General features: G+C 44.2%; 58 protein-coding genes (1 of these 58 only partly in view). 21 read left to right on the top strand and 37 right to left on the bottom strand.

Annotated features, from left to right (window positions below; translation table 11 throughout):
- The 3 genes in view from queG to HYU97_10310 are tightly spaced (each overlapping or abutting the next) and all read right to left on the bottom strand, a layout consistent with a single transcriptional unit that may run on beyond the window.
- A protein-coding gene (gene queG / locus HYU97_10320) for a tRNA epoxyqueuosine(34) reductase QueG (protein ID MBI2337138.1) crosses the window boundary here: on the bottom strand, nt 1–904 show its 5' portion. It extends 194 nt beyond the left edge of the window; only the first 904 of its 1,098 coding nucleotides appear in the window; the start codon lies at nt 902–904; its stop codon lies off the left edge, out of view.
- A complete protein-coding gene (locus tag HYU97_10315; protein MBI2337137.1) occupies nt 894–1,178 on the bottom strand; it encodes a hypothetical protein in 285 nt (94 codons plus the stop codon). The genes queG and HYU97_10315 overlap by 11 nt, the downstream gene beginning before the upstream one ends.
- Nucleotides 1,175–1,408 (bottom strand): ferredoxin, encoded by a 234-nt coding sequence (locus HYU97_10310; protein ID MBI2337136.1) that lies wholly within the window; start codon nt 1,406–1,408, stop codon nt 1,175–1,177. The genes HYU97_10315 and HYU97_10310 overlap by 4 nt, the downstream gene beginning before the upstream one ends.
- Before the next feature lie 127 nt (nt 1,409–1,535).
- Between HYU97_10310 and HYU97_10305 the strand changes: the two genes are divergently transcribed.
- Entirely contained in the window at nt 1,536–2,528 is a 993-nt protein-coding gene (locus tag HYU97_10305) for an alpha/beta hydrolase (GenBank protein MBI2337135.1), read from the top strand.
- 80 nt (nt 2,529–2,608) lie between these two features.
- On the opposite strand, the gene HYU97_10300 is transcribed toward HYU97_10305, so the two are convergent.
- From HYU97_10300 to HYU97_10290, 3 genes are all read right to left on the bottom strand, one after another.
- Complete coding sequence (locus tag HYU97_10300; protein MBI2337134.1) at nt 2,609–3,454, bottom strand: ABC transporter substrate-binding protein; 846 nt, start codon at nt 3,452–3,454, stop codon at nt 2,609–2,611.
- Nucleotides 3,455–4,018: 564 nt separating this feature from the next.
- Nucleotides 4,019–4,468: a hypothetical protein gene (locus HYU97_10295; GenBank protein MBI2337133.1), complete on the bottom strand. Its 450-nt coding sequence runs from the start codon at nt 4,466–4,468 to the stop codon at nt 4,019–4,021.
- A 175-nt stretch (nt 4,469–4,643) separates the two neighbouring features.
- Entirely contained in the window at nt 4,644–5,144 is a 501-nt protein-coding gene (locus HYU97_10290; protein ID MBI2337132.1) for a hypothetical protein, read from the bottom strand.
- Nucleotides 5,145–5,193: 49 nt separating this feature from the next.
- On the opposite strand from HYU97_10290, the gene HYU97_10285 reads away from it, so the two are divergent.
- Nucleotides 5,194–5,850 (top strand): MBL fold metallo-hydrolase, encoded by a 657-nt coding sequence (locus tag HYU97_10285; protein MBI2337131.1) that lies wholly within the window; start codon nt 5,194–5,196, stop codon nt 5,848–5,850.
- An 87-nt stretch (nt 5,851–5,937) separates the two neighbouring features.
- Here HYU97_10285 and HYU97_10280 read toward each other — a convergent pair whose 3' ends face one another.
- A complete protein-coding gene (locus HYU97_10280) occupies nt 5,938–7,347 on the bottom strand; it encodes a hypothetical protein (GenBank protein ID MBI2337130.1) in 1,410 nt (469 codons plus the stop codon).
- A complete protein-coding gene (locus HYU97_10275) occupies nt 7,344–7,859 on the bottom strand; it encodes a hypothetical protein (GenBank protein MBI2337129.1) in 516 nt (171 codons plus the stop codon). The genes HYU97_10280 and HYU97_10275 overlap by 4 nt, the downstream gene beginning before the upstream one ends.
- A gap of 231 nt (nt 7,860–8,090) precedes the next feature.
- Here HYU97_10275 and HYU97_10270 point away from each other — a divergent pair, with 231 nt between their 5' ends.
- The gene (locus HYU97_10270; GenBank protein MBI2337128.1) at nt 8,091–10,703 is read left to right on the top strand and encodes a 1-acyl-sn-glycerol-3-phosphate acyltransferase; all 2,613 of its coding nucleotides are present in this window, start codon (nt 8,091–8,093) and stop codon (nt 10,701–10,703) included.
- Between the two features lie 305 nt (nt 10,704–11,008).
- Here the strand turns inward: HYU97_10270 and HYU97_10265 are convergent, their stop codons facing one another.
- Nucleotides 11,009–14,077: a hypothetical protein gene (locus tag HYU97_10265; GenBank protein ID MBI2337127.1), complete on the bottom strand. Its 3,069-nt coding sequence runs from the start codon at nt 14,075–14,077 to the stop codon at nt 11,009–11,011.
- A gap of 127 nt (nt 14,078–14,204) precedes the next feature.
- Here HYU97_10265 and HYU97_10260 point away from each other — a divergent pair, with 127 nt between their 5' ends.
- Together HYU97_10260 and HYU97_10255 are read left to right on the top strand one after the other, a co-directional pair.
- A complete protein-coding gene (locus HYU97_10260) occupies nt 14,205–14,726 on the top strand; it encodes a nicotinate-nicotinamide nucleotide adenylyltransferase (protein ID MBI2337126.1) in 522 nt (173 codons plus the stop codon).
- Nucleotides 14,727–14,811: 85 nt separating this feature from the next.
- Nucleotides 14,812–15,699, top strand: a complete 888-nt coding sequence (locus HYU97_10255; GenBank protein MBI2337125.1) for an NAD(+)/NADH kinase — start codon at nt 14,812–14,814, stop codon at nt 15,697–15,699.
- Nucleotides 15,700–15,745: 46 nt separating this feature from the next.
- Here HYU97_10255 and HYU97_10250 read toward each other — a convergent pair whose 3' ends face one another.
- Complete coding sequence (locus tag HYU97_10250; protein ID MBI2337124.1) at nt 15,746–16,552, bottom strand: kinase/pyrophosphorylase; 807 nt, start codon at nt 16,550–16,552, stop codon at nt 15,746–15,748.
- 174 nt (nt 16,553–16,726) lie between these two features.
- On the bottom strand, nt 16,727–17,827 hold the full coding sequence (locus HYU97_10245) for a DNA recombination protein RmuC (protein MBI2337123.1): 1,101 nt from the start codon (nt 17,825–17,827) through the stop codon (nt 16,727–16,729).
- Between the two features lie 47 nt (nt 17,828–17,874).
- Here HYU97_10245 and HYU97_10240 point away from each other — a divergent pair, with 47 nt between their 5' ends.
- Nucleotides 17,875–18,108, top strand: coding sequence for a glutathione S-transferase N-terminal domain-containing protein (locus HYU97_10240; protein ID MBI2337122.1), 234 nt, complete (start codon nt 17,875–17,877; stop codon nt 18,106–18,108).
- Between the two features lie 80 nt (nt 18,109–18,188).
- Here HYU97_10240 and HYU97_10235 read toward each other — a convergent pair whose 3' ends face one another.
- The 7 genes from HYU97_10235 to HYU97_10205 all read right to left on the bottom strand — a co-directional run bounded on the left by HYU97_10235 (nt 18,189) and on the right by HYU97_10205 (nt 23,206).
- A complete protein-coding gene (locus HYU97_10235) occupies nt 18,189–18,509 on the bottom strand; it encodes a helix-turn-helix transcriptional regulator (GenBank protein MBI2337121.1) in 321 nt (106 codons plus the stop codon).
- Complete coding sequence (locus HYU97_10230) at nt 18,499–18,786, bottom strand: hypothetical protein (GenBank protein ID MBI2337120.1); 288 nt, start codon at nt 18,784–18,786, stop codon at nt 18,499–18,501. Before HYU97_10230 ends, HYU97_10235 begins: the two co-directional genes overlap by 11 nt.
- A 261-nt stretch (nt 18,787–19,047) precedes the next feature.
- Nucleotides 19,048–19,482: a putative toxin-antitoxin system toxin component, PIN family gene (locus HYU97_10225; GenBank protein MBI2337119.1), complete on the bottom strand. Its 435-nt coding sequence runs from the start codon at nt 19,480–19,482 to the stop codon at nt 19,048–19,050.
- Nucleotides 19,463–19,663: a hypothetical protein gene (locus HYU97_10220; GenBank protein MBI2337118.1), complete on the bottom strand. Its 201-nt coding sequence runs from the start codon at nt 19,661–19,663 to the stop codon at nt 19,463–19,465. The genes HYU97_10225 and HYU97_10220 overlap by 20 nt, the downstream gene beginning before the upstream one ends.
- Nucleotides 19,664–19,940: 277 nt before the next feature.
- Nucleotides 19,941–20,258: a putative addiction module antidote protein gene (locus HYU97_10215; protein MBI2337117.1), complete on the bottom strand. Its 318-nt coding sequence runs from the start codon at nt 20,256–20,258 to the stop codon at nt 19,941–19,943.
- Entirely contained in the window at nt 20,255–20,536 is a 282-nt protein-coding gene (locus HYU97_10210) for a type II toxin-antitoxin system RelE/ParE family toxin (GenBank protein ID MBI2337116.1), read from the bottom strand. The genes HYU97_10215 and HYU97_10210 overlap by 4 nt, the downstream gene beginning before the upstream one ends.
- Before the next feature lie 450 nt (nt 20,537–20,986).
- The gene (locus HYU97_10205) at nt 20,987–23,206 is read right to left on the bottom strand and encodes a hypothetical protein (GenBank protein MBI2337115.1); all 2,220 of its coding nucleotides are present in this window, start codon (nt 23,204–23,206) and stop codon (nt 20,987–20,989) included.
- 337 nt (nt 23,207–23,543) lie between these two features.
- Here HYU97_10205 and HYU97_10200 point away from each other — a divergent pair, with 337 nt between their 5' ends.
- Nucleotides 23,544–24,689: a Fic family protein gene (locus HYU97_10200; GenBank protein ID MBI2337114.1), complete on the top strand. Its 1,146-nt coding sequence runs from the start codon at nt 23,544–23,546 to the stop codon at nt 24,687–24,689.
- A gap of 183 nt (nt 24,690–24,872) precedes the next feature.
- Nucleotides 24,873–26,375, top strand: a complete 1,503-nt coding sequence (locus HYU97_10195; GenBank protein MBI2337113.1) for a Fic family protein — start codon at nt 24,873–24,875, stop codon at nt 26,373–26,375.
- 235 nt (nt 26,376–26,610) lie between these two features.
- On the opposite strand, the gene HYU97_10190 is transcribed toward HYU97_10195, so the two are convergent.
- Nucleotides 26,611–28,305 carry a hypothetical protein gene (locus HYU97_10190; protein MBI2337112.1) on the bottom strand — a complete coding sequence of 565 codons (1,695 nt, stop codon included), beginning with the start codon at nt 28,303–28,305 and terminating at the stop codon, nt 26,611–26,613.
- Nucleotides 28,306–28,602: 297 nt separating this feature from the next.
- On the opposite strand from HYU97_10190, the gene HYU97_10185 reads away from it, so the two are divergent.
- Nucleotides 28,603–28,902, top strand: coding sequence for a BrnT family toxin (locus HYU97_10185; protein MBI2337111.1), 300 nt, complete (start codon nt 28,603–28,605; stop codon nt 28,900–28,902).
- Entirely contained in the window at nt 28,892–29,104 is a 213-nt protein-coding gene (locus HYU97_10180) for a BrnA antitoxin family protein (GenBank protein ID MBI2337110.1), read from the top strand. Before HYU97_10185 ends, HYU97_10180 begins: the two co-directional genes overlap by 11 nt.
- Here the strand turns inward: HYU97_10180 and nagZ are convergent.
- From nagZ to HYU97_10155, 5 genes are all read right to left on the bottom strand, one after another.
- Nucleotides 29,046–30,212 carry a beta-N-acetylhexosaminidase gene (gene nagZ / locus HYU97_10175; GenBank protein ID MBI2337109.1) on the bottom strand — a complete coding sequence of 389 codons (1,167 nt, stop codon included), beginning with the start codon at nt 30,210–30,212 and terminating at the stop codon, nt 29,046–29,048. The genes HYU97_10180 and nagZ overlap by 59 nt on opposite strands.
- A 25-nt stretch (nt 30,213–30,237) precedes the next feature.
- The gene (locus HYU97_10170; GenBank protein ID MBI2337108.1) at nt 30,238–30,747 is read right to left on the bottom strand and encodes an ORF6N domain-containing protein; all 510 of its coding nucleotides are present in this window, start codon (nt 30,745–30,747) and stop codon (nt 30,238–30,240) included.
- A gap of 52 nt (nt 30,748–30,799) precedes the next feature.
- A complete protein-coding gene (locus tag HYU97_10165; protein ID MBI2337107.1) occupies nt 30,800–31,597 on the bottom strand; it encodes an ABC transporter permease in 798 nt (265 codons plus the stop codon).
- 73 nt (nt 31,598–31,670) lie between these two features.
- Nucleotides 31,671–32,594, bottom strand: a complete 924-nt coding sequence (locus HYU97_10160; GenBank protein MBI2337106.1) for an ABC transporter permease — start codon at nt 32,592–32,594, stop codon at nt 31,671–31,673.
- A 168-nt stretch (nt 32,595–32,762) separates the two neighbouring features.
- Nucleotides 32,763–34,280, bottom strand: a complete 1,518-nt coding sequence (locus HYU97_10155; GenBank protein ID MBI2337105.1) for an ABC transporter substrate-binding protein — start codon at nt 34,278–34,280, stop codon at nt 32,763–32,765.
- Between the two features lie 322 nt (nt 34,281–34,602).
- On the opposite strand from HYU97_10155, the gene HYU97_10150 reads away from it, so the two are divergent.
- Nucleotides 34,603–35,868 carry a transglycosylase SLT domain-containing protein gene (locus HYU97_10150; GenBank protein ID MBI2337104.1) on the top strand — a complete coding sequence of 422 codons (1,266 nt, stop codon included), beginning with the start codon at nt 34,603–34,605 and terminating at the stop codon, nt 35,866–35,868.
- 107 nt (nt 35,869–35,975) lie between these two features.
- On the opposite strand, the gene HYU97_10145 is transcribed toward HYU97_10150, so the two are convergent.
- Nucleotides 35,976–36,569 (bottom strand): DedA family protein, encoded by a 594-nt coding sequence (locus HYU97_10145; protein MBI2337103.1) that lies wholly within the window; start codon nt 36,567–36,569, stop codon nt 35,976–35,978.
- Between the two features lie 118 nt (nt 36,570–36,687).
- Between HYU97_10145 and HYU97_10140 the strand changes: the two genes are divergently transcribed.
- Complete coding sequence (locus HYU97_10140; protein MBI2337102.1) at nt 36,688–37,008, top strand: hypothetical protein; 321 nt, start codon at nt 36,688–36,690, stop codon at nt 37,006–37,008.
- Here the strand turns inward: HYU97_10140 and HYU97_10135 are convergent.
- From HYU97_10135 to HYU97_10125, 3 genes are all read right to left on the bottom strand, one after another.
- Nucleotides 36,974–39,394: a DNA internalization-related competence protein ComEC/Rec2 gene (locus HYU97_10135; GenBank protein MBI2337101.1), complete on the bottom strand. Its 2,421-nt coding sequence runs from the start codon at nt 39,392–39,394 to the stop codon at nt 36,974–36,976. The genes HYU97_10140 and HYU97_10135 overlap by 35 nt on opposite strands.
- 209 nt (nt 39,395–39,603) lie before the next feature.
- Nucleotides 39,604–40,281 carry a hypothetical protein gene (locus HYU97_10130; protein MBI2337100.1) on the bottom strand — a complete coding sequence of 226 codons (678 nt, stop codon included), beginning with the start codon at nt 40,279–40,281 and terminating at the stop codon, nt 39,604–39,606.
- A gap of 131 nt (nt 40,282–40,412) precedes the next feature.
- Nucleotides 40,413–40,781: a hypothetical protein gene (locus HYU97_10125; protein ID MBI2337099.1), complete on the bottom strand. Its 369-nt coding sequence runs from the start codon at nt 40,779–40,781 to the stop codon at nt 40,413–40,415.
- A 183-nt stretch (nt 40,782–40,964) separates the two neighbouring features.
- On the opposite strand from HYU97_10125, the gene HYU97_10120 reads away from it, so the two are divergent.
- Nucleotides 40,965–41,876 carry an MBL fold metallo-hydrolase gene (locus tag HYU97_10120; protein ID MBI2337098.1) on the top strand — a complete coding sequence of 304 codons (912 nt, stop codon included), beginning with the start codon at nt 40,965–40,967 and terminating at the stop codon, nt 41,874–41,876.
- On the opposite strand, the gene HYU97_10115 is transcribed toward HYU97_10120, so the two are convergent.
- From HYU97_10115 to HYU97_10105, 3 genes are all read right to left on the bottom strand, one after another.
- Nucleotides 41,873–42,154, bottom strand: a complete 282-nt coding sequence (locus HYU97_10115; GenBank protein ID MBI2337097.1) for a hypothetical protein — start codon at nt 42,152–42,154, stop codon at nt 41,873–41,875. The two genes, HYU97_10120 and HYU97_10115, sit on opposite strands and share 4 nt — an antisense overlap.
- A 45-nt stretch (nt 42,155–42,199) precedes the next feature.
- A complete protein-coding gene (locus tag HYU97_10110; GenBank protein MBI2337096.1) occupies nt 42,200–42,523 on the bottom strand; it encodes an iron-sulfur cluster assembly accessory protein in 324 nt (107 codons plus the stop codon).
- Between the two features lie 132 nt (nt 42,524–42,655).
- Complete coding sequence (locus HYU97_10105) at nt 42,656–43,825, bottom strand: cysteine desulfurase (protein ID MBI2337095.1); 1,170 nt, start codon at nt 43,823–43,825, stop codon at nt 42,656–42,658.
- Between the two features lie 96 nt (nt 43,826–43,921).
- On the opposite strand from HYU97_10105, the gene HYU97_10100 reads away from it, so the two are divergent.
- The 5 genes from HYU97_10100 to HYU97_10080 are packed head-to-tail and all read left to right on the top strand — an operon-like array spanning nt 43,922 to nt 49,889.
- Entirely contained in the window at nt 43,922–45,001 is a 1,080-nt protein-coding gene (locus tag HYU97_10100; GenBank protein ID MBI2337094.1) for an Mrp/NBP35 family ATP-binding protein, read from the top strand.
- A 44-nt stretch (nt 45,002–45,045) separates the two neighbouring features.
- Nucleotides 45,046–46,599, top strand: a complete 1,554-nt coding sequence (locus HYU97_10095; protein MBI2337093.1) for a methylmalonyl-CoA carboxyltransferase — start codon at nt 45,046–45,048, stop codon at nt 46,597–46,599.
- 4 nt (nt 46,600–46,603) lie between these two features.
- On the top strand, nt 46,604–48,118 hold the full coding sequence (locus tag HYU97_10090) for an acetyl-CoA carboxylase biotin carboxylase subunit (GenBank protein ID MBI2337092.1): 1,515 nt from the start codon (nt 46,604–46,606) through the stop codon (nt 48,116–48,118).
- Nucleotides 48,115–48,621, top strand: a complete 507-nt coding sequence (locus tag HYU97_10085; protein ID MBI2337091.1) for a biotin/lipoyl-binding protein — start codon at nt 48,115–48,117, stop codon at nt 48,619–48,621. The genes HYU97_10090 and HYU97_10085 overlap by 4 nt, the downstream gene beginning before the upstream one ends.
- On the top strand, nt 48,618–49,889 hold the full coding sequence (locus tag HYU97_10080) for a malate dehydrogenase (protein ID MBI2337090.1): 1,272 nt from the start codon (nt 48,618–48,620) through the stop codon (nt 49,887–49,889). The genes HYU97_10085 and HYU97_10080 overlap by 4 nt, the downstream gene beginning before the upstream one ends.
- A 49-nt stretch (nt 49,890–49,938) precedes the next feature.
- On the opposite strand, the gene HYU97_10075 is transcribed toward HYU97_10080, so the two are convergent.
- A complete protein-coding gene (locus HYU97_10075; protein MBI2337089.1) occupies nt 49,939–51,618 on the bottom strand; it encodes a DUF692 family protein in 1,680 nt (559 codons plus the stop codon).
- A gap of 3 nt (nt 51,619–51,621) precedes the next feature.
- Nucleotides 51,622–52,008, bottom strand: coding sequence for a hypothetical protein (locus HYU97_10070; protein MBI2337088.1), 387 nt, complete (start codon nt 52,006–52,008; stop codon nt 51,622–51,624).
- Nucleotides 52,009–52,301: 293 nt separating this feature from the next.
- Between HYU97_10070 and HYU97_10065 the strand changes: the two genes are divergently transcribed.
- The 3 genes from HYU97_10065 to HYU97_10055 all read left to right on the top strand — a co-directional run bounded on the left by HYU97_10065 (nt 52,302) and on the right by HYU97_10055 (nt 53,966).
- Nucleotides 52,302–52,736, top strand: coding sequence for a hypothetical protein (locus tag HYU97_10065; protein ID MBI2337087.1), 435 nt, complete (start codon nt 52,302–52,304; stop codon nt 52,734–52,736).
- Between the two features lie 169 nt (nt 52,737–52,905).
- Entirely contained in the window at nt 52,906–53,613 is a 708-nt protein-coding gene (locus HYU97_10060; GenBank protein ID MBI2337086.1) for an acyltransferase family protein, read from the top strand.
- 74 nt (nt 53,614–53,687) lie between these two features.
- Entirely contained in the window at nt 53,688–53,966 is a 279-nt protein-coding gene (locus HYU97_10055) for a hypothetical protein (protein ID MBI2337085.1), read from the top strand.
- Between the two features lie 33 nt (nt 53,967–53,999).
- On the opposite strand, the gene HYU97_10050 is transcribed toward HYU97_10055, so the two are convergent.
- The 4 genes from HYU97_10050 to HYU97_10035 form a co-directional block, all read right to left on the bottom strand.
- Nucleotides 54,000–55,214, bottom strand: a complete 1,215-nt coding sequence (locus HYU97_10050) for a type II toxin-antitoxin system HipA family toxin (GenBank protein MBI2337084.1) — start codon at nt 55,212–55,214, stop codon at nt 54,000–54,002.
- On the bottom strand, nt 55,214–55,561 hold the full coding sequence (locus HYU97_10045; protein MBI2337083.1) for a helix-turn-helix domain-containing protein: 348 nt from the start codon (nt 55,559–55,561) through the stop codon (nt 55,214–55,216). The genes HYU97_10050 and HYU97_10045 overlap by 1 nt, the downstream gene beginning before the upstream one ends.
- Before the next feature lie 365 nt (nt 55,562–55,926).
- Entirely contained in the window at nt 55,927–56,220 is a 294-nt protein-coding gene (locus HYU97_10040) for a helix-turn-helix transcriptional regulator (protein MBI2337082.1), read from the bottom strand.
- 1 nt (nt 56,221) lies between these two features.
- Nucleotides 56,222–56,557: a type II toxin-antitoxin system RelE/ParE family toxin gene (locus HYU97_10035; GenBank protein ID MBI2337081.1), complete on the bottom strand. Its 336-nt coding sequence runs from the start codon at nt 56,555–56,557 to the stop codon at nt 56,222–56,224.
- Nucleotides 56,558–56,856: the final 299 nt, after the last annotated feature.

Here is a 56,856-nt window from a genome sequence, read left to right as displayed (position 1 = left end):
CCACCACCAAAACATTGCGAATAAACCCCTGATATTTACAACGTAACACCGCAGTACCTTTAAAATGTTGGCGAAAATTTTCTTCTGAAAAATTTAAAAAGTTCTGAAGTGACAATTTTTCAAAAGAAGTTTGTTCAATAACCATGGTTTCGTGAGAACTCGTGGCAAAGCGATTCCAAGGGCACACGGCCTGACAATCATCACAACCAAATAAATGATTGCCAATCAAAGGCCGCAAATCACGAGGGATGGGGCCTCTTAACTCAATGGTCAAATATGAAATACAAAGCCTAGCGTCTAATTGGTAAGGGGCTATGATAGCCTGCGTGGGGCACACCTCAATACAGCGGATGCAATGGCCACAATGATCCGCCAGAGGCACACTAGGAGCAAGCTCTAAATCGGTCAAAAATGTAGAAAGAAAAAAATAGGATCCTTTTTGCGGGTGAATCACATTGGTATGTTTCCCCATCCAGCCAAGCCCCGCCCGTTTGGCCCACACTTTTTCTAAAACCGGGCCCGTATCGGTTTCGGTATAAAGCCGATGCTCAGGAAATGTTTTGGCAAACCATTGCGCGAATGCTTTTTGTTTTTTGCCTAATTTTTTATGGTAATCCCCACCTTGGGTATAACAAGAAACACGGTATTCTTCTGGCTCATCAAGGGGCGGTTGATAAAAATAACTTGCCACAATGACAGATCGAAGCCCTGGCAAAATCAATTCAGGTTGCATGCGCTTGTGCTTAAGCTTACTCAAATATTCCATTTGGCCATGCCATTGCTTGACTAGCCATTGAGAAAAATAATTCTCTTCTAAGTTCAGGTTTAAATCTGGGACCGCAATGCCTACCTGGTTAAACCCCAATGATTGTAATTGAGCAACAATAACGTCCCTAGTGGACATGGGAAGAGATTAGAAAACCACTTTGGGTTGGATTGGACTCAAATTCAATAGTACCCTGCCCCACCCATTGCAGGGTAAAAGGATCAACCACTACTTTAACCCCTTCCATCAATAACTCAACATCCCCTTCTTTCTTTTCATCAAAAGAAAAGGCGCACTGCGCACCTTGGCAATCTTGCCTTTCTAACAACACCCTAAAATAGGCAGGGCAAGGCTCGGCCAAAGCTGCTCTAAATTCTTCAATCTTTTGGGCTGCATGAACCGTGATTTTCATGGACCATCATTGCCTATGGCTTCCACCGGGCATGACTCTAAGGCCTCTTGGCACAACTTTTTCTCGTCGTCGGTGGTAGGTTGCTTAAAAACATAAGAATAACCACCATCGTCGTTGCGTTTGAAATTATCGGGTGCGGTTTCACGGCACAGATTGCAATCGATGCACTGGCTATCCACGTAAAATTGACCTTCGGGCTGGTTGGCTAGCTTATCGGTTTTATTTGCCATAATGAGTTGTCTCCTAAAAACCCTACATGAACGATTTGGAAATGCGAGTTCCCATACAATCCTGAAAAAGACAACATAAAATAAATAAATTGAATTTCAATACAAAACCTCTACACTGAGATCCGTCATGTCGGCAAACCCCTCGAGCCACCCCATCGTTCATACCGTAAATACCCAAGATCAATGGACTCTATCACTCTACCGCTACCCAGGGGATTTAAAAAAAACTCGCTATCCGGTGCTTTTAGTTCATGGTTTAGCGAGTAATCGGTTCAATCTTGACTTTCCTGATGAAGATTTAAATTTGGCAAAATTCCTGCATCAGGCCGGTTTTGACACCTGGATCGTTGACCTCCGTGGCGCCGGGGCTAGCAAAACCAAACTCGCTCACCAACAACAATGGAATTTTGATGATTACGTTTTAAGAGATCTCCCTGCTGTTGCCAAAAAAATTAGACAAGTGACTGGGAAAAAACAATTTCACTGGATAGGCCACAGCTTAGGTGGGGTGATGGCTTATGCTTATATTCAACAAATCAATCCAAAAGATCTCAAAAGTTTAACCACCATTGCCACACCCGTTACCACCAGCCGAAAAATCGGTTATATCCGTTACACCTTCGAGTTAGACCGTATCATTAAATACCTACCCCACATGCCTTATCGTTTCATGTCAAAGATAGCGAAGCTATTCACCGAACAAATTCTAAACCATCCCCAGCAAATTGTGATTTCAAAAGAAAACATGACCCCTGCGCTTTTGGAAAAACTACTAAAATATGGGGTAGAAAATGTGCCTACCGCCTTGGTACTGCAAATTCACGATTGGTTTCGGCACGGTCATTTTAAATCGGCCGATCGGAAAGTAGATTATATGGGTTCTTTAAAAAAATTCACCATGCCCATTCTCATGGTGGCAGGAACCCAAGATTCTTTTACCGATCCCGACGAAGTCAAAAAAATCTTGGCCCAATTTCCTAGCAAAAATAAAAAGATTCTCGTGTTTGGAAAAAAGTTTGGCCATCGGGTTGACTATGGCCACATTGACTTGGTTCTAGGCTTACATTCTAAAAAAGAGGTGTTCCCTGCCATTTTGCGCTGGTTGAAAAAGCAGGATTGAAATTGTGCAAAGCGAGATTGCCGCGCTCGGCATCATGGGTCCCCCGGTCAAGCCGGGGGATGACACCGCTCGCAATGACATCAGTCTGGGCTTAAAAATTCTACCTTGGGTAATTCTGGTAAAATTTGCTTACCCACCGCCTCTTCATAAAGTTTCATCACCGCTTTTCGCCCTACCTCTCCATAATCGAGGGTCAACTCGTTCACATACATGCCCACAAATTGATCGGCGGTTTTAGGGTCCATTCCACGGGCAAAACTTAAGGCATAGGCCAAGGCTTCTTCGCGATGTTCTAGACTATATTTAATGCCTTGATAAATGAGTTGGGCGATCTTTTTCATCTTATCAATGCCTAAATCTTTACGAATAATATTCCCGCCCAAAGGTAGGGGTAGGCCAAACTTTGCTTTCCACCACACGCCCAAATCTAAAATCAAATGAAAACCCTTTTCCCGATAAGTCAATTGCCCTTCGTGAATGATCAAACCCAAATCGACTTTTCCACTTTCAATAGCGGGCATGATTTCATCAAAAGGCATGACCATAAAATTAAGATTGGGCTCAAATATTTTTAGGGCTAATAAAGCGGTTGTATTGAGACCTGGCACCGCCACCGTTTTTTCGGCAATTGCATCAAGGGCATAGGGTGTTTTAGCCACCACCATGGGGCCATAATTATCACCCACCGAGGCCCCTGAACTTAGCAAGGCATAATTTTTGGCCACCTTAGGAAAGGCATGCAATGAAATGGCCGAAACCTCATAAACTTGATTAAAAGCCGCTTGGTTTAAGCTTTCGATATCTTTTAAGATATGTTGAAATTCAAATTCGTCGGTTTCGATTTTACCATTAGCCAAGGCATAAAACATGAAGGCATCATCGCTATCGGGGCTATGGGCAATTTGAATAATTTCTTTTTCAACCATGGCGGGCTTGCTCTAACAGGGCCAAGCAAGATCGTCAATAGACCTCTTGCATAGACCTCTTGCATAAAGAATCTTCCAATTCATCTGTAAATAGCGCCACGTCTTTTCGGCGTCATTGTTGTGTTGAAGCCGGCGCTCCAGCGGCGACCCTTATGCAGATTTGCCGGCACGGAATCCTTCCGCGTTCCCCCGCCAGAGGCGGGGGCCTCGGCTTTCCATGCCGGCAAATCCGCATAGGGGGCCCCGCCGCTTCCGCGATGGCTTCACCACAACAATGACCCCGAAAAGACTTTTCTGCAAATATTTGCAGAAATATGAAAAGTTTTACTGAAGGGGGCTAAGGGGGTTATCGAGAACCTGTAGCACAGAAGTAAAGCCGTAGGAGGCCCAACAAAATCTTATTATTTTTTTGAATTAGAGGATGACAGAGGAATACTCTAATTCAATTAAAAATAAAAGATTTTTTGGGCCGAGTAGGCTTTACGGGTGCGGGTTCTCGATAACCCCCTTAGCCCCCTTCAGTAAAACTTTTTAGGTGAGCAATTTGTATAATTATATGAGCGATTATTCTGTAACTAATTGGGGAGGTTTTTTCTTTTTCATGCGGAGTTGGTCTAAGCCTAATACCTGGCCTGGGTTATTGATTAAAAACCCCAGCCCTAAAACCATGCAAGCCACGCTCATAATTTGATATAAATAACCCAAATTAAAACTACTCACCAACATGAGGGCCCCATACACCAACAACAAAAAGGCCGCATAACGAACCATGGCCCCTAACAAAAATAAAACCCCCAAGAGCAGATATAAAATCACTAAAACGTAATAAACTTCTCTTTGATAGGGTAATATATATTGTTGAAAGACAGGTTGAAAAAAACCCAGCGCTCCGCGACTTGCCAAATGAAATAAGGTAAAGCCAAAGGCCTCCGGGCCGCTATATTGTAAACGAAAAATACCTAAGACAAGAAAGATAATCCCAGCGGTAACACGAAAAATAAAAAGCGCTGCCATGTAAATCCTTTGTCATTGCGAGCCCAACGGGCGAAGCAATCCCACCGGTTAAACAAAAGAGATTGCGGAGCCTGCCCTGAGGCCTAGCGAAGGGTCTCCTCGCAATGACAGAGAAGTCTATCATGCTTGAACGGGCTCCAAAATAATAGTGCCTACATCTTCAAAAAGCTTATTTTCAAAAATTGATCCAATTTTTCTTGAGCATTTTAAGTGTGTTTTTAACAATCATTTCTTTGCGCTTCGCCGAAAGATTTGATTGCGTATATTTCAACAAGTGTTTTTCGATGTCGACCACAAAATCTTGAATGTCCACTTCCAATTGTTCTAAAATAAGTTCGTTAAATCGAGCTTGAATCGTAGGGTAAATCCGACCCTGCGCATCCCGCCGCAATAGTTTTTCTAAAACGATGCCTTTAACATCTTCACAATATTGGGTAAAATCTTCGAAAAATACCCCTACCATGGTGCCCGCCATCTCAGTAATCACGCGATCTCGATGGGTGCCCATGAGTTTCATCGGCTCACAAACCACACAGTGTTCTTTATAATGATCTTTTTGAGCATCGTTAATGATCATATCTAAGGTATAAAGATAATCCTCTTTCACCAACGACGAGGCGCTGGTCTTGGTTTGTAAATTACCCTGCCTCGAAAATTGTATGACCTTGCTGTTCATTACCTTTTATATTAACAAAGAATTGGGAAGATAGGAAGGGTTACTGTTTATGACGCAAGGCGGCTTTTATTTGAAACAAATCGAGGTTGGCCCCATGGAGAATTTTGCCTATCTTCTGGGGGATTTAGCCACCCACCAGGTGATCTTGGTGGACCCTGCCTGGGAGGTTGATCGTTTAATTAAGGCGGCTGAAGCTGAAGATTTAGAGATTGTAGGCGCCTTGATTAGCCACCACCACCGTGACCATACCAATGGCATTGAAGATTTATTAAACTATAAAAATTGCCCGATTTATATCCATAAACAAGATCAACAATTTGTCCCCATCCCTAAAAGTAATATTCATTCAACTCAAGATGGTGAATCGATTAAAGTGGGGCAGTTTAATATTCAATTCATTCATACCCCTGGCCACACCCCTGGTTCGCAATGTTTTTTGGTTAATGATCACTTGGTAACGGGAGATACTTTGTTTATCGATGGTTGTGGGCGATGTGATTTGCCAGGTGGCGACCCCGAAGCCATGTATTACACGCTGACACAAAAGATTTTATTGTTGCCCGAAGCAACTCAAATCATGCCAGGCCACAACTACGCGGCCCTTCCCCACAGTAGTTTGAAAGAACAAAAGTTATCCAACCCTTATTTAAGATTAGCCGCTGAATCGCTCAACGATTTTACAAAATTCAGAATGCGGCCAAGGTAATAAATGTCATAGATGGATCCCGGGTCAAGCCCGGGATGACGTAATCCCGTCATCCCGGGCTTGACCCGGGATCCATGATATAGACGTTTACTTCAAAGTCGTAGTAACTTTCCCACCTGGCACGGTCAACACCGACCCCGCGACATTACAAGTAAACTCATGGGCATTTAAATTAGGATTAATATTTGGCACACTGTGCGTCACTTGACCTTGACTATTCACGGCTGGGTAACAAGGATCAATAGCCATCCCCCAATCGTAGATAGGATGAATTTGCAGCCGATACTTTTGCCCCACTTTAATGCCACTGATTTCAAATTTACTGCATTCGGCCCCTGCCTTACTACAATTCCACTGGCTGCGATCATTCACATCGAGCTTAGAGGCTTCAGCCCCTGAAATAACCGAGACCGCATTGGCGTAATCATAGCTCTCGCTGCCGAGGGCGCCACTCACTGGCACAGCTAAAACCTCGGCACATCTTAAATACCACTGGGCCTGCCATGCACTCCCCTTGATCGTACAATCCTGCTTCTTAAAGGTTTGGTTAGCTGGGGTGGGGTCGGGATACATTTTTGCAAAGGCCACCATATCGTCAAGATGCAAGGTCTCTTGCCCACCATTGGGAACAAGGCTGGCATACATCGTAGGGATGTCGTCTTTTAGATCATCCGTGCAACCATTGGGAAACCCATTACAAAAATACACACTCTCAGCGGCCACTTGGCTGTGATCCATTCCTAAAAAATGCCCTAACTCGTGGACCATCACCGCTTCAATATCGGCCTTGGTTAAAATGCGGGCACAACCCCCACCGGCTTCACAACCCGGAAAGACCGTAGAGGAGGCCATACAAGCCGCGTTGATGACAAATTGACCTTTTTTCAAAACGGGATCGTTATATCCATCCCGAGGCGTTATTCCACCTAGTCCCCAAATGGAATATTGATTACACAAGCCAAGCAAATCTTGCATGATAAGACCGTTGGGGTCAAAGATCACCGGATTATAACAAGCGGTATTGGGATCATTGTCGTAACAACCTTTGATCAAGGGGTGGTTAGGATTGTATTGAGGATCGGGAACATAATAACTGGTGTAAGTGGCCAAATTGGCATCTTCGGGTAAGGCAGGCCCTTCTTGAATCGTAAGTTTAACACCCGGCACGCTCATCCATTTTTGAAAACCCGCTGTAATCATGCCTCGAGCGGTGGCATTATCAATATCGGTATTCACTTCGCCTTCTTCTTTCATTAATTGGCAAGAACCCCCTGAATTTTTTTCTTCAGGTAATTCGGCATCTTCTAATTCTTTGTCAAAATTTCCTAAACCACACTTAAAACAACCCGGGTCGGGATTCCACACAATGGGCTGACTCGTATCCCATTTAAAACAGGTGCCGTTAATATCGGTGCCAATACAACCACCGGCTTTAACTAGATTAGGCGATAAAAAACCAATCACGACGACTAGCGATGCTATTGTTAATTGTTTCACTCTTTCGACTCCTTTGCTTTAAGTCGCTCCCGATATTCTTGGATGAGTTGCTGGGTGGGCATGGTACGCCCGGTTTGTGGGGAAGCCTGAAATTCTGGGGTCTCGACTTGACCTGGCACCTTTTGCATAAAAAAACTATTGCCTGATAATCCCACAAACTGCACAAAACCCAACCGCGAAGGTGCGGTTAAAAAGCCTACGAACCTTGTGCCAGCAGGGAGGTCTTTCACCATTGAACCCCGTTCGTTGGGGGTGCCATACATTTTTATTTTAACGACTTCCCCAACCGCTGCACCTTTAATGGATTCCAAACAAAGTAAGTTATAAAAAGTAGCCGGATAGCCATATTCATCCGGCCCCGCTTTTTGCTCTTTGACCTCAAATAAACAGGCCCACTTGGCCCAACCAATGCGCTGCTCAGGGGTGATGGGGCTCACCATCAAGGCCTGAGCGGTCGTACCCATGAACCAAAGAGTTAGAAAACTCAAGAAAGTCGCTATTTTATAACCCATGGAATTCCTTTCAGTTTTTAAGATTCCCAGAACCACCTCATAACCCAACACTAATATTGTAAAAGAAAAAACCCCACTTAATCAACTCCTAAAAGCCGTTGTACTGTCATTGCGAGGCCAGCCGGCCGAAGCAATCTCTTCTGCCCAACCACTGGGATTGCTTCGTCGCAAAGCTCCTCGCAATGACATAAAACCCTTTCTTTCCCAAGTCATTCCCCCTAAAATAGCCCCATGTCGAAAATAAAGCCCCTATTCCTAGAATTATCGACCCGCATCCTCCTGCTATTGCGTTTTCCCTATTTTTTACTGCATAAAAAATTCCCTCATTTTTTCAACCGGCTGGAAGCCCACGCCCCCTATCTCGACACCTCACGCATGTTGACCCGGTTTAATGGGCTGGCGAATTTATTTTTTAGGCGTCTTTTAAGCTCCATTCGATTTCAAGAATCTGAGTTGGACCATATTCGTGAGGCAAGCCAAAAGGGTTTGGTGGTTTACCTCATGCGCAACTGGGGGCAAACCGAATATAATTATTTCAATCGGCTCTTTCTCAAAAAAGGTTTGAGCCTCGCTTGCCACAATAATTTAATTAGCATGCTCCACTGGATGCCATGGCAAGAAGCCCTCGGGGTATTAGCCAAAAAAATCCGTTTCTTTTTTGAACACCACAAGTGGCTTTCTAATCGTGAATTGTTTGATTTAAAAGAGGCCTTAACCCAAAATGAGGCGCCCCTCTTTTGTCTTAATTTGCCTCGCGATTTTGAATGGGAGATGCCAAGTGATTTTTCACTTTTTCAACAATTGCTTTCGGCCCAAGCCGAATTAGACAAACCCATTCAACTCGTACCCTTGCATTTTGTTTATGATCGTCACCCCGGCGGTGAACAACCTAACCTTATCGATATTCTCTTTGGTGAACGCCACAATCCAGGGTGGTTACGTAAAGTCGTTTTCTTTTTGAGAAACTTTCGAAAACGAGCTGTGGCTAGCATTGGCGAACCCATCAATTTAAAAAATTGGTTAAGTGCTGATGCTGAAGCATTGGCCAGCCACCTGCATCATTTGTTTTTCAAAGAAACCAAGGCCATCACCGGCCCCAAATTGCGCCACCGCCGCCGAGTGATCGAAGAAATTTTAACCGACGATGGCTTTCAAGAAAAATTAACTCAATTGTCAACCGAACTTAAAATCCCCATGCCCGAATTGGAAAAAAGGGCTAATCAACATTTAAACGAAATAGCCGGCGACATGAATTCAACGGTCTTTGAACTGTGGGAATTTACGCTCAATTGGATTTTTAAAAATGTCTACGACGGCATTACCCTCGACCACGAAGGTTTGAGCCGTACTAAAAAAATTATTAAAGATCATCCCGTGGTTTTGGTGCCCGCACATCGTAGCCACATGGATTATATTATTTTAAGCTATCTCTTTCTTCTACAGGGTATTTCACTGCCTTATATCTGCGCTGGGATTAATCTTTCAATTTGGCCGTTGGGTGGAATTTTTAGGCGCTCAGGTGCCTTTTTCATTCGTCGCTCTTTTGGCAATGACCGGCTTTATCCCATCACTTTAAAATATTATTTAAAAACCCTGCTTGCCTATGGCTGTGTGCAAGAATTTTTTATTGAAGGCACCCGGTCGCGCTCAGGCAAACTCTTTCCCCCCAAATTGGGGATGCTCAGCATATATGACGAATGTCTTAAAGAAAAAACGGTTGAGGATATTTATTTTATCCCGGTTTCGATTGGCTATGAACGCATCATGGAAGAAAAATCTTACTTAGATGAAGTAAAAGGTCGTAAAAAGAATGCCGAAAAAACTTCTGATCTTTTGAAAATAAGAAAATTTCTCAATCGCAAATATGGCAAAACCTATGTTGAGTTTGGGCAGCCTTTATCTTTAAAACAACACGGGCTTCCTGCTTTTGCAGAAAAAATCATGCGTTCGATTAACTCGATAGCAACCTTATTCCCTTCTCCCTTAATTGCCATGGCTTTGCTAAGCAACCCCTCACGTTCTAAAACTTTAGAAAAGACTTTAGAAAGTGCTATGATTTTCTTAAAACTGCTTGAAAAGAAAGAGATTCGTTTTGCAGATTCTCTCAAAAACAACCCACGCCGCTCGCTCACCGAGGCCTTAAACAAGTTTGTCAAAGAAGGCCTTGTTCAAGAGCACCAAGATGAATATGAAAAATTTTATACCCTTGATGCCTTTAATCGCCCCCGGCTCAATTATTTCAAAAATAATGGCATTCATTGCTGGGTTGATTTTGCCCTTTTCTTCAAGGCCTATTCACTCGCGCAAAATCATCTTATTGAATCGATCCAAAATCAATTTCATATCTTGGGCAAACTATTTGAGTTGGAATTTTTGCCTTCCTCTTACGAAGACACCTTGAACTATCTTCAAACGATCGGGTTGATTGAAGTAGCCAAAGGTGAAGTGAGTTGTAAAGACGTGAACCTTGCTACTGAATTGGTCGAGTTGCTCACTCCGTTCTATGAAACCTACTGGTTAACTCTAAAGACCTTACTGAAAAATGCTTTGCCTGAAATAGAAGAAAAGGTTTTGTTGGCCAAAATCCTCCAAAGCGGCGAAACTCACTGTTTGCGGGGTTTTATTCGCCATCAAGAAAGCCTGTGCCAATTCACCATTAAAAATGCCCTGCATTTTTATATTAATTTAGGCCTCTTAAAAAAATCCCAGAAAAAATCTATTTATTCTCCCGCCCCCCAAAACCATGCTTTAGGTGAAGAATACCTCAATCTTTTAGAAAAATGCCTAGGCCTCTCCGAGGCCCCCTCCCCCCAACTAAAAATTATTTCTGGCGGCTTGGATTGATAAAATATTTGTTCGAAGTCTTTTCGAGGTAGGGAGAGGCCAAGGGAGAGCCTTTCAGCGCAGGAGGTCGGACGTAGGAGGGTTAAAAAATTTTATTGTTTTTTTGAATTAGAGGATGACGAAGGAATACTCTAATTCAATCAAAAACAAAAAATTTTTTAGCCCGACTAGGCCGACCGGGCGCGGGCTCTCCATTGGCCTCTCCCTACCTCGAAAAGACGTGACTCTAATTGAAAATAAAATGGAAGATTCTTCGCCCTGCTGGGCTCTGAATGACATTAGAAGTTGGTTCAGAATGACATGGTTTATTTGCACTGAATCCCAATGGCATCGCCGCAGATTTTCCCCTGCAATACCATGTAGAAATACCGCTCCCCTAAAATAGCAAAAAACGCATCATTGTCATTTTGTTGCGATTGCTGATCGATCCTCGTCACCCCAACCAACGTCACTTCGCCGGTTTGCAAGTTCCAATCTCTGCCCACTAACACCCCCGCCCCATCTGGTAAACCTTCGGGCACAATACAATCACCCGTATTGTTATTCCCATCACTGTCATTACCATCGCAAATAAACGGGCGCATGGGCGGTTGGTTAATGTTGACCTTGCTGAGCAGAGGATAAGCCGATTCATCATAACCCGACACCTCCGAACCCAGCACTCCGGTCGTAAAGGTAATGGGCAGGATATGATCGAAATGAGTACCGTTGCCTGTCATTAAATTATGTTCGGTATTCATAAAACGAATTAAGACATTCTTAAATAGCAATTGGGCCTTTCCAGTTTGCAGGTCGATTTTAAAAACCGAATCGGTGAGTTTGGTATCGGCAATCACGCCTTGAGGATAATTCGTGCCCTCTTTTCCCGCAAAGGAAATGGCAAAATAAGAACACTCACCACTTTCATAAAGCCCATCATAGTCACCTTCATGGCAAGTATTCGATGGCCCACCCAGCGATGTTGTAATTAAGCGGGTTGGCGCCATGGCACTGGCACAGGCCTTTTGTTGAGCAGGCGTGCCCGTACAAGCTGGCGCACCTTCAAATTTAGGTTGAGTCGATTGCTTACCCACAATAATACCACCGGGTTCACCACTTAATTGAATCTTAATGGGAATAGAACCTAAAGGATCATTGGGTTCGGTGTGAGTCGGCTTATCGATAAGATCTTTGTTATCGATCGCCCCAATGGCAAAAGAGACAAATAAAGTTAAGTTATCGCTCTCAGGCAAACCATAGAACACGGTGCTCGTAAAATCTTCGATATCAGAAGCATTGCCACCTTCGGATTTTACACTCTTGGCTTTTAACTTTAAGGTTGCCTTTTTGTAAGGGATCACGCTGCTAGGTTTATTGACGGTTAAAGTCCCCAAGAATTTTTTTCCTTCTACCACGGAAATACCTTGTAATAATTTTTCATCAAATCCATCCGTGCTAATCGTAAAAGCCGCATCACCTTCTAGCGTCAATTTTGAAGGATCGACTTGCAACAAATCCCCACCTTCAGCCCCACCATTGGCCACATAAATTTTTGCAGTGCTGCTATTTTGATTATTTCTTTTGAAATTAAAAATCTGCCCAGTCAAAACTGCAATTTCATTTTCAACATCTTCTGCATTGTCGGGGGTGGTATCAAAATATAAAATAACTTTTGCTTTAGTATTGGCATCTACATGGCCTACCACCTGAATCTGCTGGTCGCTAACCCCATTGGCCTTGATGATGAACTTCCCGGTGGCTAGTTCTTCGTGAGTAGAAGGCTGATACCCCACAATCACATCTAAGTGGATCGAATGTTCCAAGTCATTTAAGTCGGCAGGCGGGAGATTAACCACTTGGTCATCATCGCTATCGGCATCGAGTAATTTTTTATTAATTAAGATACTACAGTTATCGGCCCCTACCACCGGTGATTTATCCGAAGCACAATCTTTGGCCGTATTGTAGCCATAACGAATCGCCCCAAAGGTAAAATCTTTCATGGTGAGTTTCATGCTGGCCATGGGCAAATCCAAAACTCCCAAATTATAAATTCTAAAAAACCTATAGAGTTTTTCTGGCACCACTTGGTTGGTTGGAAAAAAGACCGCGCCAAAATCAACGGTGTCTTTTTCTACAAAGGCATAACTGCCGGTAGCCTCATTTTTTTCTAACACGGTAAGCGACAGCTTAGGCGCAGGGGCTAAGGCTTTGCCTTTTAAAGTTAAAGTATAAGTTGGAGTTTGAGGGTCGTTATTTTCAAAAGTGAGTGGCACTGAATAAGATTTGTCTTGGCCATTTAAATCGGCCGCAGTGGGCTTAAACTCAACCCGAAAATCAAAATTGGACCCTCCCGCAATTTGAACTGGGGTAATCAACTGTGCCCCATCTTCTTTAAGCAAACCAATGGGGCCCCCAACCGCTTGAGTGATTTTGTTTAAAGTTAAATCGGCCGTCCCTAAATTTTTAATCCGTAAATGAAAAACTTTTTCTTCTAAACCGCCGGCAAATTTTTCACCAAAGTCTAAGGTGTTGCCACCAATATCTTGTTCTTCTTCGCCTACCATCATTTTGATCGCAAAATCAGGCTCGCCCACCACCGTGCCACCACCCACACAATTAGGATCGTTGGGCAGTTTATCAAATGCCCCTGTAAAAACGGCAGTAAGCGCACCGCCACCAATATCACCCGCATCCAACAAAGTGCCCACCGGGATGGTAAGGCCTGCCGCCAGCGCCACTTCTTTAGTTTGCGAATCTAAGGGTTTGCCTTGCACGGTAATGGGATTGCCATTACCGGTGGCCGTAATCTCTGTGGTTTTTAATATGGTTTTGGGAAAAACAATGGGGTCACCCACATTGCTGGCCCCCGCCTCTTTACTCGAAAGAATTTGCACCACAAAACGAAAATCTTTTAATTCGATTTGCCCTGTACTCGGATCGAAGGTTCCGGTGGCCACATTGCCGGCAACGTTACCGTGCACAATCAAATCGCGATCAGCGGATAATTCGGTTAGTCGAATTTCGGGAAATTCGCTGCCCAAAAGAGTTACTTGGTTGCCATCAAAATGCAGGGGTAAGGAGGGAATATCAACGGGCTGGGCATCGAGTTTTACCAAAGGGTCCCGGCCCGGCATATGAGCATCAACCTTTAAATCTAAATTGCCACCCGTGAGTTGAACCACACAGCCTGTAGCCCCACCCCCTGTAGGTGTGGGCGTTGGTACTGCCCCACCACCACCGGGGATTTCATCGGGATTGGCAAAGGGCGTGGGCGGTGGCACCTTAGAACCTAAACTAAACGGCGCATCAGACCCACTCGAACACCCCGCTAAAAGCGAAAGAAAAAGCAGTAAGATAAAGACCGAACAAAATTTAATTTGCTTTAATTCCATAGCTGCCCTTGTGCCCCAATAAATTATCGGGTTTTACTTAAAAAAGTTGTTGCCAAACATAGCTTAACTGTTTGAAATAGTTCTTGAAATAACGCGCTATGTTAAAAATGATACCCATCGGCCCATTATGACCCATAAACCAACCCCTGTTGCCATTTTTGGCGGGACTTTTGACCCCCCACACTTGGGCCACAGTCGATTTGTCGACTATCTTTTAACCCAAGAAGGTTTTAGCGAAGTTTGGATCATCCCCGTCTATCACCACCCTTATCAGAAAAAGAGCGCTGCTTTTGTGGATCGTGTTGCAATGTGTCGCTTAAATTTTTCGCAAAAAGGGGCCCGCGTGCTTGAAGTAGAAAAAGATTTAACCGGCTATACCATTGATTTAATTACTCATCTTAAAAGACAATTCCCAGAAAATCATTTTGCCTTTGTCGCAGGAGAAGATTTGCAACCAGATGTCCCCAACTGGAAAGATTCTGCTGAACTCTTAAAGTTAATCCCTTTTAAATTTTACCCTCGCAGTCACGAGTGGTTTGGCGAAGATAGTTCGACCGTCATTCGTGAAAACATTGCCCAAGGAAAATCCGTAAAAGAATATTTGCTGCCAGCAGTAGAAGAATATATTAAGAAGAATAAACTGTACTAGGATGTCATTGCGAGCGCCAGCGAAGCAATCTTCCATATTATAAAATTGAAGATCCTTCGCTTTCGCTCAGGATGACACCGTTTTTATGAACATTCAAAAAATCCTCATCGTTTCAAACAAACCCGTCTACCAACAATACGTCTTAGAAAGAAAAGAATCTCACTACCAAAAATTAGTTGAAAACAGCCACCCTTGCACCCATGCTTGGATGAATTCTTATCGCCAACACCACGAAACCCTGGAATATCTTGAGCACCTGTTAACTCTTTTAGGTTTAGATTATCAAAAAATTTGGCGTAACGATGTAACCCAATTAGCCGACCAAATGAATCAATACGACTTAGTGCTCACGGTGGGTGGAGATGGCACTTTTTTACAAACCAGCCAATTTTTACGAAAGGCCATATTGATGGGCGTAAATTCTTCGCTGAGAGAATCCACCGGCGCTCTTTGTATTGCCCATATTAAAAATATCCACTCCCTTTTACTTGATCTTTTGGCTGATAAAATAAAACCCAAATTGCTACCCCGCTTAAGAATTTATGTGAATGGAACCATGCTGCCCTATTTATGCCTCAACGAAGCCCTGTTTTCTAATGCCAACCCGGCAGGCACCACCCGTTATGTCATTAAATTAGGAAAAAAGATGGAGCCCCAAAAAAGCTCCGGTATTTGGATCGCAACTGGCACTGGCTCTACGGCTGCCATCAAATCTGCAGGGGCCAAGCCTTTCCCACGTACCGATCGGCGACTAAAATACTGGGTACGCGAACCATTTTTAGATAATGATGTTCGCCATAAACTTTTGCAGGGGTGGTTAAAACCCAACCAGCGGCTTATTTTATTTCCAAAAATGGAACGCGGTTTGATTTCACTTGATGGCACCCACTTTGCAGCGCAGGTGGCTTATGGAGATAAGCTTGAAATTCAAGGTGGGGTTGAACCTTTGCAGGCAATTACCACCAACCCGTAGACCCATGTCATTGCGAGGAGCTTTGCGACGAAGCAATCTCTCTGCCTCACCACCCCATCATGATCAGAATCTCAGTGGCAATTTCTTCAATCGATTTTGCGGTTACATCGACCGTGGTAACACCCAATTGCCGAAACAGTTTGCGACCATAGTCTAATTCATCCAAGACCTTCTCGATTTTTGCATATTCTTCGGTCAAGGGGCGCCCCATTTTAACCAACCGCGCTTCGCGCAGTTCTACTAGTTTTTCAGGGTTGACCACCAAACCAAAAATCTTTTTAGAGTCAAGTTTACTCACCTCTTCGGGCAATGGCACATCTTTAACGATGGGAATATTCGCCACCTTATGCCCACGATGCGCCAAATAAATACTCAAAGGCGTTTTTGAAGTGCGGCTGATGCCTAATAAAATAATATCGGCTTGCGCTAAGGTATCCATACCCAAACCATCATCGTGCTTCACCGCAAACTCAACGGCCTCTTGCCTACGAAAATATTCTTTGGTGAGTTTATATTTTAAACCGGGTTCTTCACTGGGCGTGCTATGCAAAAAGCTAGTCAGGGTATCAATCATTGGGCCCATGATATCAACGCCCAAAATGCCAATCTTGTCGGCTTCTTCATGAAAAATTTCTCGCAGTTCATGACCCACAAAGGTGTGCACCACAATGGCATGCTTTTTCTTGGCCTCGGTTAGTACCGAAACAATCTTATTGCGATCGGTAATCTTGGGCCTGCGCACAATGCTGACATTTTCAACCTTAAATTGCCGTAAGGCCGCAAAGGCAACATTCATCGCCATTTCGCCAGTCGCATCAGAAATTGCATAAATATAATAAGTGTTGTTTGACATATCCTCACCTTGTCATTGCGAGAGATTGCTTCGGCCGGCTGGCCTCGCAATGACAGAATAAATGTCATCGCGAGGCCTTTCATGGCCCCCCTGTCATTGCGAGGCCAGCCGGCCGAAGCAATCTCGCTTTGTCATACTGGATCCCTGCCTTCGCAGGGATGACAGCTTACGCCGTCAATTCAACATTAGTGGCTCTTCTTCCGTTGTTAAAACCGTCTCTTCTTTTTTCTCAGGGTCGGAGGCTTGCAAACGATCCATCTTATTACCCAAATGATTCATCCGGTCACCCATTTCTTCATGGGCCGACCGCGCATTATTTAAATGGCCACCCAATTTACGAGCCGCTTCTGCCACTTTGCCAAATTCATTTTTCAGCGAATTGATGGAGGCCATGATTTCTTTTGCCCGCCGTTCCACCGTAAGGCCTTTTAGACCCAATAATATAGTATGCAAGTAAATGTAAAGGTTGTTTGGCGAAACTGGAATGACCTTTTTCTTCATGGCGTAATGATAAAGTTTTCCCTCACTTAATTCATCTTTGACAATAATTTCGTAATAAACATTTTCAGCGGGGATATACATTAGGGCAAACTCACTGGTGCCTTCGGCAGGCAAAATATATTTTTCGGCAATTTTATCGATTTGTTTTTTAACTTCGGTTACGAATAATTTTTTGAGGTTACGTTTTTGGGGTTCATGCTGTTCTTCTAAATAACGCATAAAACATTCCAAAGGAAATTTAGAATCTACCGGCACAAACCAACCCGACAGCTTGATAATTGCATCTACCGATTCACCAGATTTAAATCGATACTGCAACTCGTATTGATCTTTGGTAAAAATTTGCCCCAAGAGTTCCCCTAAAAAAAATTCCCCCAAATTCCCCCGCAATTTGGGCGCCTGCAAAATTTCTTTTAACGAACCAATGTCTTTCCCCACTTCGAAAATTTTTTGACTCGCCTCTTCTAATTGCCCCAGCTTACCCTGCACCTGCCCTACTACTTTAGCCGCATTATCTAGCCGCTGGCCCAGATTATCATGGGTTTGAGCCAGCAATTCATTGTGTTTATCAATACGCGTGGCCACCTGGCCGGTCACGTTTTCGAGACTTCGGGTCACTTGATCGCGCATGCCCTCGAGTTGTTGTTGAAAGAGCAAAAAAGCGTTTTGCTGGTTCTGGTTCTGCTGGTGCTGACGGCGATAGAATAAAAAGACCACCAGCACAACGCTGGCCACGGCTAAGCCCACTGCCAATCCAATACTGATATAAAACATAGACCAAATCTACTTTAAATTGCTAAACTGGGGCAAGGAGAAAGTGCATGAAGGTAGTTGAAATCTACGTCACACAATATTGCCCCTACTGCCACGCCGCCATCAAGTTATTAAAATCAAAGGGCCTCAACTTTACCGTTCACGACGTGAGCGACTCAGAAAAAAAGCTTGCTTTGAAAGAAAAGACCGGCTGGCAAACCGTGCCCCAAATTTTTATTGATGGTCAAATGATTGGCGGGTATCAGGAGTTGATGGAACTTGACCAACAAGGGAAACTTTAGCTTAAGCTAGGCCGCCTCAAGATGAACCTTATATTTAAACCCAGCACCCTGACTATTGTCAGGTCTTGATCCCAATCTTTTTAAGCAGCCTGAACATTAACGGCTAGATGGTCAAGCCCTTGTTTGTTTAATTGATCTTGCAAGGCTAATCGTACAAATTGTTTTTCGGAATAACCAAGAATTTTTGCAAATTTGGCAGCCCGTTCGGGGCTAACGATCTTCAACCCTTTTTCGATGTTACACAAATGCTGGGGGGAAATTTTTAGCCGTTTTGCAAAAACAATTTGAGATTCCTCCTCACCAAGACGAATGGCCGTAAGACGTCGACCAAAGGTTAAAGCTCCACCCGTTAATTTTTCTAAAAAATCCCTCGCTTGGCTTTTTTTAATTTTAGTAGTCATGCTTACTCACCTCTCGAATGACAATTATCTCTTTGTCACCCACATACATAACTTCATAAATCGCTCGATAAGACCTACTCAATCGAATTGAACGTTGGCCTTTTCTATCAAATTTTAATGGTTCATCATGATAACCTGAAATTTTTCTAACTTCTAAAAGGCCATCTTCTTCGACATCTTCAACCCAAGCAAATAAAGCATCCCTTATATGCATTGGAACTTTTAAGAGCTGTTTCTTAACTAACTTACTTAATTGTATATCAATGTTTCTATACATAAAAATAGTAAACCTAATAGGTTTATTTATCAAGGCCTAAACATTAGGTTGGGCTAACTTGATATAGTCCGCTCAATCAAAATTAAAGCAATTCTTGTGCCAATGTTTAACGGCAACCCTATTTATTTTAGGAGTTATTTGTTCGCTACTTTGGATTTGTTACCCTCGGCGGCCACCACCACCGCCTTGCACGGTGAGCCACACGTTTTGGGCCATCATGGCGTCGTATTGTTTGGGCATGTTGGCTTAAAAAGAAGGCCATTACTTGATGAATTTAATAAAATAATTTCTAGGAGTAATAATTGTTAGGCTTGGCAATAATTTATTTAACTGATCTTCGGATATTGCGAGTAAATCTTTATCACCGGTTATTAAATAGTCAACTTTGGCAGCGTAACATAATTCCAGATAAATATCGTCTTTGGGATCGCGACAAAGCATAATAGATTTTTTTGCTTTAACAATAATTGCTGGTTTTACAAAAGATGCTATACCTACAATAAGAGATTGCAACTGAGGTTTGTTGATTTTTTTACGTCGATGCAACAACACCGGAACTGAACGATATTCCAATAAAATTTGTGGCGAAACAAAAAGGTTGTGACGAGTAAATACAAATTTGACAACCTTTTCAGGGATCCCATCAAAAGCAAAGGCTGAAATTAGTACGCCGGTATCAACGACTATGTTTTGCATGTTGTTTTGTAGAAAATAGGCCTTTACGTACAGCCTTCACTGCATGATCAATATCTTTTGCTGTAATTTTGGCTTGTTTGAAGGCCTCCCTAGCCAAACTAACGGCAGCATCCAACCGTGCCTCATCAGAAAGGACGGATAAGATAAAATCTTCAGGATTTTTTTGTATTGGCGACTTCATCCGTCTTTAAATATATACAATACTTACCGTACTTTCAAGGTATAAGTAATTATAAGTAATTATAAGTAATTATCTGGCCCATGTCCTTATTGATGTGCAACCGCTGATTAACCATATCCACCACGGCCGCCGCCACCACCCTTTACGGTGAGCCACACGTTTTGGGCCATCATGGCGTCGTATTGTTTGGGCATGTTGGCTTGGAGATAGGCTTGCATGAGTTCTGTCATCCCTGCCCCTGCCTACGCAGGGGCCAATGGGTGAACCCCTCAGTTTTTTAGGCGGCTTTTCTAGAAAGCAATTCCACTGAAAGCCTAAACCCTAACGCCTGCAAAATCGCCCCAATAGTGTCAAATTGAGGGTTTCCCCTTGCTGATAAAGCTTTATAAAGGTTTTGACGATTGAGCCCAGCACGTTTGGCAAGTAACGAAAGGCCCCCTTGTGCCTCGGCAACATCTCGGATGGCTTGCAAGAAGGTGTCTTTATCATGATCTTTTTCAAATTCTTCTAAAGCAACCTCTAAATATACCCTTGCAGCTTTCAAAGTTTTAAGTTTTTCCAGATGATATTGCCGAAAATTTTTAACTTTTTTCATTTCATCAATTCCTTATAGCTTTTCCAGAATTCTCTTGCCTTTTTGATATCTTTCTTTTGATAATTTTTACTCCCACCTATCAATAGTAGGACTTCCTCACTGTTAATCTCTCCAAAATAAACCCGGTATCCTGGGCCAAAAAACAAACGTAATTCGAAAATTCCTTCTCCAATAGCTTTGCAATCGCCCATGTTTCCCATTTCAAGCCTAGTCAATCGATTTCGAATTCGAGCCTCTGTTTTGAAATCCAGCAATTCTAACCAGTCTAAAAACGGCATTCTTCCGTTTTTATCTTCATAAAAAATTAACTGTTTAGCTAGAATTTCTCTACATTATAGCAATTCTTGTGCCAATGTTTAACGGCAACCCTATTTATTTTAGGAGTTATTTGTTCGCTACTTGGATTTGTTACGCTCGCCGGCCGGCGCCGCCACCGCCTTGCACGGTGAGCCACACGTTTTGGGCTAGCATGAAAGTGGTAAACATAGGTATCCAGTGATTTCGGACGGTACAAACCTGTCTCATGTCAAGACTTGACCCCTTCAGTAATACTTTGAAAGGATTGATGAAAAAATCCTAAGGGAAGACTTTTTTCTCTTGACCGCAGGGGCTAATGGGTGACCCCTTCAGTAATAGTGATTGTATTCTATAATTATAGCAATTCTTGTGCCAATGTTTAACGGCAACCCTATTTATTTTAGGAGTTATTTGTTCGCTACTTGGATTTGTTACGCTCGCCGGCCGGCGCCGCCACCGCCTTGCACGGTGAGCCACACGTTTTGGGCTAGCATGGCGTCGTATTGTTTGGGCATGTTGGCTTGGAGGTAGGCTTGCATGTAAGTAGTAACCATGTTGTTCATAAAGTCTAATTGCTTGCCAACGATTTGCATCATAAAATCCATGCCCTTCATTTCTTTGTCGTGTTCACGTTGTAACGCACTTTCTCCAGCTCTGAAGGCTTGTTCGTCTTCTCGATCCTCAACGGCCTGTTCTCGTTTAATACCCTCTCTTCGATCATATTCTGCATTGTCCCGCTGTTCTTTGGCCAACTCTCCGGCTAATTTTAATTTTTCCTGAAAGGCAAGGCCTGCGGCTTGGGCCAAAAATTGATCCCGATATTCTTTGCCCTTACCTTTATTTTCTAACCCAAATTTATCGGCAATTGATCTCGCATCGTCACCACTGGGTTCGGGTACACGTTGGCGAAATTTTGATTGCAATGCTGGGTCTACATTGGCAAATAATTCGCCATCTTGTTTTTCTAAAGTAGAAGCCAAGGCTGCACTATCGTTGGGAGAAGGCCCAGGTGACGCACGTAAAGTGCGGATGGCTTCGTCGAAGTCGTACACCGTTTTACCTTTTGCGTAGAGGCCACGGCTGGCAACGAACCGATGGGCGTCAGCGTCGGTCCAGGTGGGGTTCACCACCCTTAACTCGTGAACTAAATCATCACTGGCTTGTTGTTTGGCATCGGCCAAAATAGCATCTTTATTTTTGCCTGGAAGAGACTTTTGCAAATTGGCCATTTGTTCAGGAGTCGCTTCATCAACCCCCACGGTGGGATGTGTTTTGTCGTTAGGATTTGGATTGGGAAAGCGAAAATATTGCATGGCTAGTTTTGCTTCTGCTGGTGCCATGCCTTTACCAGGGGCAAAGGGTTCATCCTGTGACCAATCAGCAGGTTTTTCAGTAGGACGGGTGAGATAAGCCAATAAATCAGTGGCCGCTTGGGGGCGAGTTTCGGCTGCTGCCAGGGTGGTAGTGGTAGCGGGTTTGGGAGCCTGATTACCATTTACTGTATCTGTTAAACCCTGGGCTTTTAATCTTGCTAGATGGACCGCGGCGATGATTTCATCACCATTATTTTTTAAAGTTGCTTTTTGAGTCTTTAAGGCCTTGTACGTGGCTTCGCGTTCCATGAGGCCCAATAATATTTGAGGGTCTTTATCGCCGTGAAGAGGATCTTTATCGCCGTGAAAATGTTTGGCCTCGGTTTCTACTTGCGTGATTCTATCGCTGCCATCCCCATGATAGTCTTTGGCCGCTGTTGCTGCCTTAGTTTTACAAGTTCCAATAGCATCATCTAGCAATCCTCGGGGAGTTTTACCTGATACTAACTTAGTGGGTGGAAGTTTTCCCCTCCGATCAGGTTTTGATTTTTCAAAAAGTGACTCTAAATTTTCTTTGGCCCAACTGGATTTTTTTTCCTCTTCCGCAGTTTTTTCAAGATAGGCCAAATAAGCATCTGCTGCCGCATTGATTTCTGCTGGGGTTTTGTCTTTGGCAAAGGCTTTATCAGCTGCAAAGGCCTCGCGCAACTTAGTTTGTAATTCACCGCGCTTTTGTAGTTGGTCTGAGGTATAAGTGGGGCGTTCTACCTCTGGAGCAGCATCTTTAGGAGGCGCATAAGTAGCACCACCATCTTGTTTTGCTTTTAATACACTATCGACCCGAGAAGCAGGCACATAGGTTGAAACCGCAGGCTCTGGTGGAGGTGGAGGAGCTTCGGGGGTATCGGATTTGGCTTTAACCCCTGTTCCTGGTTTGGGAGGAGTTTTGGTTGTAACACCAGCAGCTGTATCATATGCTGCTTTTGCAGCATCGTATTCTTGTTGAGCTTTTGATTGTGCATCTATTAAAGGCTTGGTCTTCGCTGCATCTGTTTCTGTTGACTCATTCACTGCCTTAGTTGCTGCATCCAGTGCTGCTTTCTTTGCATTCATTACATTTCTTTTTGCTACAATGTCTGCTCTTTCCTCAGCCGTACACTCAGGGGCAAACGCACTATTAACCACTTTACATACTTTGGGAGGTGGCGCACACCAATACCCCGGATGCTCTTGATGGGGGTCGCAAATAGAAGCGGTGGCATGGGATGGTTTTGTAGGCTTGGGCGGTGAGCCTTCACAACCTTCATACCCTAAATCGTAACTTAAATCGTAATCCATACTTTTACCTTATCGTAACTCGTAACCCTGTTTGTTGTCTACCGTACCTTACGAACCCTATGATGGTGTCATTCTGAACCCAGCGGGGTGAAGAATCTTCCGTTTCGGATTGTAAAATGGAAGATCCTTCGGCTAAAGCCTCAGGATGACATTTGTCACATGACATAACCCAAATAATTATCGGCCTTCAACAAACCTAAAGTTGCGGATTGACGGGGAATTTAAGACCTTTTCATTTCTTTAGAAAAAATTGGAGTTGAGATATTATTTTCGATACCATATATATTCGATAATAATAAATTTTGTTATTTTCGAATCGAAAATAAGAGGTCTTGAAATGTCAGGAAATCCAACCGGTAAAAAAGTTCGATGTCCGCAAGGATATGACGCATTTCTTCCAAATCCACTACCACCGAACATTGAATGGACCCAAACCCTCATTGAGGCACTTTCGGAAGCAGATCGCTCTATCGGCCGCTTGGCAGGCGAAGGTGGGCATTTGCCAAATCCTCACCTGCTGATTCGACCCTTTATCCGACGCGAGGCGGTGCTTTCCAGCCGTATCGAGGGCACACAGGCAACTCTAGGCGAGATTTTGGCAGCAGAGGCCGAGGCTCATGTGAATCGATCTCCAGCAGATCTCCGCGAAGTTGCAAATTATGTCGTAGCCCTCGAGTATGGAGTTAAACGTCTGAAGGACCTTCCGCTTTCCTTACGACTGATCCGGGAAATTCATGAAAAACTCATGAAAGGTGTTCGTGGAGAAACATCCACACCGGGGGAGTTTCGCCATTCTCAAAATTGGATCGGTAGACCGGGATGCCTCCTCAACGAAGCGCGTTATGTACCACCACCCCCATCGGAATTAATGAACTGCCTGGGTGAATTTGAAAAGTTTTTACATGGACCATTTAAGCCCCCACTCATTCAGGTTGCCTTAGCACATTACCAGTTCGAAGCAATCCACCCCTTTTTGGATGGCAATGGCCGTGTGGGTCGTCTGTTAATCACTTTATTCCTTGTTGAACACAAGATTCTTCCCTCGCCGCTTTTGTACTTGAGTGCGTATTTTGAATCGACCCGTGACCAGTACTACGCTCATTTGCGCGCTATCACCGAAGAAGGAAATTGGCAGAGATGGTTAGAATATTTTCTCCAAGGGGTGGCCCATCAAGCCGAAGATGCAATCAGCCGATCCGAACGGATCAACAAAAAATTGGTGCAGTGGCGAAAACTTGTGGCCGGGGCCTCAACCAAAACACCGATGTTGGTCATTGATCTTTTGGCCGCTAACCCCTTTCTGACGGTGAAGAAAGTGGCTAAAGAACTGGGCATTGCCTTCACGACAGCACAGCGAGCCATCGAAAAACTCGAAAAAATATCGATTATCAAAGAGGTGACGCAAGCCAAACGGGATCGTACCTATTGCGCCAAAGTGATCCTGGATATTCTAGATGAACCAGCTCAGCATCTAAGGCAATAAGTATGGATCTACCAATCAGCCGAAAAACTTCACATACACCACGTCCACATCTTCTAGAAAGAAGTTGCCTTAAGTTCTATAAAATAATAACATTAACTTCTAGGAGATAATTATTATTCATAAAGAATAGTTATGGCTACACATCCTCTCCAAATAAAACCGCCTCATCCCCTTGCGGAAGCTTTGTCTCAAGCAAAAGAGTTGAGCCAAGAAGGGGTGTTGAAAGCCACAGATTTAGGCCGAAAAATTAAAAGCCGCCTCTCTGCTGCAGGATGCTTAATTGAAATTCTGAAGGGTTGGTATTTACTTACAAGCCCCGGAGGAAGAGGGGGTAGCACCGCTTGGTTTGGAGGCTTTTGGCCCTTTATAAAATATTATCTCTCAGACCGTTTTGGCAAAACAGGTTACTGTTTATCCGCGGAGTCTTCCCTAAATCTTTATGCGGGTGAAAGTATCATTGCCAATCAAATCACGGTCATTACTCAAAAGAATAGTAATCAAACCATTCAGCTGCCTCACAACACTTCTCTTTTTCTTTATGCCGACAGTAAGAATTTTCCATCTGTCATCGAACAGATTCAAGGCGTCAATGTCATGCCTCTTGCTTTGGCTTTATGCAGACTTTCTCCTGCTTATTATTCCAATAAACCGCTGAATGTTGAAATTGCCCTTCGCTTACTTCCTTCTATGACGGAAGTTTCCCGGCTTTTATTAGACACACAAGCCGTCACTTCTGCAAATCGTCTTGTAGGAGTTCTTCAAACTCTTGGAGAGTTAAATAAATCAAAACAAATTGCAGAAGACATGGCAAGTGTCGGGCTTGTTCTTAAATCCAGCAATCCTTTTTCAGCCTACGAGCCTTTCATTCAAGGGCCACAGAGAATTACCTCTCCTTACGCAGGACGAATTGAGGCGCTTTGCAAAAAGATGAGAGCACCTATTCTCAAATTTTTTCCTGAAGAAACCGGTTTATCCAAGAAAGAAAATAAGGCTTTAAAGAAGATTAAAGAACTCTACTCTCGGGATGCTTATCATTCCTTGTCGATCGAGGGTTACCAAGTGACAGAAGATTTAATTAATAAAATTGCTCAGGGGAATTGGGATCCTAACAACAACCCACAAGACAAACAACAAAAGGATGCTTTGGCCGCAAAGGGTTATTATGAAGCCTTTCAGAGAGTCACAGAAAGTATCCAAAAAGTCTTTCAGCAACAAAAATCAGCTGGAGAAATTTTTGAGGATGATTTGCAAACATGGTACAGAAAACTTTTCTTACCTCTCGTACAAGCAAATTTGCTCAAGGCTGCTTCTCTCGCTGGCTATAGAAATCACCCTGTTTTTATTTCAAACTCCAGACATATTCCCCCTCCCGTCAACGCCGTTGTCGATTCCATGGAGACCTTGTTTAAACTCCTCAAACAAGAAAAAAGTGCCGCGGTACGCGCTATACTCGGGCATTTTATTTTTGTTTATATCCACCCTTATATGGATGGAAATGGGCGGGTTGCCCGCTTCTTAATGAACCTTATGCTGACCTCGGGAGGGTATCCTTGGACTGTCATTCGAGTAGAAAAAAGAGAGTCTTACATGCAAGCATTGGAAGAAGCTTCTGTGAATGAGAATATTATTCCTTTTACAAAGTTTGTTGCTTCTGAAATGAAATATTGGACAGAACAGGGCGTTTAATTTTTTGTATAATCAATACCGTCATGCCGGATCAGGTCCGGCATGACGGTATTGCGTCATCCCGGGCTAGACCCGGGATCCATATATGACATTAAAATATTAAGCTGCTTTTTTACATTTGATTGGCAAGGCTCTTAAAATAATCAATCACCTCTGGGCTTAAGTTAATTCCAATGGCTATTTTTTTGTTTTTATATGGAAGATTCTTCGGCTTCGCCTCAGAATGACACCATCATTAGCACTTTGCCCCGGCGGCGGCTTCTCGTGCGTCTTCGGGCAATAGGGCGCCTTCTAATTTAATGCGGGTTAAAAATTGGCGGGCGGCTACGATTTTTTCTACGGCGGCCTGATCGGTGATCACGCTTGCGGGGTTCCATGGGTTTACTAAGCGCCCACGCGCATCGTTGAACTGGCTGCCCATGATGGTGCCAGGTTGAAAACTTGCCACGGCTTGGCCTTTTTCATCGTGAATTTCGCCTGTATTGGGCATGCCTTCTTGATACGACTCTGGCAAATCAGAATCAGCGCCTTGCCCATTAAACTTCGCTACGTGACGGATGGCATAGCGACCCTCGGGATTATTTGTCCCTTTGCCGCCTTCCAAACCTCTAAATTTTGCGGATCGATCAGCCGCTTTAAGGCCGCTTTCTTCGTGGTCGGTGCCCCGGGGGCCGTAGGCTTCGAAGCTGGCGAGTTCTTCAGGTTCGTCTAAGAGAGATTGCTTCGCTGCGCTCGCAATGACATCGATTCTGTCATTGCGAGGAGTCTCCGACGAAGCAATCTCCTCTTCCACAACCTTTAATCCCAATTCTGCGGCAATGCGTTCTTTTTCTAAAGTGCTTTCGGTTTTAGGTTTTGCCGCTGCAGCCACTCGTTGGTCGGCTTTGAGTTGATCGCCTTCGTTAACTTCGCCTGCTTCTGCTTTTGCTAATTCCGCTTGGCGACGCACATCTTCTAAACGGCGCTTAGCATCTAATTCGCGGCTCTTGTCACCAGCTAATCGAGTAGCATATTGTTCACCCGCCCTACGGGTTTCAGCACGTTTAGTGTCGCTGCGGTTAGCCACCTTATGACCATGATGTCGTCTGCCCGCATCGCCCTCATAAACCTTGCCATCATAAACTTTAGCAACATGCCGATTTCGAACCACAGCTCCTTCATGTTCAACCGTAGGTTTGGTGCCTGTGGCTACAAACCCTTCACCCTCAGGTTTGGCTGCGGCGCCCTCAGGCTTTGCACCCTCTGGAGTTGCCTTGCCATCACCTTTTGCCAAGGCCTTGGGAGGTGCAAATTTTTCTTGAAACAATTTGCCCATCTTTTCCAGCAAGGCCGTAAGTTGCTGTTTAGGCGATGCACCAAAACCCGTTTCGGCTCGCGTTGCACCAGCAGTACGAGCCTGCGCCTGGGCTCGTTCGGTCTGCTTAGCATCGGCGTTGTTTGCTTCTGCGGTTCTAGCAACATCTTGATCAACCGCCTTGGCATCATCGGTTTTTTTATCTTGCTGAACTGTATCTTGGGTAATCCGTTGCACCAGGCCCATCATATTTCTAACTTGGCTAACCATGTCTTGGGCTAGTTTGCGGGCCTCTTCAGGAAGGTTGGCAAAATTGTCACTCAAATTGCCGAGAAAATCTGCATCGGTGAGTTCAGGTTCTGAAACAGCTGCATCTTCAGGTGGGGGCTTGGTGGCATTGGGATCGGGCTTAACGTTTTTACCAGCATCGGCGTTGGGCTGGCCTGCTACCTTGCCGCCTTGGGCTTCATCGGTGGCACCGGTGGCACCCATTTCACCGCCATCTTGGGCAGGCGGTGGAGTTGTGGCTCCATCGGCGTGGGCAGCCGCTTCGGCCGCTTTTGCCGCCTCAGCTGCCTTGGCCGCTTCGGCCGCTTTGGCAGCAGGATCTTGTTTTCCAGCACCTGCGACACCCATTAAAAAACTCCTATAAAATCAATGTCAAACCGAGATTGCCACGCCCGCCTTAAGGCGGGCTCGCAATGACAGAATGCACCCATGGCTTACACGGTTAGCCCATGTCATTTATCTTATCGGGGCCCGAAACCCTTGCTGTTGCGAGGCAAAATAAGAAAAAACACAAATGAATACAATAAGATATATAAATTATTTACTTGAAATTTGACAAGCCTGGCTTTGGGGTTACTTTGAATTGTCGGAAACAAATTTACCGCTTGAAAAGGATTCATACTTTGTTATATTTACAATGTACATATGCATGAGTTGAGATTCATTTGGGACACAAGCAAAAACAGGTCAAACAAAAGAAAACATGGAATATCATTTGAAGAGGCACAAACGGTTTTCTATGATGAAAATGCCATCGAATTTTTTGATCCTGAGCATTCTACCGAAGAAGACAGATTTTTAATGTTGGGCTTAAGTTTTAAATTTCATGTTCTGGTTGTATGTCATTGTCTAAAAGATAAGGGATCAGCGATTCGAATCATCTCAGCCAGAAAAGCCACACAGGCTGAGGCTAAATCATATTGGAGACAAAACAATGAAAACTGAATATAATTTTTCAAAAATGAAAGGGCGCAAGAACCCTTATATTAAAAGATTGAAAAAACCGGTAACCATCAGGCTTGGCCAAGACATCATTGATTATTTTAAAACAATGTCTCAAAAATCAGGCGTGCCTTATCAACAATTGATTAATTTTTATTTACGAGATTGCGCACAATCGCACCGCTCTCTGCGCTGGGTAGCCTGAAACTTTTGGCAAAACTGAGATGTTCTTTACATCCTACCTGGGATAAATTGGCTAACACGGTTTGCAATGACAGAGAGGATAGTCTAGCTTGTTTTTCGGACAATAAGTCTCGAAATTGGCTATTTTTTTCGGCGAGACGGAGTAAATGTTCGAGGGTGTTGATTTGAGGTTCTTCATGGTGGCAGAGTAAAATTGCATCTCCTCCGGCGTGCAAAAATTGTTCAGCTGCTTCGGGGATAGGATAGTAAGCACTAATGCCTTTCATTTCGAAATCGTCGGAAAAAATTACCCCTTGGTAATCTAACTTCTTGCGCAAAAGATCAGTTAAGATTTTAGAAGAAAGGGTTGCGGGCCAATCGGGGTCTAAGGCGGGGTATTTTACATGGGCGGTCATGAGGGGGAAAAAAGGAAGATTGCCACGCCCCATCATGGGTCCCTGCCTACGCAGGGATGACATTGCTCGCAATGACATAAGGTCGCGAAATGGCCTCAATTCACAATCCCACAATTTAGCTTCCGTCTTATTCACCACTGGTAATTCTAAATGCGAATCTTGCTCGGTGTCCCCATGCCCTGGGAAATGCTTGGCACAACCGATGATGCCTTCACTGGCTAGCCCTTGTAAAAATTCGTGACACCAAGGGCCCACTTCTGCTGCATCAGCCGAAAAAGCTCGATCGCCAATGATAGGATTTTGGGGGTTAGAATTGACATCAGTCACCGGCGCAAAATTTAAGTTAAAACCCACCGCACATAGTTCGCGCGCCATGATTTGGCCCAATTGAAATGCCAATTGCGGATTTTTTTGTTTGCGAATGCAATCGCCAATTTTTTGCAAAGGAGGAAAATGAGTAAAGGGTGCAGGCAAACGAAAGACCCGCCCACCTTCGTGGTCAACGCCCAATAATAACGGGTGATCTGATAGTTTGATGAGCGCTTGATTGAGCGCGGCCAACTGTTCGAGCGATTCAATATTGCGCTTGAATAAAATCACTCCGCCCAAGTTCCAATCTTGAATAAAGCTTTCGATGTGTTTTGGCGTTTCAGTACCTTCAAAACCAAACACACAGAGGGAACCAATGAGTTTTTTTAAATTTAATGTCATCATGAAGTCGTTATGAAACAGAAAATCTTTATTTTGCTTGAAATCCAATGGTGCGCTTGTGAGATGGTAATGGGATCATTAACTGCCGAATAGCATCGAAAATGACTTTAAACTGACGATCATACTTCTTTTCTAATTCACTCAATCTTTGTGCCAAAACCTTGTTAGAAGAGAGGATCTGTCGAAGTCGTACAAAAGCCCTCATAATTTCAACATTTACTTCGATAGCTTGTTCACTATTCAAAACAGAGGAGAGCATCGCAACACCTTGTTCAGTGAAAACATAAGGTAAGTATTTACGATGTTTACCCCGGCCAGTTTTTAAGGTCGCAAAATGCGACCTTAAAGCTTCGAACTCCTCAGAAGTTAATTGGAACATAAAATCGGGCGGAAAACGTTTGGAATTACGGCGCACTTGTTCGTTCAGCCGTTTTATAGGTACTCCATAAAGCTCAGCTAAATTGGCATCGAGTATAACTTTATGTCCTCGAATTAATAAGATCGATTTTTCAATTCGCTCTACTGGAACTAAAGACATGTTCGACTGTAATTAATTTTAATTTAAAGCTCAACGAGATTTTTGGACATTGTCACTTCTTCGCTAACATATCCCGCAACCCATCACCCAAAAAATTAAATCCCAACACGGTTAACATAATGGCAAGGCCGGGGAAAAATGCTAAGTGCGGGGCGATTAATAAATAACGAACTCCGGTGTTGAGCATGCCGCCCCAGGTGGGGATTTCGGGCGGAATGCCAATCCCTAAAAACGACAGGGTTGATTCTGCCAAAATAATCCCCGCAATGCCTAGCGAAGCCGCAACAATCAAAGGCCCCAGGGCATTGGGTAAAATATGGCGTAACATGATGTGCAACCGGCGCGCGCCTAAGGCACGGCTAGCCAAAACAAATTCGCGTTCGCGCAACTCTAACGTTTGCGCCCGAATTATGCGAGCATAACTTACCCATCCTACAAAACTTAAAACTAAAATAATATTCACCACGCTAGGCGGAACAAAGGCCGCCACTGCAATCAACAATAAAATGCCAGGAAACGACATGAACAAATCACTCACAAAAATAAATAATTCTTCGACTTTACCCCCTACATAACCTGCTAGGAGCCCCGTAAAAACCCCAAGCGTTGCACTCAAAACCACGGTCACCAATCCAACCCCGAGCGAAAGCCTCGCCCCATAAAGCACCCGGCTCAAAATGTCGCGGCCAAAGTCGTCTTGGCCCAACCAATGCTTGGCATTGGGCGGCTGCAACTCTAGCGTCCAATTCATTTCACCAGGCAAATAGGGCGCAAGCCAAGGGGCGAATAATGCCAATAAGGCAAAGACAAGAATGATCGAACCGCCGATTTTGATTTTTGAATTTAGCATATAAAATGGAAGATTGCTTCGCTACGCTCGCAATGACATCGTATTTGTCATTGCGAGCGCAAGCGTTGCAATCTCATCCTCCCAATCTTACTCTTGGATCCAACTTTGCATAAAACACATCTGTTAACATATTCACCACAATATAGGTGATCGAAATTGTCAGCACACACCCTTGAACCACAGGGTAGTTACGCCGTTGTATCTCCGTGATCAGTAAGGTGCCCAGGCCTGGCCAATTAAATACCTTTTCGGTTACCACGGCCCCGGCTAACAAAGCCCCAAACTGCAAACCAATAATCGTGACAACCGGCAACAAGGCACAGCGCAGCACGTGCCTAACTAAAAGCACTTTTTCTTTTAACCCCTTGGCCCGAGCGGTGCGCACAAAGTCCATCTTTAGAATTTCTAACATCGAAGCGCGGGTCATCCGAGAAATCATGGCAGCAAGCGCTAGCCCTAAGGCCAAGGCTGGGAGAATTATTCCAGAATATTGTTCAAACCCCGACACGGGCAGCCATCCGAGTTTAATCGAAAAAAATAAAATCAATAAGGGCCCGGAATAAAACGTAGGAATGCTGATTCCTAGCAGGGCAAAGCCCATGGCCATGTGATCAAAAGACGAATTTTGTTTGAGGGCCGAAAAAAAACCCAAAGGCAAGGCAACCGAGATAGCCACCACCATACTAAGCAAGGCCAAACAAAAAGTTGGCAAGATTCTGCTTGCGATCAATCGAGCAACCAGGGTTTGGTCAAAGAGTGAACGCCCAAAATTGAGCGTTAAAACATCTTTGATGAAGTAACTGTATTGTACCCAAAGATTGCGATCGAGGCGAAGCGTTTTAACTAACTGCATGCGATCTTGCACATTGGCATTTTCACCCAATATAAAATCTACTGGATCACCGGGGATGATGTGGATGAGGAAGAAGACAAGTGTGATGACCGAAAAGACTGTGGGAATGAGGAAGAGTAAACGTTTTAATAAATAATTAAGCATAAAAAGGAAGATTGCTTTATCATCATGGATCCCGGATCAAGTCCGGGATGACGAGGGTTGTGCAATGACATCTATTACTACGGAGGCCCCTTCATCGCCCCCTCTGTCATTGCGAACCCCTTTAGGGGTGAAGCAATCTCACACTGGCACGCCTTCTCGCAATGACATCTATTCTCTGTATGTACTCACCAAGCCTTCAAACGACGCATTGGGGGTTAAATAATATCCTTTCAAATCTTTTTGCATCACGACAATATTGTCTGGGTGCCACAAACTAACATATGGCAGTTCATTGGCAACGATTTCTTGCAATGGGTCATAGTAAGATTTTCGTTTGGCAGGGTCGTAAGTTTTTTGAGCTTGATGGGCCAAGGTATCAACCTGGGTATTGGCGTAAAATCCACGATTAGAGCCATTGGGCGGGATCTGGCTGCTGGCAAATACCTGATAAAAAATATCGGGGTCGGTCACCCCAACCCACAATAAAGAAAATAATTGAAAATTGCCGGTGCGAATGTCTTTATAAAAAATCCCCCAGTCGTAAGGTTTAACTTCTACTTCAATATGCGCTTGACGAAAAAGTTCTTTAATAGCGAGAGCCATATCCACACTGCTGGCATTGGTTGAAGTTTTATAGGTTAGCTTAAACCGCGGCGCCGCCCCCGGCGGGTCAGGGAAACCTGCATCATCTAACAGGCTGTTAGCCTTTTCCAAATCGTAATGAAACCCGAGTAACTTTTGGTTGTAGGCCCAGTGGATGGGGCTCAAGATCCCAGTTGCCGGTTGCGCATAGCCTTTGAGTTTAAACTGAATCAAGTTGTCGATATCTAAAAGATAGGCAATCGCCCACCGCACTTTGACATTACTTAAAATAGGATCTCGTAAATTAAACCCGAGGTATTGATAATTAATACTTTTATCGTGCAACACCTGAAAGGGATAATGCTTAGTGAGCCAAGGCAACCAATTGGGAGGAACCGCATTTTGAATGAGGTCAATGTTACCTTTAATGAGTTCTAAAACCCGAGTGGTTTCGTCTTTAATGGTGCGAATCCGCACTCTGCTTAAGTGGGCTGGCCCCGCAAAATAATCAGGGTTTTTTTCCAACAAAATAAACCGCTCACTTTGCTGTTGCAAAAATTTAAAAGGCCCAGTGCCAATAGGATGATCTTTGAATGACAGCTGTTGATCGGCAGAGCGTGGCACAATGCCCAAAGTAAGCGCGGTAAGAAAAGGGGCATAAGGTTCTTTGAGTTGCACCACGAGGGTATAGTCATCGATTTTTTCCAACGATTTGATTTTAGAAAAATCTTGATACGCAGGAGAATTTTGCCGGGCTTTCAAAACCGATTGAAAAGTAAATAGGACATCATCGATTTTTAGTTCGGTACCATCATGAAAATGAATCCCCTTTTTTATGGTGATTTTTAAGGTTTGATCAGAAAGAAATTCATATTTTTCTGCTAAATCGGGGACCAACTTTAAATTTTGGTCGTATTTCAGCAAGCCGTTAAAGAGGAGCTTGACGACCTTTACATTATAGGCCCCGCGGGCTAGCCGCGGATCGAGTTGATTGGGATATTCTTCTAGAGCGATCACGAGTTCTTGAGGGTCACGCTTTTGGCTAGAACAGGAAATAAGTAAAACTAATCCGAACCCTATGCATGCATATTTCCAAAACACCATAGGCTATTTTGTAAGAGATTCTTGCATTTATTGCCATTAAAATAAAACAGAAGATTGCTTCGCCCTGCTGGGTTCAGAATGAATGAATGGATGCCGGATCAGGTCCGGCATGACGGTATTGCGTCATCCCGGGCTAGACCCGGGATCCATACGTGACATGATTATGCAATTTTTTCTTGTTTTTTCTTTGAGAGAAGGTTGTAATAAATTCCCTATGAAAAAAAGATTGCTTCGTCAGCCTAAATGCCTCCTCGCAATGACATCTATTATCTGTCATTGCGAGCGTCCGCGAAGCAATCTCGCCCTGACAAGCCTGGTTGTAATGACAATTCTACTCCTAGTTTTACCTCTGGTTCCCTTGCATGCCAAACGCAAAACCCCTAAAGCTGAAACCCTCACTCCTCCAGGGCGCAAACTGCTTCATCACAGCTTTAAAACACCCCCCGAGCTGCGGCCCCAAGTTGATTTTTGGAAAAGCATTTATTCTAAATATGACGACAATTATGTGCTCCTCCACGATACCGAACACTTAGATATTGTTTATGCGGTTATCAATGTTTCAAAAATTTTGGGTGACCCCTATCTTACCCCCCAACAAAAAAAAGAAATGAAGGGTCTGCAAGTAGACACCGAGATGGAGCGCATTCGAACGATCTTGTTAAAACTCCACGATGTCGATATGGGGACCACTGCATTGGCTGATCTTAATGCCGATGAAAAAAAGATTTACGATTTTTTTAAAAATGTCACTGAACCTGAGCGTTTTAAAACAGCCGCCACACCAGCACGCCTGCGTTCCCAAACTGCGATGAAAAATAAATTTATGAGCGCCATTGCGGCAAGTGGGACTTATTTGCCTCAGATGGAAGAAATTTTTAATTCTTATAGCATACCTTCCGAAATTACTCGTTTAGTCTTTGTAGAATCGATGTTTAATTTCAAAGCGATCAGCAAAGTGGGGGCCAGTGGGCTTTGGCAGTTTATGCCAGGCACGGGCAAACTTTACCTTAATATTAATGACGTTGTCGATGAACGCAACGACCCTTTGAGTGCAACTCATGCTGCCGCTAAACTCCTCAAAAGCAATTACGAGGCCTTGGGCACTTGGCCTTTGGCCATTAACGCCTACAATTCTGGGCGAGGGAGTTTGCGCCGGGCCATTGACACGCTGGGTACCACCGACATTGCAACGATTATTACGCAATACCGCGGCGGGAGTTATGGTTTTGCTTCACGCAATTTCTTTCCTTCTTTTTTGGCAGCCTTAGAAACAGCTGAAAATTATTCTAAATATTTTGGCTCGATCAAAAAAGAACCCCCTGCCCTGCTAGAAAAATTCCCTCTTTCCCAAGAAGCAAGCCTCGATGACCTGGCTAATGAAACCGGTCTTTCTAAAGATGTTTTGGTAAGATTAAACTTGGGTTTAAAAGACCCTTATCTGCATGAAGGCAAACCCATCCCTACCGGCGCTACGATTAACATCCCGCGCGGAGAAGCCCCGTTGTTTGCCAAGGCATTGAAAAAGATTGTTGAATATCGGCTGGTATCGGCTGACCCAAGTAAAAACCCGCTAGTTATTCAGAAATAGATGGAAGATTCTTCACCCCGCTGGGTTCAGAATGAATGGATGCCGGATCAGGTCCGGCATGACGGTATTGCGTCATCCCGGGCTAGACCCGGGATCCATATATGACATTAATTTCTAACCTGTCTAATCAAGAAATACACACCCATCCCCAGCAGCACAATTAAATAGAACAAATTCGAAGAATATTGAAAATAATAAGATAGGGTTTCGTAACTTAACTGCAACACAAAGCCCAAATAAAATAACAACACATTCCACAACATCAAACTCACCATTGAAAAGGCCAACATCCTTTTAAAGGGTAACTGGCCAATGCCGGCTAGCAAAATGACGATCATGCGTAACGAAAACAAAAATCGATGAACCACAATCAATAACCAACCATATTTTTGAAAATGTAATTCGGTTTTGGTAAGAGTTTTAATCGAAAAAAATCGAGTGTTTCGCTTCATAAAAAACTGGCGGCCTTTTTTGAGCCCAAACCAATAAAGTAAGCTCAATCCCGAAATAAAACCGAGCGTCGTCACGGCAAAGGCGTAATGGATATTAATAACTCCCTTCGCTGCTAAAAAGGCCCCAAATAAAATAATCGAGTCGCCCGGGAAAGGGGGGAAAATATACTCCAGAACCCCAGCAAAAAATAAAATGAGGTAAATCCACAGCGGATGAAATTGCTCAATGTGGGCGATGAAAGATTCCATACTATCTTGGATCCCGTCCCCCGGCTTGACCGGGGGATCAAGCCGGGGGATGACATGGGATTTATTCGGCTCTTTATTGACTTGATGAATACTACAACATTATATATTAAGGTTTAACATGAAGAAAGTCTTAGCGCTATCAATCTTAGTCGTTTTTTTAGCCGCCTGCACTCGGGTGCCAACCGCTAAACGGGCCGACCATCTCTTAGCCCATTTTTTTAATAAATATGGCAAAAAATACCCCACCAGTGAATTTAATTCTAAGGTAAGCCAGGTTGAAATTGAATCGATTAACGAATTACAAAAAAATCTGGCCGCCATTGGGGCCAATGTTCAGTTAGAAAATGGCAATACGATCCCAGTTGAAGTTACGGTTTTGCGTAAGGCACCTTTTGGTTGGCGCATCAACGGATGGGAACAATCCCCTGGTCCCCGTTAAACGTATTATAATAAATTTTTTCTCCGTCGGTCTTTAAAGTAATTTCTCCGTTTTGATCGGTGCGTAATATTTTGATCCCCTTGCTTTGATATCGCTCCATAATTTTACGATTCGGCAAATGATAGGGGTTGTTTTCGCCCACCGACAATAATGCAATTTGGGGATTAACCTGATCGAGAAAAGATTCGAGGCTTGAGGTTTTAGAACCATGGTGGGGTATTTTAAGAATTTGGCTTTTTACCAAAACTTGGTTTTGTTCTAAAATTAAGGTTTCAGCATCTTTTGCAATGTCTCCGGTCGACAAAAAACAAACCTGGCGCCAACATAAGCGTAACACCAAAGAAGCGTTATTATCATCTTCTGCCTCAGAACCTGCATGAACCACTTGAACTATTGCCTTGCCTAATGCAAAGGTTTCACCGGCTTGTAAAACACGATCCCTCACCCCCGCCAGCTTAACATCTTCCAACAACGACCCCTTGCCATTCCACCAAAATTCTCCCACCCTAAAATTTTTCAATACAAATCCTAAACCCTTGGCATGATCCGCATCGGGATGAGTTAAAACAACATAATCCAGCTGATGAATCCCGCGACCCAATAACTCAGGGGCCAACACGCTTTGGCCTATATCTAAATTAGAAAATGGCAAGCCCCCACCATCGATCAGTAGGTTAGGCCCTCCCGGCAACTGAATTAACAAAGCATCGCCTTGCCCCACATCAAACATCGTCACGGTCATATGACGTGGAGGAAAACAATAAGCCTTCCCCCACGAAAAACTATAATTTAAAATAAAGAATGCCGCTCCTATTAGAAAAAATTTTTTGGCGAGGCTGGGATGTGCCCACAGCAATATTCCTAAAGCCAAGCAACCATAAATGACCCAACCAAAGCCTTGCACCGGGGGTACCAAGGGGCAAAAAATGGAACTGGTAAAATGAGTGCTTAAATAAACCCAGAGAGGTTCGAAAAATCTTGCTAATCCGGCTAGTATTCCAAAACCCCAAAGTTTGGGCATAAAAAATAAGGCATAAAAACCTATGGGCAAAATGATGAAGGAAATAAGCGGCCCTAAAATGAGATTGGCCAGAGGTGCTAAAAGGGAAAAACGCCCAAAGCTGTTGACTAAGAATGGGTAAAGCACCACCTGAATGGCCATGGTCGATGCGAGCGAATCTATGGTGATAACAATTAATGTTTGAAACCTTGGTTTCAAACTTGTTTTTTGCATGGCCGTTTGCAGTTGCCGATGGCAAGGCGGTAAAAAAAGAATGAGCGTTAAGGTAGCCAAGGCCGACAATTGAAAACTTAAATCTAATAAAAGTTTAGGTTGAACGATTAATAAACAAAGGGCTGTAAAACAAAAAATCGTCAACGCATCTTTAATGCGCCCTATTAAAATTACCCCCAACCCTAAACCCATCATCACCGCTGACCTAGCCACCGGAGGGTTCCAGCCAGTAAGCAAGGCATAGACTAAGGTGGGGATGAAACTTGTCAACAAGGCTAATTTAAACGCCAAACCTCGTTCGGCTAAGAGCGGCCATAATGAAAAAATAAAGTAGAGGGGATAAAAAAAGGAGGCTCCAAACAACACGAGGTGAAAGCCTGAAACCACTAACACATGCGTAAGCCCCAAGGTTTGAAAACCTTGGGCCAAACCCTCTTTTGAATCAATGGGTGTGCCCAACAATAAAGATTGAAAAATTTTTTGTGAATATCCCGACAAAAATTGTTGAAGGTCTTGGATTAAGGTTAGGCGATAAGTCTCTAAAAATCTAGAAATGTAACGACTTTTGTTGACTACCTCAATAAGTTCTGGCTTTGATAAAAACATCGAAGCATGCACGCCTTGATTTTCCCAATAAGCCTTTGAATCAAAACTGTAAGGATTTTTAAAACCAAGAATAGCTTTAAGTTTGCCCTTTATTTTTAATAAATCCCCTTTCACCCACTCACAACGATCAGTTACCACGGTTAATTTTACCAACCCTTGGGCTGAGATTTTTTCATTATCCTGTATAGTTTTAAGCCTAACTAACATTCTAACCTGATCGCCATAAGGCATGCAGGCGCTTGCCACCTCAACCCAAGCCACCCCCGACCAAGGCAATGAAATGGATTCGCGAACTAAATCACTTTTTTCATGATGTGAGTACGAAACTGCACCACCGATGATCGATAATGCAACTAGATTGATAACCAACACCCCACGCAATAAAGCTTCACTGAAAAAATGCCGCCACAAAAAAACCCAGAGCAGCCCTGCTAAAAGGACAATCCAGGGGTTCGTTTTTAAAGGAATGTCTGCATGCGCAAGGCAAATCCCCAAACCTGCACCCACAAGCGCCCATAACAAAGGCCTTGAAAATAGAATCGTCATGCCATGCAAAGAATGCACGTTGCATGCCAAAAGATGTCATTGCGAGCCCTCTCATAATCCCCTCTGTCATTGCGAGGCCTTTCATGCCCTCTGTCATTGCGAACCCCTTTAGGGGTGAAGCAATCTATTCTGCCCAACCGGGGAGATTGCTTCACCCTGCTGGGTTCGCAATGACAGAGGGGCCCTACTAGTAGCCTCGCAATGACAAATCACTTCAGCTTCTTTAAATCTTTGAGCAAGACGGTAGGTGGCAATTCATAAAGACCAGGGGATTTTTCTTCAAGTAGTTCATCAATGAGCCGAATAAACCCCACGATCACATCACGAATTTTTTCATATTCGTTATTGCCCCATTGATTCGTTAGTAACAATTTCAACCGACCACGCAAACCCTTCATAAACACCTTGGCCCGTTTATTATCAGGATATTTTTTGGCCAACCGGATAAAGGCATTCACATTAATCCCGTTGAGCAATAATTGGCCTTCTTCTAGATGAAAAGACACTCCATCAACGGTTTCATCAAACTTCTTTTTAATGCGCCCAAAGATTTTGGCCAAAAAGGCTTGTACCAATGCTGCCAGCATGGCGAGTTTTTCAGGATCTTGCGCATGGTGCAGGGCCCATTTGCGATAGTTATCTAATTTTTTAGCCAGGTTGGTCCAATAATGGGCCGAAAGATGGGTTAAGTTTTCCGAAATAAAATAAGCCAAATCTTGATTGTTCAGTACAATTCGCCCTCGCAAAAAATCAAATTTATGCTCGCCATCTTGAAATTCCCAGCTTTGTTTAACTACCTCTCGAGCTTCATGCTCGGCCAAAGGGAGATCATCAATGCGAGGAGGCAGCCGTAAAAGATTGCGTAGGTTTAAAGGGTCAGTGGACATAAAATAAGCCAATTACGTTAACGGTGTGGAAATTCTTCTGAATCCGGCAGAGGCTCTCTCAACCCCGAGCAAAGGGGTTTCGAGTAGCCTCTTCCCGCTTCAGAAGAATTTCCACACCGTTAACGCAGTTATCACAATCGTTTAGAAGATAAAACTCTATTAAGGCAAACCAGGTAATCCCGCGCCAAATCCGACCCCGTGTAATTTTCTTGCAAGAGTTCTGCAAAACGAAACAAACATCCAATTTGTTCATCGGAAAGATGAAGGTTGGTGAGGTTCCTGCCTTTATAATAGATGGCTTCGGCACCTTGGTCGTAATGAATGCTCGCCACGGATCTATTGACAATAAAAGTAAGGGTGGCCCGATTCCCATGAACGAATAATTTAGAATCCACCAGCGAGGGCAAACCCCGACCCATCCACCCCGCAGCTACCCATGAACGCTTGGGTGGTTCAGTAGATTCTTGACCGACTACTTGTTTTTCTTCTTTAAACCCCATACCGCATAAGAATAAGTGTGCATGCTTTATGCCAGGTTACAATGAAAGTTGTAAAAAATTATCAAATGATTTTAAATAGTTGCATTGACGCACGAAAAGACGGCCGGCGCTACCCCTCTCAATTTGAGAATAGCTCTCAAAATGAGAGATTTTCTTAAAGGTAATGGGATGGTATAAAAACCTATGGCTGAAATTAAGCAGTTACCCCATGGGGTTCAAATCGGAAATATTGAATTTATTTGGGGGCACAATTCTAAAGATATATTTTTTTCTAACTCTATCCTGATTCACGACCCCAACACGACCATTGTCGACCCTTCGGCTAGCTTTAGCTATCTCGAATCTGTTGCCAGCCAAAAGATCGTTAAATTTGTTTTAAACACCCACTATCACGCCGACCATCGTTCGCTAGGCTCGCTTTTTAAAGAAGCTAAATTTATTTGTCACAAACTCGACTTGCCTGCGATTGCCAATTTTGAAAATTATCTTAAATACGCTGACACCGAAGAAAGTTTTTATAAAGAATGGCTACGCATGCTCTTTTCTTCTCTCGACATGATGGAAAGGCACATTAGCCTAAATGTAGAAGATGGTGATTATCTCGACTTAAAAGAAAATAAAGTGAAGGTGGTTCACTTGCCCGGGCACACCCCTGGCCACATTGGTTTGTTATTTGAAGATATAAGCCTTTTATTTACCAGCGATATTGACCTGACCCCTATGGGCCCATGGTATGCCAATATTGTTTCAGATATCGATCAATTCTTGCGTTCCTTAAGCCGGATTCGCAATATTCATGTTGAACATTATGTAACAAGTCATGGTGGTCGAATTTATGATCGGGAAAAATTTACCCAAAAAGTGATGCGATTTGAAAAAGATATCCACGATCGTGATGCCCAAATCCTTGAAGCCTTAAAAACAGGGCCTAAAACGGTAGCTGAACTTTCTGCCTCTGGCATCATTTATCGAAAAGCCATGTTGGTGAACCCTCTATATGCCAGTTTCGAACGCCAAATGATCCAAAAACACCTACAACGGGCGGCTAATCTAGGCAAAGTGCGGGAAGAAAATGGTTTGTGGCACCTGGTTTAATCGGACAATACGACGATCGGCACAATGATGCCGCTCAAAATAATCGCCCCAATCAATGTGCCCACCACAATGGCTGCGGTTTTGTCAGAGCGAGTATCCGCCGACATGGTATCAAACTCGGCCCTGACAATGTCTTTTTGATTTAAAGTACGGGTTGCAACCGCAGGTTGAATTTGAAAATGGGTGCTAGCACAAGAAACTGTAAAAAAAGAAAATATTAACACTAATAAAAATTTTTTCATGTTAAAATTACCCAAATCGAGATTGCCACGCTCCATCGTGGGTCCCCGCCTCCGCAGGGATGACATTGCTCGCAATGACAGCTATACCGAGAAACTGGTTCCACATCCACAAGATTGTTTCGCATTGGGGTTATTAAACACGAAATTTGAACCCATAATATCTGAATGCCAATCCACCACCATGCCTTTGATGTATAAACCACTCTTAGGATCGATGAAAATCTTGACCCCGTTTTGTTCTACCACGTGATCTTTGGGTTCTGGGTTTTCTACAATATCAAACTTATATTGTAACCCCGAACAACCCCCACCCTGTATTCCAAAGCGAATCCCCCAATTGGGTTTACCCTGTTCGGTAATGATCTTTTTGATCTGAGTTAATGCCTGCTCTGTTAGTGTAATCATAGTGCTTGCTCTGTCATTGCGGAACCATTGATAAGCCTTCTGTCATTGCGAGCCCAGCAAGGCGAAGCAATCTCAATTGGCCCAAGCGAGATTGCTTCACCCTGCTGGGTTCGCAATGACAGAGTGCCCCCCTCAGATCCTCACAATGACAGCTCCATTCTCTCTCAGTTTTTTAACAACTTCGATGACTCGCTTAATCGTATAATCGATCTCTGTTTCGGTCGTCAATCTTCCCAACCCAAACCGAATCGCACTTTCTGCTCGTTCGGGCGAAAATCCTAAAGCCTTTAACACATGGCTCGGTTCTGGATTCGCTGAACTACATGCCGAACCACTTGAAACCGCAATTTCTGGCATTGCCATCATTAAGGCATTGCTTTTAACCCCAACGAAACTAAGATTCAAGTTGCCGGGCAACCTATCGGTAGAATGTCCGTTTAAATAGACTTCGTCAAGACCAGAACAAATACCTTGGTAAAGACGCTCTCGCAATTTTATCAAACGCTTAGCTTCTTCGGCTCTCAATTGACAAGCCTTTTGCATGGCTTTGGCCATACCAACAATCGCAGGAACATTTAATGTGCCCGAACGCAAGCCCGCTTCATGCCCACCACCATAAAACAAGGGATTTAATTTCACAGCATGCGGGCGCTTACGAACATACAAACCACCACAACCCTTGGGCCCATAAAATTTGTGGGCCGTAAATGACAATAAATCAATTTTCATTTTTTCTACATCGATGGGCACCTTACCTACCGCTTGTGCCCCATCCACATGAAAAGTAATTTTGGCAAGGCTGGCAAGCTCACCAATTTCTGCGATGGGATTTAAAGTACCAATTTCATTATTTGCTGCAATCACTGAAATAAGAACTGTATCGGGAGTGATGGCTTGTTTGAACTCTGCAACAGAAACCTTACCGCAAGAATCAACCGGCAAAATCGTTACCTTGAACCCACGACTTGTTAAAAATTTATGGGGATCTAAAACCGATTTATGTTCGACCGCTGTGGTAATGAAATGTTTACCTTCAAATCTTTGGGCTAACCCCAAGATAGCTAGATTATTCGATTCGGTGGCCCCACTCGTAAAAATAATTTCGGATTCTTCTGAACCCAAACATTGAGCAATATCTTTCCTTGCCTTTTTAACCGCTGCTTGCGCTTTCAACCCAAAGATATGCTGCTGACTGGCGGCATTGCCAAAATCATCTTTCAAATAAGGCAACATGGCTGCCAACACTTCAGGATCTAGCGGAGTCGTTGCATGATAATCTAAGTAAATAGGTTGTTTTCGAATCATTTCGTTTTAATCATATTACCATAGCCTACCAAAAGTCATTTCTGTTTTTTTGACCTTGAAATTCATGGGCATAAGACATACTTACAACACCCTATGGAAAAACAGATTTATCAAGCGCTGGCCAAGGTTATGGACCCTGAAACTAAGCAGGGTCTAGTCGCCACAGATCGCATAAAAAATTTTAGGGTGCTGGGCAATAATGTTCAATTTACAGTCTTGCTACCCAACCCTCAATTGAAGGCCCATTTAGAACTCGAAATCAACCAGGCTTTAAAAAAAGTCCCTAACTTAGGGTCGGTAAAAATCTTTTTTGAAACGCCCCATACTCACGACCACGGGCATCATCACGAACATGATCATGCCCACGAAGATCAACCCAGGCTTTCAGCCCGCCACATTTTGGCGGTGGCCAGTGCCAAGGGTGGGGTCGGAAAATCTACCTTGGCCATCAATTTGGCGATTGCGCTTTCGCATTTGGGAAATCGGGTGGGGGTTCTCGACGCCGATATCTATGGGCCCTCGCTTCCTACCCTGTTAGGCCTCAAAAATATGCCCCCCTCGCTTAATGAAAACAAAACCAAAATGATCCCCCATGAAAAATTTGGTATTAAATCCATGTCGGTGGGTTATTTAATGGGCGAACAAGATGCCGCTATTTTACGCGGCCCCATGGTGGGAAAATTGATTCAACAATTTGTCGATGATGTCGAATGGGGTGAATTAGATTATTTAGTCATCGATTTACCACCCGGCACCGGTGACACCCAACTTTCTCTCACCCAACTTTTGCAAATCTCGGGGGCCATTATTGTAACCACCCCACAAGAAATTGCCTTGGCTGATGTGGTGCGTGGCATCCAGATGTTTCGTAAGGTGAACACCCCCATTATTGGAATTATTGAAAACATGAGCCAATTTGAATGCCCCCATTGCCATGAAATTACCGAAATTTTTTCCACCGGCGGCGGGATGTTGCAAAGTAAAAAATTGGGCATCCCATTTTTGGGTTCTATCCCCATTGACCTTGCCACTCGCATTTCGAGCGACGATGGTATTCCGATTGTTCATGCAAATCCCACGGGAAAAATCGGCGCTATCTTCAAAGCCATCGCCCAAGAAATTGAAAGTAAAACAGAAGTAGCCGCCTCTCCGCCTATCATGATTAAACTCTAAAAACTATTGACCTCTGCGCCGGATTGGCTATGGTCCACTTTCCTATGAGTTCTCATCAAGAACGTTACCAGCAATTACAAAAACGAAACGAAGAGGCCCTCTTGGGCGGGGGCAAAGATCGGATCGAAGCCCAGCACCAATTGGGCAAACTCACCGCTCGGGAAAGAATCGAACTCCTCCTAGATCCCGGCACCTTTGTCGAATTAGACCGTTTTGTCACCCATCGCATTGCTGACTTTGGCATGGAAAAGAAAAAGATTTTAGGGGACGGGGTCATCACTGGCTATGGCTACATTAATGGCCGGCTTGCTTACATTTTTGCCCAAGACTTTACGAGTTTCGGCGGTTCGCTGGGCGAGGCCTATGCAAAAAAGATTTGTAAAATCATGGATTTAGCAACTAAAACGGGCGCCCCGGTCATTGGTTTAAATGATTCGGGTGGGGCCCGTATTCAAGAAGGCGTGCTTTCGTTAGCCGGCTATGCCGATATTTTTCAACGCAATGTTATGTCGAGCGGGGTCATCCCCCAAATTTCAGCGATTATGGGCCCTTGTGCCGGGGGTGCGGTTTATTCCCCTGCCCTTACCGACTTTATTATTATGGTGGAAAAGACTGCCCACATGTTCATCACCGGCCCCGAGGTCATTAAACAGGTCACCCATGAAGAAGTTTCCAAAGAAGACCTAGGCGGCGCCTTGGCCCACAGCAGCAAAAGCGGGGTTTGCCAATTACGCTCTCCTAACGATAAGGCTTGTTTATTACTCATCCGCAAGCTCTTGGGTTACCTGCCACAAAATAATTTAGAAGATCCCCCCGTTGAAAATTGCACCGACGATTCACAACGCAAATTGGCAAATTTAGAAAATTTCGTGCCTGAAAATCCCAACAAACCTTACGACATGAAAACCATTATTAAGGCCACCCTCGACCACGAAGACTTTTTTGAAATTGCCCCTGATTATGCCAAAAATATCCTGATTGGTTTTGGTCGCTATAATGGAAAAGTGGCGGGGATTGTAGCCAATCAACCCATGGTGTTAGCCGGTTGCCTTGATATTAATGCTTCTATTAAAGCGGCGCGCTTCGTTCGCTTTTGTGATGCCTTTAATATTCCTATTGTCACCTTTGTAGATGTCCCCGGGTTTTTACCAGGCACCCAGCAAGAATACGGTGGCATTATTTTACATGGTGCTAAATTACTTTATGCCTTTTGTGAAGCCACCATCCCTAAAGTAACTCTCATCACACGCAAAGGTTACGGCGGCGCCTACGATGTTATGAGTTCTAAACACATCCGTGGCGATATTAACTATGCCTATCCCTTTGCTGAAATTGCCGTGATGGGTAGCGAAGGCGCAGTGAATATTATTTTTCGAAAAGAATTAGCCGAAGCTAAAGACCCTGAAGCTGAACGAAAACGTTTGGTCGAAAAATATCGTGAAACCTTTGCCACCCCTTACAAAGCCGCCGAGCTAGGTTATATCGACGAAATCATCATGCCCAGTGAGACTCGCAGCAAAATTATCACCGCGCTGCAAATGTTAAGCAACAAGGTCGACAAAAATCCCAATAAAAAGCACGGCAATATCCCTCTATAGCTCTATGGCCTCATCTATCAAAAAAGTGCTTATTGCCAATCGAGGAGAAATCGCCATACGCATCCTGCGCACTTGTCGTGAGCTGGGCATTACCACGGTTGCACTTTTTTCCGACGCCGATCGTAGCGCACTGCACGTAAGACGAGCTGATGAAGCCTATTATTTGGGAAAATCGCCCGCGACTGAAAGCTATCTCAATATCGAAAAAATTATTGCCATTGCCAAAAAAGCTCGGGTTGATGCGATTCATCCCGGTTATGGCTTTCTTTCAGAAAACGCCCAGTTTGCTCAAACCGTCATCGATGCAGGAATGATCTTCGTAGGCCCCAGCCCTAAAACCATCTCGCAAATGGGTTCTAAGATCGAAGCCCGTAAAATCGCTATCCAAGCAGGCGTGCCAGTCATTCCCGGCATGGAAAAAGCCATCCAAGATTTATCCGAGGCTAAAAAGATTGCCCAACAAATGGGTTACCCGATCTTACTCAAAGCCGCGATGGGGGGCGGCGGCAAAGGCATGCGCACCGTGCATCGAGAAGAAGAGCTGGCTAGTGCTTTTGAATTGGCCAGCGGCGAGGCCCTCAAATCTTTTAAAGATGGTTCGGTATTTATTGAAAAATTAATCGAAGGCCCTCACCACATTGAGGTGCAAATATTAGGCGACCAACACGGCAATGTAATCCATCTTTTTGAACGAGAATGTTCGATTCAGCGCCGTCATCAAAAAATTATTGAAGAATCGCCCTCGCCTTTTATCACCGAGGCCACTCGCAAAAAAGTTTGTGACATCGCCCTCAAACTAGCTAAACACGTGGGTTACCAAAATGCCGGCACAATTGAAATGTTGGTCGACAAAAACCAAAATTGCTATTTCCTCGAAGTCAACACCAGGCTACAAGTCGAACACCCCATCACCGAATGCGTCACCCATCTTGATTTGGTCAAATTACAATTAGAAATTGCTATGGGTAAACCACTCCCCCTTAAACAAGCCGATATTACTCAAACCGGCGCAGCTATCGAATGCCGAATTTATGCCGAAGACCCCTTTAACAACTTTCGCCCCTCCCCTGGCTTGGTGATCGATCAACAATATCCCCATGGCCCTGAAGTGAGGCTCGACAATGGTATTTATCAAGGGTTTACTGTTCCCATGGAATATGACCCAATTTTAGCCAAACTCATCACCTGGGGAAACACGCGCCAAGAGGCCATCACCCGAATGAAGCGGGCCTTGGCCGAATATAAAATCATTGGCATTAAAACCAATCTTTATTTTCATCGCCGCGCTTTAGAAATTGCTGATTTTGTCAAAGGCCATTACGACACACATTTTGTCGACCAACATCTTGCTGAAATTTTAAAGATTGACCCTCAAGAAAAAGAAATTGCCCTCATGTTGGCAGCCCTCACCCAGCATTTACACAATAAATCTCTTAAACCCACCACGAGCGGCACTGAAGCCGCCAGCGTTTCTGCTTGGAAACTTCTGGGGCGAAAGGCAGGGTTACGTTCATCATGAGTTGCACTTATCATCTCCACACCGAAGGTGAAAATTTTGAAGTGCAAATCGAAGAAAAAGACGCTTCGACTTATGTGGTGCATTTGGGGAAATCTTCTCATCAATTCGAATTGCTATTAGACAAAAAACCCATTTACACATTTCTCTTAGACCAATTCAAAATCATCGATCTTGAGGCTCAAGTTAAAGATGATAAATGCCAATTAGTCTTAGGGCACATCCCCTATACTTTAAAAATCATCGACCCTCTGAAGGCCCACGATGGCGATGCCTATGGAGACGAAGGCTCTGGCATCATCGAAGCCCCCATGGCAGGCAAAGTGATCGAATTAAAATTAAACGTTGGTGACAGTGTCACCAAAGGTGCCGTGGTACTCATTGTTGAGGCCATGAAGATGCAAAACGAAATCAACTGTCCACTCGATGGAACGGTAAAAAATATTCATGTCAAAGTTGGCGATTCTGTCGAGGCCGGGCAAAAATTAATCGAGATTGAAAAATGATAACTAAAAATGAAGCATTAAATTATCATGAAATAACGCCCAAAGGGAAAATTGAAATTATTGCCACCAAACCCTGCGCTACCCAAAAAGATTTGTCGCTGGCTTACACCCCGGGTGTGGCCGAGCCTTGTCTCGAGATTGAAAAAGATTCAGACAATTCTTATCGTTTTACGGCACGAGGCAATTTGGTGGGCGTAATCACCAATGGCACCGCAGTTTTAGGCCTGGGCAACATTGGCCCCTATGCAGCCAAGCCGGTGATGGAAGGCAAGGCTGTCCTCTTTAAAAAATTTGCCAACATTGATGCCTTTGATCTTGAAATTAAAGAATCGGATCCCGATCGTTTTGTAGAAATCGTCAAATCTCTCGAACCCACCTTTGGTGGCATTAATTTAGAAGATATCAAAGCCCCTGAATGTTTTTACATTGAACGCCGTTTAACCATGGAACTTAACATCCCGGTTTTTCACGATGATCAACACGGCACCGCTGTTATTAGCGGGGCTGCCCTGCTTAATTCTTTGGAGATTACTGGCCGAAATACCAAAAATGTTAAAATTGTTTTTTCAGGCGCAGGGGCTGCTGCTATTGCTTGTGCAAAAATTTTTCACCGTTTGGGTGTGCCGCGAGAAAATATTTTTCTTTGCGACCGCAAAGGTTTGGTGCATCAAGATCGCGACGACATTGAACCCGAACGCGGGTTTTTCGCCCAAAAGACCCCCGGCCGCACCTTAGCCGACGCCATGCGAGATGCCGATGTATTTGTGGGTGTCTCTTCTAAAGGGCTAGTGACCCCTACGATGCTTAAAAGCATGGCCCCTAACGCCATTGTTTTTGCCTTGGCCAACCCGGATCCCGAAATTACCTACCCCGAAGCCATTCAAGCCAGGCCCGATATTATTATGGCCACGGGGCGCTCTGATTACCCCAACCAAGTCAATAATGTTTTGGGTTTTCCCGCTATTTTCCGTGGGGCCTTAGACGTGGGGGCCTCTACCATTAACGAAGAAATGAAAATTGCGGCCAGCCTAGCCTTAGCCAAGCTTGCTAAAGAACCCATACCGGCTAAAGTTTATACCCTTTATCAACTTAAAGAAATTTCGTTTGGAAAAAATTACATCATCCCCAAGGCCTTAGATTATCGAGTGGTGCCTTGGGTTGCCCCCGAAGTGGCCCGCGCCGCGATGAACTCCGGGGTGGCTAAACGACCCATCGCCGACCTCGCAAAATATCGTCAAGAGCTTGAAGCACTAATTGCCAAAGATTAACATCGTCATTCCGGCCTTGAGCCGGAATCTATGTTGGTGGATCCCGGATCTAGTCCGGGATGACGTGAAGTATTCCCTTCTCCATTGCTACCTGCACAAATGCAAAAAATTGTTCTTTGAAGGCCCCTTGCAATTCGAACGGTATTTCTTGTAACCATTCTTTCAAAGATGCCTCGATCGCTTTAGGCTTTTCAAGCCCCCCTTGCCACCACTCATAAATCCCAGCATTCACTTCCATAAAGTTGACTGCCAATGTTTTGGGATCTCGATAAACACAAAGATAATACTGCCCCACCGGCAACTTTTCTAAATCACAATTTTTTTCACTAATAAAATGCACCGGCCATGCATATTGGCGAATCACCATAACGGGGTTAAAAACTACCATGTCATTGCGAGCGTTAGCGAAGCAATCTTCAATTTCTTCTTGATAAAGTAACAACAACTCCAACAATTCATAATCCAACAATTCTTCTAAATAAGGAAACCGCCGCTTCAAAGGGTATTCGCACTTTTTAAAAAACCGATAAAATTCTTCCGAAACAAATTTTAATAAATGATTTTGGGGCGGCGCTTGCACCAAAAACTCGCGAATCAGTCTAGGCCACTCGGCCCCTAAAATGGCCGCACTAATAGGATAACAGCTGGTGATTGTTTCACGTAAAGTTTTAAAGACCGCTTCACGATAAAAAACTAAGCACTCGCGTTTTTTTGCAGGCAGGCCATCAAACACAAACTCACCCTGTTCAGCAAAGATGAGTTTGTGCCAATTTTCTTGCACCTCTCCTGTCATTGCGAGCCCAACGGGCGAAGCAATCCCACCATTCGAGATTGTTGCATCATCATGGATCACTGCTTGCGCAGGGATGACATTGCTTGCGATGACACTTTTTCTCGACCTTTCTAAGACCTCCCGCATCTGCCGCATCTCAGCTAACACTTCTTCTACCGGTGGCAGGTTATGATCGCGCTCCACCAGAATGGCCGGGAATTCTAACTTTTGGCTCACATAGCGAAGCAAATCCCAAACCGGCTCAATAATCGCCGCCCCGTGCGTATCAATCAACCAATCGGGCAATTTTTGATAATGCCCGGCCATATGGCCATGAATCACCCGATGCAAGGGCATTTGATCTAAAAATTCATAAGGGCTGTAACCATGGTTGACTGCATTAACGTAAACATTATTAATATCGAGGTGGAGGGCACAATCGGCTGCTTCCACCACTCGGCTTACAAATTCGGCCTCCGACATTTCATTTTCACCTAACGTTGCATAATAAGAAACATGCTCTAAGGCCAAGGGCATTTCTAAAAAATCTTGAACTACTTTTGCTCGTGCAACCACGTGCTTTAAGCTTGCTTCATTAAAAGTTAGTGGAATGAGATCATGAAATTGTGCCCCCTTCACCGAAGCAAAACACAAATGTTCGCTAAACCAAGGGATTTTAAATTGGTTTAAAAATTTTTTGAGTTGTTTGAGAAATTCAAAATCGATCGGGTCAACGCTGCCAATCGAAAGGCTCAACCCGTGGGCTAATAGGGGATAGCGCTCAGCGATTTGACAAAACTTGTTAAAATTGCGCCCACCGATTTGCAGATAATTTTCGGGGGCTATTTCAAAAAAATCAACATCACCCGGTGGGTTTGAGAGGAGGGAATCGAAGTGTTCCCTCCTCAACCCAATTCCAACACCTAATTTTTGAACGGTGCTGTTATAATTAACCATAGCCTAATTCGTTTTGGCCTTTTCGTCTTTCATGTTGGCCCCGCAGTTGCCTTGACCACAAGAAGCATCTTTGGTTTTAGCAGTTTTTTCATCTTTGGCTTTTTCTTCTTTGCTGGCCTTTTCATCTTTGGCCTTTTCATCCTTTGCCGGGGCTTTTTCATCTTTGGCAGTCTTTTCATCTTTAGCCTTTTCATCCTTTGCCGGGGCTTTTTCATCTTTGGCAGTCTTTTCGTCTTTAGCCTTTTCATCTTTTGCCGGAGCTTGTTCTTCGGCATGAGCAACGCTATAGCCAACACTCAAAACGTTATGTTGGAAAATACCCCCAGAAACGACTAACCCTGCAACAGCAGACCCTAACATCCACTTTGATAATTGATTCTTCTTAACCATTTTTTCCTCCTTAAAGGATTGTTTGTTGAATTAACGCTAATGATCCAGATCATCTAATGTCAATTAACCTTTAAGTAAATTGAAAAATTATCGAACACACGTCATCCCGGACTTGATCCGGGATCCATAGTGACAAAGAATCTTAACTGTTATAAGTATTTGATTTTATTTGATTTTATCTCTATTTTTTATAGGCGGTTATGAAATTATTTGCCAATCTTAAACCTCCCCTATTAGAATGAACGTCTTGTAAAACCAATTCTCGTTAACCATTAAACCCGGGGTGAATACCGATGAAAAAATTATTAGCGATTTCTCTTTTTGCTAGTTTGATGCTTGCTCTAACAGCAGGCTCTGCTTTGGCCTTTAAAATTAAAGATGTAACCAAAGAAGTAGGTAAAGCCGGCATTGAAATCGGCGTTAACAAAAAATTGTCTGATGAAACTCGTAAATGCCGTTATGCCTCCGCCACCGAAATTAGACCAAGCGGTTGCAACACGATGGCCATCATAACCGCACTCAATGCCTTTCGAAAAACTGCTGAAAGGAGCGGAGCGGCCAATGATGTAGATATTGAAATCACGGCTCATGCCAAAACAGATAAAGTGGCAAGACAACGCGCTGAATACCTTCGCGACCAAGTCAAAGCCCAAGTTAGCTGGTGGGATTATTCCGTATATTATCAAAAAGGCGGCGATAATATCGAAATGAAAGTTAAGGTTGACTAGTTGACTGCTGTCATTCTGAACCCAACAGGGTGAAGAATCTCAGTTTATTTTCTTTAAGGCGCCTTGAAAAAATCAGGGCGCCTTTTTTATTAATATAATAATGTCATTCTGATGTCATCCCTGCGAAGGCAGGGACCCATGATGATAAAGAATCTTCCATTTTATTCTTATGCCCAATCAAGATCATTCATTCTTAGAACTTATTGCCCAAATCTTCGCCCCCCTGGAATGGTACTTCCGCTACGAAGTGCAAGGCCTGCACAAAATCCCCCAACACAGCGCCAGCATGATCGTCATGAACCACGGCATCATCCCCTATCATGGCTTCTTATTAGCGCGCCGAGTTTTCACCGAACTTAAAATTCCACCCCGCGGCCTGGGTGCAAGTTTTCTATTTGAAGTCCCCTTGCTTCGAGAATTTTTTATCAAAGGTGGCGCTGTAGAAGCTACACCTAAAAACGCCGAAAAACTTTTACGCCAAGGCTGCTGCGTCATGCTAGCACCGGGCGGCATTTATGAAGCCCTAGTCACCACCCCTGGCATGAAACGCATCCCATGGGAACGCCGCGAAGGCTTTGTGCGTGTGGCCTGCAAAACCAACACTCCCATCATTCCAAGCTATTGCCATGGCATCGACAAAGTTTATTTCAATTCCAAATTCATGCTCAAACGTCGCATCAAAATTTTAGAAAAAACCCGCTTTAGCATCCCCTTATTCTGGGGCTTAGGCCTACTCCCCTTTCCCATCAAACTCATCCAACTCTTAGGCGACCCCATCTACCCCAAAAGACACAAAAAAGAATCGTTCGAACAGCAAGTCGAACGCACCCACATCGAAGTTATCAAAACCATGGAGCACCTGCGGGATAGTTATTAGCATGTTTTTTTTGAAGACATTTTTTTAAAGAAGGTTAAAATAGCCAGACTGACAATTTTAATTGCGAGGGAAAAATGAAGAAAATGATTTTTGTTTTGGTTTCTTTTTTAATCGTTGTGCCCTTTTATTCTCTGCAAGCGGGCGGAGAACAACCCACCCACGTGATCACCATGGATACTCATTATTACAAAGATGGCCCTCAGCAAGCCCGCCCCCCTGATGGAACCTTTAAAAAAGGCGAAAAAGTAACCTTAATTCGATCATCAGGTAGCTACGCCCTGGTAAAAAGCGCGGGCGGCATTGAGGCCTACGTAGCCAGCGCAAGCCTATCTAGTCTTGAAACAATAAAATAAACGCAGGCAGGGGCTAATGGATGACCCCTTTGTTCAATCTTTTGATTTGAAGCTATTCTCAAGCATCGCAATTTCCGCATCTGAAACGCCGAGTTTGCTGAAGTGGGTCTTCCAGGTAGTGGTGATATCCCGAATATTGTTGATGAGAAGACGCGCACCTGCCTTACTCAAGCGGAATTTTTCACATAGGGAGAGCGCGTTCTTATAGGAGGCGCGGCGCCCGTCGGCCCCCAGGACCATTGCCAATGCATAACTGTCCGTCTTGATGACCGCCGGAGAGACATCATACAGTGGCGACAGGTTCCAATACTTCCCATTGTTAAGAAAGCCAAAATTTCTAGGATGGTCGTCGTTGTTGTAAACCGCGATGTTGAACACCAGTCGCCGAAACAACTCTTTGAGGTCCTCTTCAGGATGCTCCGAAAACCGCAAAATCGCGTCTGCCAGCGCAAAGTAGCTCCATGACCCATAATCGCTTTCATGGGTCCCGGTGATCGTCAGGCCCGAAATGAAGGGAATACGATCTCTGTTTTTCCGGTCAAATCGTTTAATCAAAAAAACAGACTTCTCGCCGATTTTTTCAAGATACAGCGGCGGGAGATTGAGCCCGCATTTTTGGGCGAGGGTCATGGTGGCATATTCGATCAACGGCTCGTTTTTGGAATCGAGCGAGATGGAAAATTTGGCCAGGTAGGCCCCTTGATGCCACATCACGGTGGATTTGGGGCGCGCCCCGCCCAGTGACGGACCATAATCCAGATACTGCTTCAGGCGTTTCGTTTGATCAGAGGCAACGGCATCATCCACCGCGCCCGCACATTGGGTGAGGTCCAGCCGTTTAGGGCTGTGACGCGCCTCAAATTTGTCACCCGGTTCATACTGCATCGGGCCGGATTCCAAAGAATCGGTGAACGCCAGCGCGCCTACACGGTCCTCGCCGGTCGCCGCAATGTATTCGATTTCGTTTAATCCCCGCGCAAATTTTTTATCCAGGAGGTAGCGTCCCCATTTGTCGGGTCCCGCATCCCGAATGCCGTTAAAGACCTGAAACCCGTCCGGCGTTTCAAAACTGCGGTCTTCTAGCGGCAGATGAACAGGATCAATGGAAATGGCGTCCGCGCGTGCGAGATATTTTTTTCCGTAGCGAAACAGACTCGACGAGCGGGGGCCTGCCTCCTGATATTTCAGCAATCCGCAGGGGATCCAGTCGCCATTCAAATCAATAAGGACATACATGCGGCTGAGCATCAGAAATTGACCTCCTCTTCCGGGATCGCCCGGGTGATCTTCTGCCTTTTACGAATTCTGCGAACCTTGGCGGCGGCGGTTTCAATATCGTTTTCCGGTTTCAAAAATTCTTCTATTCCTTTAGCGAGGTTGAAGAGACTTAAAACCTGAAAAAAGAGGCCGATCGATACCCCCGGATGGCCCGCCTCCAACTGCGCCACCGTGCGCCGATCCACGCGCGCCCTGTTGGCCAGTCCCAGGAGGCTTAAGCCCCGCCGTTTGCGGGCCTCGGCAATCAGCCGCCCCACCTCTTTCAGCAAGAAGGCCGCGTCCCCCGTGAGCATCGTATCCCAATTTTTGAGTTTCATATATACTATTAAATGTATATTAATAACATTAAATATGCATTATAATGTACTAAATAACGGGGGAATTGGCAAACGAAATTTGGGGACTGAACGGGTGGAGTTAGCCCACTTTACTGCTCGACGCAAAGTAGAACTCTCACCTGATTACAGCCTGTAAAAAATTCGGATGGCCCACCGTAAGGTGGGTAGAACCTGATAGGTGACTGAAACAGACCTTGAGTCTGATTTCTAACACTCGAATTCAAGGGTGCAGGTGTAAAAGAAAACTCGTCTTATCAGATGATTACTTTGAAAGGATTGATGAAAAAATCCTAAGGGAAAACTTTTTTCTCTTGACCCCAGGGGCTAATGGGTGACCCCTTTTCTCATTTCAGTTCAATCAATAATCTCTTTCCGGTGGCAGCAGCAAAACGAGCCAGTGAATCAATACTTACATTAGCGTTGCTCATAAGACGCTGAACTTGTGAAACGCTTGTTTTCATTCTTTTTGCCAGTTGACGGATACTTAATCGTTTTTGCTTAGCAATCCGACGCACTTCTTGGCCAATCATTAGCTCCGCAGTTACTTTTTCAAACTCCCTGCGGAAGTCAGGATCTCTCAGTTCATCCTGCAAGAAATCCGAAAAGCTGGATCCTCGATGGGGATTAGTTTTTTTCATTTTATCCTCCTAGGCTCATATAATTTGCGAACCGTCTTAACGCGAGAGTGATTTCCCCCTTAGGAGTTTCTTGTGATTTCTTCATAAAAGCATGAAGAAGAACAACCTCGCCCTCATGAAATGCGTAAAGAACTCTATGGCGGCCTGCTCGAATTTCAAAAAGATCCTTCTGTCCAACCATTTTTCTTCCATGTGGCATATCAAGCCTTCCAGTTGTTGACAAAATGAATAAACATCCCTCGATGCGAATACGTTCCTTTAACGACAATTTCTTAATGTACTCAGCAACTGGCTCATCACCTCGAGCAGTTCGGAAAAATCGAATCTCTAATTTCACGAAGGTGAGTGTACCAATATAATGGTTCAATTGTCAAGGATTATTTTGTCATGGTTAAAAAAATAAGTGCGGAAAACTAGGATGATTTAAGACAAGTTTTAAATAACCCAATCTAAACCTGTCTCATGTCAAGACTTGATAACATTAGCCCCTGAATTGGAGGGGCGATGTATTTTTTGGGATCAGCGGTTGAAAGTGGATCACGAGGTTGGCTTATAAGCAACGATCTTGGGTCGAGGCGATCAAGAGGTCGGGGAGATTTTTCCCTTTTGGCCCATGATGGCTCATGTCACGCATCT

Source organism: Deltaproteobacteria bacterium (assembly GCA_016183235.1).
Classification (GTDB): Bacteria; UBA10199; UBA10199; order DSSB01; family JACPFA01; genus JACPFA01.
This window is presented reverse-complemented; position numbering and strand designations above follow the sequence as displayed.

Excerpts from the sequence above, each read along its gene's own strand:
- HYU97_10155 (MBI2337105.1), bottom strand. The coding sequence starts at position 34,280 with ATGGTGTTTTGGAAATATGCATGCATAGGGTTCGGATTAGTTTTACTT.
- HYU97_10080 (MBI2337090.1), top strand. The coding sequence starts at position 48,618 with ATGATAACTAAAAATGAAGCATTAAATTATCATGAAATAACGCCCAAA.
- HYU97_10045 (MBI2337083.1), bottom strand. The coding sequence starts at position 55,561 with ATGAAACTCAAAAATTGGGATACGATGCTCACGGGGGACGCGGCCTTC.
- HYU97_10235 (MBI2337121.1), bottom strand. The coding sequence starts at position 18,509 with ATGACTACTAAAATTAAAAAAAGCCAAGCGAGGGATTTTTTAGAAAAA.
- HYU97_10075 (MBI2337089.1), bottom strand. The coding sequence starts at position 51,618 with ATGGTTAATTATAACAGCACCGTTCAAAAATTAGGTGTTGGAATTGGG.
- HYU97_10165 (MBI2337107.1), bottom strand. The coding sequence starts at position 31,597 with ATGCTAAATTCAAAAATCAAAATCGGCGGTTCGATCATTCTTGTCTTT.
- HYU97_10220 (MBI2337118.1), bottom strand. The coding sequence starts at position 19,663 with ATGAAGTCGCCAATACAAAAAAATCCTGAAGATTTTATCTTATCCGTC.
- HYU97_10300 (MBI2337134.1), bottom strand. The coding sequence starts at position 3,454 with ATGGTTGAAAAAGAAATTATTCAAATTGCCCATAGCCCCGATAGCGAT.
- HYU97_10240 (MBI2337122.1), top strand. The coding sequence starts at position 17,875 with ATGAAGGTAGTTGAAATCTACGTCACACAATATTGCCCCTACTGCCAC.
- HYU97_10185 (MBI2337111.1), top strand. The coding sequence starts at position 28,603 with ATGCATGAGTTGAGATTCATTTGGGACACAAGCAAAAACAGGTCAAAC.
- HYU97_10145 (MBI2337103.1), bottom strand. The coding sequence starts at position 36,569 with ATGGAATCTTTCATCGCCCACATTGAGCAATTTCATCCGCTGTGGATT.
- HYU97_10040 (MBI2337082.1), bottom strand. The coding sequence starts at position 56,220 with ATGAAAAAAACTAATCCCCATCGAGGATCCAGCTTTTCGGATTTCTTG.
- HYU97_10180 (MBI2337110.1), top strand. The coding sequence starts at position 28,892 with ATGAAAACTGAATATAATTTTTCAAAAATGAAAGGGCGCAAGAACCCT.
- HYU97_10305 (MBI2337135.1), top strand. The coding sequence starts at position 1,536 with ATGTCGGCAAACCCCTCGAGCCACCCCATCGTTCATACCGTAAATACC.
- HYU97_10200 (MBI2337114.1), top strand. The coding sequence starts at position 23,544 with ATGTCAGGAAATCCAACCGGTAAAAAAGTTCGATGTCCGCAAGGATAT.
- HYU97_10225 (MBI2337119.1), bottom strand. The coding sequence starts at position 19,482 with ATGCAAAACATAGTCGTTGATACCGGCGTACTAATTTCAGCCTTTGCT.
- HYU97_10140 (MBI2337102.1), top strand. The coding sequence starts at position 36,688 with ATGAAGAAAGTCTTAGCGCTATCAATCTTAGTCGTTTTTTTAGCCGCC.
- HYU97_10260 (MBI2337126.1), top strand. The coding sequence starts at position 14,205 with ATGACCCATAAACCAACCCCTGTTGCCATTTTTGGCGGGACTTTTGAC.
- HYU97_10295 (MBI2337133.1), bottom strand. The coding sequence starts at position 4,468 with ATGGCAGCGCTTTTTATTTTTCGTGTTACCGCTGGGATTATCTTTCTT.
- HYU97_10050 (MBI2337084.1), bottom strand. The coding sequence starts at position 55,214 with ATGCTCAGCCGCATGTATGTCCTTATTGATTTGAATGGCGACTGGATC.
- HYU97_10285 (MBI2337131.1), top strand. The coding sequence starts at position 5,194 with ATGACGCAAGGCGGCTTTTATTTGAAACAAATCGAGGTTGGCCCCATG.
- HYU97_10290 (MBI2337132.1), bottom strand. The coding sequence starts at position 5,144 with ATGAACAGCAAGGTCATACAATTTTCGAGGCAGGGTAATTTACAAACC.
- HYU97_10100 (MBI2337094.1), top strand. The coding sequence starts at position 43,922 with ATGGAAAAACAGATTTATCAAGCGCTGGCCAAGGTTATGGACCCTGAA.
- HYU97_10270 (MBI2337128.1), top strand. The coding sequence starts at position 8,091 with ATGTCGAAAATAAAGCCCCTATTCCTAGAATTATCGACCCGCATCCTC.
- HYU97_10130 (MBI2337100.1), bottom strand. The coding sequence starts at position 40,281 with ATGTCCACTGACCCTTTAAACCTACGCAATCTTTTACGGCTGCCTCCT.
- HYU97_10170 (MBI2337108.1), bottom strand. The coding sequence starts at position 30,747 with ATGTCTTTAGTTCCAGTAGAGCGAATTGAAAAATCGATCTTATTAATT.
- HYU97_10125 (MBI2337099.1), bottom strand. The coding sequence starts at position 40,781 with ATGGGGTTTAAAGAAGAAAAACAAGTAGTCGGTCAAGAATCTACTGAA.
- HYU97_10095 (MBI2337093.1), top strand. The coding sequence starts at position 45,046 with ATGAGTTCTCATCAAGAACGTTACCAGCAATTACAAAAACGAAACGAA.
- HYU97_10250 (MBI2337124.1), bottom strand. The coding sequence starts at position 16,552 with ATGTCAAACAACACTTATTATATTTATGCAATTTCTGATGCGACTGGC.
- HYU97_10110 (MBI2337096.1), bottom strand. The coding sequence starts at position 42,523 with ATGATTACACTAACAGAGCAGGCATTAACTCAGATCAAAAAGATCATT.
- HYU97_10310 (MBI2337136.1), bottom strand. The coding sequence starts at position 1,408 with ATGGCAAATAAAACCGATAAGCTAGCCAACCAGCCCGAAGGTCAATTT.
- HYU97_10315 (MBI2337137.1), bottom strand. The coding sequence starts at position 1,178 with ATGAAAATCACGGTTCATGCAGCCCAAAAGATTGAAGAATTTAGAGCA.
- HYU97_10085 (MBI2337091.1), top strand. The coding sequence starts at position 48,115 with ATGAGTTGCACTTATCATCTCCACACCGAAGGTGAAAATTTTGAAGTG.
- HYU97_10055 (MBI2337085.1), top strand. The coding sequence starts at position 53,688 with ATGAAGAAAATGATTTTTGTTTTGGTTTCTTTTTTAATCGTTGTGCCC.
- HYU97_10265 (MBI2337127.1), bottom strand. The coding sequence starts at position 14,077 with ATGGAATTAAAGCAAATTAAATTTTGTTCGGTCTTTATCTTACTGCTT.
- HYU97_10215 (MBI2337117.1), bottom strand. The coding sequence starts at position 20,258 with ATGAAAAAAGTTAAAAATTTTCGGCAATATCATCTGGAAAAACTTAAA.
- HYU97_10210 (MBI2337116.1), bottom strand. The coding sequence starts at position 20,536 with ATGCCGTTTTTAGACTGGTTAGAATTGCTGGATTTCAAAACAGAGGCT.
- HYU97_10135 (MBI2337101.1), bottom strand. The coding sequence starts at position 39,394 with ATGACGATTCTATTTTCAAGGCCTTTGTTATGGGCGCTTGTGGGTGCA.
- HYU97_10160 (MBI2337106.1), bottom strand. The coding sequence starts at position 32,594 with ATGCTTAATTATTTATTAAAACGTTTACTCTTCCTCATTCCCACAGTC.
- HYU97_10190 (MBI2337112.1), bottom strand. The coding sequence starts at position 28,305 with ATGGGTGTCGCAGGTGCTGGAAAACAAGATCCTGCTGCCAAAGCGGCC.
- HYU97_10255 (MBI2337125.1), top strand. The coding sequence starts at position 14,812 with ATGAACATTCAAAAAATCCTCATCGTTTCAAACAAACCCGTCTACCAA.
- HYU97_10090 (MBI2337092.1), top strand. The coding sequence starts at position 46,604 with ATGGCCTCATCTATCAAAAAAGTGCTTATTGCCAATCGAGGAGAAATC.
- HYU97_10150 (MBI2337104.1), top strand. The coding sequence starts at position 34,603 with ATGACAATTCTACTCCTAGTTTTACCTCTGGTTCCCTTGCATGCCAAA.
- HYU97_10070 (MBI2337088.1), bottom strand. The coding sequence starts at position 52,008 with ATGGTTAAGAAGAATCAATTATCAAAGTGGATGTTAGGGTCTGCTGTT.
- nagZ (MBI2337109.1), bottom strand. The coding sequence starts at position 30,212 with ATGATGACATTAAATTTAAAAAAACTCATTGGTTCCCTCTGTGTGTTT.
- HYU97_10065 (MBI2337087.1), top strand. The coding sequence starts at position 52,302 with ATGAAAAAATTATTAGCGATTTCTCTTTTTGCTAGTTTGATGCTTGCT.
- HYU97_10115 (MBI2337097.1), bottom strand. The coding sequence starts at position 42,154 with ATGGAGCGTGGCAATCTCGATTTGGGTAATTTTAACATGAAAAAATTT.
- HYU97_10230 (MBI2337120.1), bottom strand. The coding sequence starts at position 18,786 with ATGTATAGAAACATTGATATACAATTAAGTAAGTTAGTTAAGAAACAG.
- HYU97_10205 (MBI2337115.1), bottom strand. The coding sequence starts at position 23,206 with ATGGATTACGATTTAAGTTACGATTTAGGGTATGAAGGTTGTGAAGGC.
- HYU97_10275 (MBI2337129.1), bottom strand. The coding sequence starts at position 7,859 with ATGGGTTATAAAATAGCGACTTTCTTGAGTTTTCTAACTCTTTGGTTC.
- HYU97_10120 (MBI2337098.1), top strand. The coding sequence starts at position 40,965 with ATGGCTGAAATTAAGCAGTTACCCCATGGGGTTCAAATCGGAAATATT.
- HYU97_10245 (MBI2337123.1), bottom strand. The coding sequence starts at position 17,827 with ATGTTTTATATCAGTATTGGATTGGCAGTGGGCTTAGCCGTGGCCAGC.
- HYU97_10060 (MBI2337086.1), top strand. The coding sequence starts at position 52,906 with ATGCCCAATCAAGATCATTCATTCTTAGAACTTATTGCCCAAATCTTC.